Here is a 45181-nt window from a genome sequence, read left to right on the forward strand (position 1 = left end):
TGTTGACCAGCGACAACGTCACCGGCAGCCGCAGCGCTCGCTTGCGGGCGAGACCGTTGTCGAGGCGGGTCCGCCGTCGATGCCAGACGAGCACCGGCAGCGAGAGCTTGATACTCAGCGCACCGCCCACGATCATCGCGAGGATGAGGTAGGTGAGGAAGATGCCCTGGTTGAGTGCGGTGATGTCGTCGAACTGAAACGAGTCCTGCGAGGGCATGCCGAATCGAAGGAACGCGAAGGTGAACAGAGCGCCGACCAGATTGGCGCGCAGCAGGTCGAGAGCGAGGATCGGCCACGGAGTGTGCGCCAGCCATTTGGCCAGGTGCAAGCCGTAGGACAGCCTGGATCGACGTTCAACCACGCACTCAAAGGTATCTGGCTGCTTGCAATTGTTAAACGTTCATCCACAAGCTGGGGTGTCCGAACTGCGGATTACGCTTGCGGTGTGACAAATGTCTTCGACCGGCTGACCGGGCAGCATGCGGTGGCCGAGGAGCTCACCGACGCCGCGACGGCAGCCAGAGCGCTCGCGGCACGACTCGACGCCACGGCCTCAGGGCTTCCCGACGAGTTCGGCGACGCCGCACCATCGGGCTCACCCGAGTCGCGTGCGTCGATGACCCACGCGTGGCTGTTCACCGGGCCGCCGGGAAGTGGTCGGTCGGTGGCAGCCACGTGTTTCGCGGCTGCACTGCAGTGTCAGCATCCCGACATCGTGGGGTGCGGTGAGTGTCGCGCATGCGTGACGGTGATGGCTCAGACCCATGCTGACGTCCGGCACATCGTGCCGCAGGGATTGAGCCTCTCGGTCGACTCGATGCGCGAGATAGTGCAAGCCGCCGCCCGTCGACCCGGGACCGGACGCTGGCAGATCGTCGTCGTCGAAGATGCCGACCGACTGACCGAGCAGGCCGCCAACGCCCTGCTGAAGGTGGTCGAGGAACCGCCGTCGCGCACGGTGTTCCTCCTGTGTGCCCCTTCCGTCGACCCGGAGGACATCTCGGTGACCCTGCGCTCGCGGTGTCGACACGTGCCGCTGACGACCCCGACCATCGCCGACATCGAACGCGTCCTCATCGACCGCGACGGACTCGACGCCGACGCCGCTCGCTGGGCGGCATCGGTCTGTGGCGGACACATCGGGCGTGCCCGACGTCTCGCCACCGACCCGGAGGCACGCGAGCAGCGCGACAAGGCGCTGGCGCTCGCCCGGGCCGCGACGCGTGATTCGACGGCCTACGCGGCGGCAGAGGAACTGGTGAAGACGGCGGATGCCGCGGCGAAGGCGATCAGCGCCGAACGCGACGAAGCCGAGACCGAGGAGATGAAGACCGCTCTGGGCGCGGGAGGTACCGGCAAGGGCACCGCCCGCCCGCCCCGCGGGACCGCAGGAGCGTTGAAGGAACTCGAGAAGCGGCAGAAGTCGCGCGCGACCCGCGTCGGTCGCGACACTCTCGACCGTGCGCTCGTCGACCTCGCGGCGCTCTACCGTGACGCACTCGTGGTCTCGATGGGTGCGCAGGTGACGCCGATGCACCCCGACAAGGCCGCCGACATCGCCGTGCCGATGGCGACCTATGCATCGCCCGAGCAGTTGCTCCGCTGCGTTGAAGCAGTATTGGAATGTCGCGAAGTCCTTGATCAGAATGTGAAGCCGAAGTTCGCTGTCGACGCGATGGTTGCCACCATCGGAGAGGTCATGCGCTCGCAATGATCCGGCCGGCCGCGACCCGCGGTCGGTGGCGTTCAGGGTAACCGTGAGGTAATCACGGTGAAACACAACGCTTCTAGCGTGGCAACCCATGACATCTGCACAGGGGGAGACGTCTCGCGCGTCGCAACGTCCGCCGGGTACCGGCATCGACATCTCCGGGCTCACCAAGACCTTCACCACGAGGTCGGTGCGCGGGACCAGCACGGTCACCGCGCTCTCCGACGTGTCGTTGAAGACCTCCGAAGGCTCCTTCCTGTCGTTGCTCGGCCCGTCGGGATGCGGGAAGTCGACGGTGCTGCGCATCCTCGCCGGTCTCGAGGAGCCCACCTCGGGTACCGCGCTCATGAACGGTCAATCGCCGAGTGAACTGCAGCGCCACCACTCGCTGGGAATCGCGTTCCAGGACTCCGCGTTGCTGCCGTGGCGGACCGTCGAGTCCAACATCAAGCTGCCGCTACAGGTCGGGCGCATGCCCGCAGACGACGGGCTGGTGTCCGACCTCATCGAACTCGTGGGCCTGACGGGTTTCGAGAAGGCGAAGCCGGCGATGTTGTCCGGCGGTATGCGACAGCGTGTGTCGATCGCGCGCGCTCTGGTGGTGCGGCCCACCGCACTGCTGCTCGACGAACCCTTCGGTGCCCTCGACGACATGACACGTCAACGGCTCAACGTCGAACTGCTCCGTATCTGGACCGAGAAGCCGGCGACAACCCTGATGGTCACGCACGGGATCGCCGAGGCGGTCTTCCTGTCCGACGTCGTCGCGGTGATGAGTCCGCGCCCGGGACGCGTCATCGAAGAGGTACCCATCGACCTTCCCCGACCGCGCGTTCCGGAGATGATGCGCACACCGGAGTTCCACGCGCTGCACGATCACCTCTCCGGTCTGCTGTTCGGCGGCACCAAGACCGACGCCGACGCCGCGCAGCCGGACATGGACGTCCCCGACACCGAGGATGCCGACGCCGTCTCGGAGGCGACGAGTGGCTAGCGTCGCCGTGGAGCGTACGTCCGCCCCGCGGATCCCTCTCGGTGCCGATCGGTGGCTCGCCGGTGTCATCGGCATCGTCGCGGTACTCGCGCTCTGGACGATTGCCGGTGTGCTGCAATGGTTTCACGGAACCATCCCCACTCCGTTGGCTGTACTCTCCACCATTGCCGACACCGGATGGAGCTACTACTCCGAGAACTTCTCCGCGACGATCGGACTGGCGTTCCGTGGCTTTCTGTGGGGAAATCTCCTGGCAATCCTGTTGGCGCTGTTGGTGATTCTCATACCGCCGATCGAAGGTCTCGCGACGCAACTCGCCATCATCTCCTACTGCACGCCGATCATCGCCGTGGCACCGATCATCCAGGTCGCTTTCGCCCAGGTGCAGACGATGATCGTGTTCCTCGCGGCCATCTCGGTCTTCTTCACGACGATGATCGGTACCCTCAGCGGTCTTCGTTCCCCGAACAAGACGAGTCTGGATCTGATCAGGGTGTACGGCGGGGGCCGTATGTCGCAGTTGCGACGGGTGCGGCTGGAGTCTGCATTACCGAACACGCTGGCCGCCATCAAGATCGCGGCCCCTGCCGCGGTCCTCGGTGCCGTGCTCGGCGAGTTCCTGGCGATGCCCGACAAGGGTGCCGGACCGGCGATGATCGTGGCGCAGCAGCGCGGCGACATCCCACAGGTCTGGGCCATCGCGCTGATCTGTGGTGCGGTCGCCGGAATCGGCTACGCGATCGTCGCCGTGATCGCACGCTTCGCCACCAGGTGGGCGGCGGGCAAGGAGGTGCTGGGATGAGCGCGCCCACAACGGTGTCGACGACCGACGTCGTCGTGACCGAGTCGGAGGGCCCCGGGCAACCCGCCACCACGTCACGAGGTCCCGAGATCACCGGATTGCTCTGGCAGATCACCAAATTCCTCGGTTCGCTGCTCATGTCGTTCGTCTTGATCCTGGTGATCTGGTGGCTGTTCCTACTGGCCTACCCCGACATCGGGCCGATTATCGGACGCACACCTGTGCAGGTTTTCCAGTACCTGTTCACCGAACCGGGTGCTGCGGACGCGCGGTCGGAGATCTTCTCGAATCTCTGGATCACGCTGACCGACGCGGCCATCGGGTTCGTCGTCGGCATGGCCGCGGCACTGATCACCGCAGCGCTGTTCGTCGTCTCGCGGCCGGCTGCCCAGACGTTCATGCCGATCGCGATGCTGCTGCGCTCGGTGCCGCTCGTCGCCATGACGCCACTGATCACTCTCGTGGTCGGGCGGGGTGTCGGCGTGGTCGCCGTCATGGGCGGCATCGTGGTCTTCTTCCCCGCACTCGTCATGATCATGACCGGACTGTCCAACGCGCCCAAGCAGATCAACGACGTCATCGCGGTCTACGGCGGAAATCGGTGGACCGCCTTGCGGCGCGCGGCGATTCCCTCGGCGGTGCCGTCGCTGTTCAGCGCCGCCAAGATCTCGGTGCCCGGAGCACTGGTCGGTGCGACCGTCGCCGAATGGCTCGGTACCAACAAGGGACTCGGCGCCACACTGCAGCAGGCGTTACCCGCGGCCGCCTACAACGAACTCTGGGCGTCCGTGCTGGTCATCACCGTCGCATCGATCATCCTCTACGCGATCGTCGGCGTAATCGAATCAATCGTCCTCGCCCAGATGGGTATGCAGCAGCACTGAGTTGCTGGTCGGGGTCAGCCCGATCGGGTGGTTTCCCGCCCGATCCACGTGAAAGGAACAACATTCATGAGCAATTCCCTGCGTAGCGGCGGGTTGGATCGCCGCTCGTTCCTGCGGTACACGCTTCTTGCCGGCGGCGCCGCGGGCGCGTTGGGTGTGTCCGGGGCGCTCGCGGCCTGCAGCAGCGGCAGTGACTCGTCGTCCGGGGCGTCGTCGACCGATCCCAAGGTGCAGCTGTCATGGCAGAAGAACATCGAATTCGCCGGTGAGTACTGGGCGTTGGAGAAGGGCTACTACAAGGACGGGGGCCTCGGCACACCGCAGCTGATCACCGGCGGCGGCGCGGGTACCGGCGTGGAGACCGGGCTGACGTCGAACAAGGTCTGGATCGGCACCACCGCACCGCAGCTCACAGCGCCGGTCATCCTGCAGGGCGCCAAGCTGATGACCGTGGCCGCCACCTACCAGAAGAACCCGTTCTGCATCGTCTCGTCCGCGGAGAAGCCGATCAAGACTCCACAGGACATGGCGGGCAAGAAGATCGGCGTGCAGGCATCCAACGAGAACGTCTTCAAGGCGCTGCTGACCGCCAACGGCATGAAGGAATCCGACGTCCAGAAGATCTCGGTCCAGTACGACCCCACCCCACTCACCAAGGGTGAGGTCGACGGGTGGGTCGCCTATGTCACCAACGAGCCGATCACCCTGGCCGAGAGCGGTTTTGCGAACAGCAATTTCCTCTTCGCCGACTTCGGTCTTCCGCTTGTCGCCGAGACGCTCGTGGTCCGACAGGAGACCATCGACAACGAGCGCGACAAGCTCAAGGCCTTCCTCAAGGCCGAGATCCAGGGATGGAACGACGCTGTGGCCGACCCGGCCGGTTCGGCGAAGCTGGCCGTCGATAAATACGGAAAGGACCTGAACCTCAACCTCGACGAGCAGGTGAAGGAGGCGACGGCGCAGAACAGCCTCGTCGTGTCCGAGGACACCAAGCGCAACGGGCTGTTGACGATGACCGACGCGTTGATCGCGCAGAACATCGAGGCCCTCGGCAAGGCCGGTTACTCCATCAAGCCCGAGCAGATCTTCGACATGTCGCTGATCAACGAGGTCTACAAGGAGAATCCGGGACTCATCAAGGCGTGAGACCGGTATACACCGGTCGGGGGTGGTGACGCGCGACGCGTTGACCGCCCCCGACCTGTGTCATCCGGCTCCGACAGGGCCGTCGGGTCAGACGCCCGTGGCAACGAGCTCTGCCGACAGCGTGCGACGGATTCTGGCGATCCGCCCCGGGGCGTCGATTCCCACCGCTCCGACCACACGCCCGCCATCGCTGTAGAGCACCACGCCATCGTCGACGGTCTCGCTGATCGTTCCCCGTGCGTCGGTGGTCGTCGTACCGACCAGTTGGATACGGTGGCCGTGCCACGACGACCACGCGAACGGCACTCCTGAGTACTTCTGTTGTCCTCCAACAGCGTTCGACCCGGCTATGAACCCCTGGGCGGCAGCCGACGTCCAATGGGCACCGGCCGCGCCCGAGACGACGGCGACGTCGCCGGCCGCCCACACCGCAGGTGCGCTGGTGGCCATCGTGGGGTCACAGACCACACCTCGGGACGACGCGTCGAGAGTGATCCGGCTGGTCGACAACCACTCGGTGGCCGGCGACGAGCCGATACCGACCACGACGGCGTCGACGAGGAACTCGCGTCCGCAGGACGTGCGCACCGACCCGATCCTGTTGTCGCGTGACGTCACATCGGACAGACCGGACCCCGAGAGCAGGGTGACGCCCGCGTCGTCGTGCAGAGCGGCGAGCATCGCTCCTGCCACTGGGCCGATGCCGCGGCCCAGAGGATGGGTAGTGGTTCCGATGAGCGTGACGTCGATTCCACGTGCGGCTGCTGCCGAGGCGATCTCGGAGCCGATGAACCCTGTCCCGATCACCAGGAGACGGGTTGCAGTGCACAATGTTTCGCGTATGACGAGTGCATCGTCGAAGTGTCGGAGCGTGTGCACGTTGTCGAATCCGGCGAGTTCGTCGAGGCTGCGCGCACGATGGCCCGTGGCGATCACGAGTGCCCGGTAACCGATCGGCTCGGACGTGGTCAGAAGGATTTTTCGGTCGACGTCGACCGCGGTGGCGGCCGTCGACGTCATCAGCTCGACGTCGAGTGCCTCCCACCCCTCAGCCTGCCGCAGCAGCGGAAGGGCCGGCTCCGTCTCGGCGTCGAGCAGCGCCTTCGACAGTGGCGGACGGTCGTACGGAAGGTGGGGCTCCTCGCCGACCATCACGATGCGACCGGTCCAGCCCTGCGCGCGGGCACCCTCGGCGGCGCGCACCCCCGACAGGGACGCGCCGACGATGACGAGGGGGTCGTCCGCACGTGCCGAGTGCTCGGGCATGATCGCTCCGTTCGGTGATGGATCGGTGTGGTGAGGGTGTCGGCGAGTCAGTCGACGATGCGCAGCGCCGACACCGGGCAGGAGTCGACTGCGGCACGGACGTAGGCCTTGTCGCTATCGGGAACGTCCGGTGTCGCCACCTCGACGAGGCCGTCGTCGCCGATCTGGAAGTACTCGTTGGCCTGTGTTTCGCACATGCCGATCCCCTCGCACGTGCGGCGGTCGGCCTGGATGTGACTCATGATGCTCTCCTCTGATCGCGGGCTGTCGATGACGATCTCCTGTCATCTTGACCGGGACATGGGTCACATTCACTGGCATCTGGCCCCAAATCGGTGCACTCGACTGTGTGATCACACAGTTTCTGGCATGTTTGGCTGATGACCGAGATCGTCGACTGGCTGCAGGGGTTCGTCGTGGACCAGCAGAGCCCGACAGCGGTGACCGACTGGGTGTCGACAACCGCCGACGCGATCATCGGCGACGTCGAGCTCCCCGATGACATCCGGCCCATCCTCATCGCCGCCATCGAGGAGCACTGGCTCGCGTTCCTCGGGGGTGTCGCGGTCGACGACGCCGGGGCCACCGAACTCGTGCCCGCCGCCGGGGATCTGTCGGTGCAGATCGCCCGCCACCACCTCGGGCTTCCGGTGCTGTTGAAGATCTATCAGAGCGCACAGGAGGCGTCGTGGGATTTCGCCGTGGACGTGGTCGGGCACGCTCCGCCCGACCTCGACCACGAATCGTTGCTGGTGTGGTTCTGGACGAAGGCCAACCGCTGGTTCGCCACCTCGGTCGAGCTGTCGGTCGCGCTGTATCAGGAGGAGGTCGACCGGATTCGACGACGCGGCGATGCGCGCCGCTACGAGCTCGTCGCCGACGTGCTCGCCGGTCGTAGCGTCGGCTCGACGGAGCTGTCGGCCGAACTCGGTGGTCATCCGATTGCGGGTGTCGCACAGGTCGCAGTGATCGCGCATGCGATGGATGCCGACTCCATCGAGGGCCTCGAACCGGCGCTCGTGCGCCTCGCGTCGTCGATTGCCGGTGCACGGCTCGCCGTGGTTCGGCCGGGTGGCCGTGAGCTGTGGGGTTGGCTGGCCGTGCGTACCACGATCGACTCGGTCGACTCATTCGAATGGAATTCGCGTGGAACCGATCCCGCTCAGATCCGGTTCGCGATCGGTGAGCCTGCCAACGGTATCGACGGATTCGTCAGGTCGCACCGCGACGCCAGGGCGGCACAACGCGTCGCGCTCGCACCGCGTCGAAGTAGTGCGGTCACGACCTACGAGGACGTGGCCGCGTTGACGCTGTTGACCCACGACCCCGACGCCGCCGAGCGGTTCGCGCGCACGGTCCTGCGCGGACTGGCCGCAACAGAACTCGCCGAGCTCCGCGACACCGTGCGCCATGTCCTCACCACGGCCGACAGTGCCGACCAGGTCGCGAAATCGCTTGGTATACATAAGAACACCGTGCGATACCGCACCCAGCAAGCAGAACGCCTGCTCGGACACCCCATCAGGGAGCGAGCAGGCGATCTGGTGTTGGCGTTGGATTACTTCACCGCGTTCCTCACGTGAAAGCCGCGCGGGATGAATCGGGGAGATTCAGGCGCTGGTCTCGGTGAGGGGGATGAAGTCGACCTTCTCCCGCACGCCGCAGTCGGGGCAGGTCCAGTCGTCGGGAATGTCCTTCCACGCCGTTCCCGCGGCAAAGCCTTCGAGTTCGTTGCCGACGGCGACCTCGTAGGTGTAGCCGCACCCCGGGCAGCGTGCAGCGGGCACGTCGTCGTCGCATGCACCGGGGGTGGTGTCCTCGAGGGGCGACTCATCGAGGACGGCATCGGCGGGCAGTCCGAACCGCCGCGTCAGGCGATCGAGTTTGCCGGGTGCCACGTTCGCGAGTCGGACGTCACCGTCGAAGTGTTCGACGACCCGGTGGTCCATCACGCGACGCCACAGCGGCGGGAACAGTGCGAGCAGGATCATTCCTGCGTAACCGGTTGGCAACGAGGGCGATTCGCGGTAGTCGCGCAACGTCTGGTAGCGGCGCGTGGGATTCGCGTGGTGGTCACTGTGCCGCTGGAGGTGATAGAGCAGGACATTGGTTGCGATGTTGTTCGAGTTCCACGAGTGCATGGGCAGCACACGCTCGTAGCGCCCAGAGGTGGTCTGCTGGCGCAGCATTCCGTAGTGCTCGAGATAGTTGACCACCTCGAGCAGCGAGAACCCGACGACCGCCTGTAGCACCAGATAGGGCAGGATGCCGACACCGAGCCAGATGGTCAGCGCGGCCCACAGTGCGATCGTCATCAGCCAGGCGTTGAGCACGTCGTTGCCGATGTGGAACGGGTGGGTGTTCCTGCGGCGGTAGCGCTTTGCCTCGACCTGCCATGCGCTGCGCAACGATCCGAAGACCGTACGGAACCAGAAACGATAGAAGTTCTCACCGAGTCGCGACGAGGCAGGGTCTTCCGGGGTCGCGACGCGCACGTGATGTCCGCGATTGTGCTCGATGTAGAAGTGGCCGTAGAAGCTCTGTGCCAGTGCGATTTTCGACAACCAGCGCTCGTGGCTCTCCTTCTTGTGTCCCAACTCGTGTGCGGTGTTGATTCCGATACCGCCGATGAAGCCGAGGGTCACTGCGAGACCGACCTTGTCGATGACGGGCCAGTCACCGGTCGCGATGAGATACATCGCCCAGATGAAGCCTGCGTACTGGACCGGCAGGAACGCGAACGTGACGTACCGATAGTACTTGTCGTTCTCGAGTTCCTCGATCACATCGTCAGGGGGATTGGTCGGGTCGAATCCGATGCAGAAGTCGATTGCCGGGACGACGCCGAGCACGACGATCGGCCCGGTCCACAGGAAGACGCTCCAACCGGTGAGTTCGTATCCGCCGATCGCGATGAACGCAAACGACGGGACGATGAGACCGATGAGCCAAAGGTAGCGCTTGCGGTCGCGCCACCTCTCGGTGCTTCCATCGGCGACGGTGCCACTGGCCTCCAGTGCCATGATGTACCTCCTGAACGCGGGCTGGATTACTGAGCTGTTTGTCAGAATCCACGCGTTCTGCATCACAATCACGGTGCGATCCACCCAATGTGTGGCCATCTGCTGTGCGATCGCACAGTCATGTGGTGGACGCGAGTGCCACCTCGAGAAGTTCACGCGCAGGCCCGCGCACCGTGATGTGCGAGGACCAGACGGCTCGGAGCGGCCGGATCATCGACACGCCGTCGACCTCGATGCGCTTGAGTCGTCCGGCCGCGATGTCGTCGGAGATCGACAGGCGTGACAGCACCGTCGCACCGTTCGACGTCAACACAGACGAACGGATCGCGGTGACCGACCGCAGCTCGATGAGGGGATCGACGGGCCGCAGGCCGAGCTCGGCGAGTGCATTCTCGAAGGTGACGCGCGTACCCGAACCCGGCTCGCGCTGGATGAGTGGTGTCGATGCCACTTCGCGGGCAGACACCGTGCCCGTCTGCGCCCACGGGTGGCCGGGAGCCGCCACGACATACAGTTCGTCCGTGGCGACGAGCGCGGCGTCGAGGTCTGCTGTCTCACCGGGACTCTCGATGAACCCGAGGTCGGCGTCGCCGGAACGGACGGTCTCGATGACCTCTGCGGAGTTCATGGGGCGGACCGAGATCCGTGTCCCGATACGTGTGGTGAGGGTGGTCAGCCAGCCGGGAACGAGATACTCCGCGACGGTCATCGACGCGGCGACGACCAGCGTCGCGTGCCTGTTGCCGACCAGGGTGTCGACGCCTGCGACGAACTCCCCGGCGCGATCGACCAGCGCACTGGCCCATTCGAGTAGAAGCCGTCCGTTCTCCGTCGGTTCGACGCCGGCGGGCGAGCGCACGAAGATCTCGACGCCGAGTCCGTGCTCGACGCCCCGCACGCGCGAGCTGACGGCCTGTTGGCTGAGTCCGAGATCGCGGGCCGCGGCGCCCATACTGCCGAGCCTGCCCACGGCGACGACCACCTCCAGCGCGGCGATGTCCGGGAGGCGACGGGCTGGCATGTCGACGACGCTAGGCGCTACGACGTCGGGTCACAAGCGGCGTCTGTGGCCGGGCCGGACCCTTGTAAGGTGGTCAACAGCGCGTGGCCGTGGACGAGCCGCGCACAACGTCGGGACGAGGAGCGAGATGTCGGACTTCATCAAGAAGATCAAAGACGACGCGAAGGCCGTCGGTGCTGCGATCGACAACGAGCTGACCGTGCTCGAGGGCGTCCCCGGCTACGATCCGCTGGCCGACGAGGACGACGACAAGCAGCAGCCCGCTGCCGAGGAGTCCGGGGCAGGCGACAAGCCCGAGTCCGCTGCCGAGGAGTCCGAGGCAGGCGACAAGTCATAGGCTGCAGCGCCTGTCGCACGTGCCCCGATCGCTCACACCTGCGCGACTGCCCTGCGGCGCCGCGGATCGGGATAGGGGACCGCGTCGAGCAGAGCGCGCGTGTAGTCCTCTTTCGGTCTCGTGAGTACGTCACGGGCGAGCCCGCTTTCGACGACCCTCCCGTTACGCAACACGTAGACCCGGTCGGAGACCTGTTCGACGACGGCGAGGTCGTGGCTGATGAAGAGCGCGGCAAAGCCGAGCTCGCGCTGGAGTTCGGCGAACAAGTCGAGAACGCGGGCCTGCACCGACACGTCGAGTGCGCTCGTCGGCTCGTCGGCGATGAGGAGCTTGGGCCGCACCGACAGCGCACGTGCGAGCGCGACGCGTTGACGCTGTCCGCCGGACAGTTCGTGTGGAAGCCGGTCGGCGAAGGATTGCGGCAGGTGCACGGCGTCGAGCAGCTCGGTTACTCGCTCTGATTGCTCTGCGCGCGTGCCGATGTGCTGGATGTCGAGTGGTTCCCGTATCGACTCCGCGACGGTGAAGCGAGGGTCGAGGGAGGCGGTCGGGTCTTGCGGCACGAACGCGATGCTGTGTCGCAGCGCGCGCAACCGTGCGCGGTCGACGGCGTCGAGGTCGTGTCCGTCGATGAGGATTCGGCCACCGGTCAGATGAGTGAGACCGCCGATCGACCGCCCGAGAGTTGTTTTACCCGAACCTGATTCACCCACGACGCCGACCACCTCGCCTGCGCCGACTTGGAGTGAGACGTCGTCGAGTGCGACAACGGGCTTCCGTCCGAAACCGCCACGATGGACCGCGGTGACGTGCTCGACCGCCACCACTGGAACAGCTTCCTCGTCGTCGTCGGCGGTGGCGGCACCGGTCGTCGCGCCCGCCTCGCCGTGTGCGCTGTCGCCGGACGGCAGCTTCGGAACGGCGGCGAGCAACTGCCGCGTGTACGGCTGTGTGGGGCGGGCGAAGATGTCGAAAACCGTACCGCGTTCGACGACCTCACCGAGCTGCACGACGACGACACGGTCGGCGATGTCTGCGACGGCGCCGAGATTGTGTGTGATGAGCAGGATTCCGGCGTCGATCCTGCCCCGCAGGCGCAGCAGCAGGTCGAGGATCTCGCGCTGCACAGAGACGTCGAGCGCTGTCGTCGGCTCGTCGGCGAGCAGCAGGGCCGGATCGTTCGCCAACGCGAGCGCGATCACCACACGCTGCTTCTGGCCGCCGGAGAGTTGATGAGGATAGTAGTCGACGCGCTGCTGCGCGTCGGGGATCTCGACGAGAGACAACAAGTCGACGGCGCGGCGTCGAGCATCGCTTCGTGAGATCGACTGATGCGTCCGTAAAGCCTGCCGCAGTTGCCATCCCACGGTCTGCGCAGGATTGAGCGCGGTCTGTGGCTCCTGGAAGATCATCGCGACACCGGTGCCACGGATCGCATTGAGTTCGCGTTCGGAGGCGTTCAACACCTCGACGCCGTCGACCTTGACCGAGCCGGTCGCGACTGCGTGCTCGGGGAGCAAGCCTATCGCCGCACGTGCGGTCATCGTCTTGCCCGAGCCGGATTCGCCTACCAGAGCGACGATCTCGCGACGGTTCACCCGCAGGCCGATGTCGGAGACCGCTGGTCGGGGGTAGTCGAAGGTGACCCGGAGGGAGTCGACTTCCAGAGCCGGGACCGGCGTCGACGCCGTGGTGTCGTCGGTGCTGTGGTCATGTGCAGCGTTGGTCATCTCACTGCCTCCTGCTACGCGAAATGGACTGGGAAATGAGGTAGAAACCGAGGACTAGTGCCGAGATCACGATCAGTGGCGCCACGGAGAACCAGGGGTTGGTCTCCAGATAGCTGTTGCCGGAGGACAGGATGCTGCCCAGTGACGGCGTCGGTGGTGTGACGCCGATGCCCAGGAAGCTCAGTGCGCCTTCGACGAACACCGCAAGCGACAGTGACAGCGCGAACTGGACGCCGAGCGACTCCACCGAGTTGGGCAGAACGTGCCGACGCAGCACGTAGATGTTTCGCGCACCGCTGACCCGCGCCGCCTCGACGTAGGGCAGTTCCCTGACCCGGAGCACCGACGTGCGGGCGAGACGGCCGAAGATGGGGATCTCGGCGAGCACGATGACGATCCCGATCGTGCTCGCCCCGGGCGACAGTACGGCGGTCAGTGCGATGCCGAGGACGAGGGCGGGGAACGCGAGGATGACGTCGAATGTGCGCTGGGCGATCACATCTGAGACCGGGTGAGACACCGTGAGCACGCCGATCAGGGTGCCGAGGACAGCGCCGATGGGTACCGAGATGAAGATGATCAACAGATCCACCCGGATGCCGTACAGCACCCGTGTCGCGACGTCGCGGTTGAGATCGTCGGTGCCGAACCAGTGGTCGGCACTTGGCGGCAGCAGGTATGCGCCGTCGATCTGCTGGTCCGGTCCGTACGAGGTGAGTACCGGCGCGACCAGTGCGAGGGCCACGATGCCCAGCACCAGGATGCTTCCGACGAGTCCGACTCCGGTGAAGAGGCTCCGCGAGAGCGGGGGTCTGACCCGACGCCGCTCACGATCGGTGGGCGACTCGGGGATGAGGCCGGGCTCGATGTCGGCGGCGGTGGGCGACGCTGCGCCGGTCGAGGTGGTCAGCGAGGTTGTCATCAATGTCCTGCCAATCAATTCGATGAGTTCAGGCGGATTCGGGGATCGAGCCAGGCGTGGAGAACGTCGGCGACTAATTGGAGTACGACGAACACCGCGACCGACAGCAGGACAAGGACCTGGACGAGGGGGTAGTCGCGGGCGAAAATGCCTTGTTCGGTCAGCAGTCCCAGGCCGGGCCAGCCGAAGATGGCTTCGACGAGGATTGCACCGCCGAGCAGTCCGCCGGTGACCAGCCCGAGCGCGGTGAGACTTGGCGGCAGAGCATTGCGCAGTGCGCTGTGGATCACGATGTCGCGCTTGGGTACTCCCAGTGCCCGTGCGGTGGTCGCATACGGCTGACGCAACTCGGTCCGCAGCGCCTCGGTGAGGAATCGAGCGAGAGTCGCGCCCGCGGGTAGGGCCAGGGCGACGGCAGGCAGCAACAGATACTGGGCGGTGATCCCCGGATCGGTGAACAGGCCCTCCGGTGGTGTCCCGCCGGCGGGAAGCAGTCGCCAGTGGACCCCGAACAGCAGGATCAGCACCGTGCTCACGACGAACGTCGGCACGGCGATCGCGACCGCATTGACGCCGGTGACAGCAGCATTGACGAACCGGTTGTCGACGATCGTCGCTGCCAGACTCAGTGCAAGTGCCAGGAGGACGGCGAGCACCAACGCGGTGACGGTGAGCAACACGGTGTGCACGAGTCCGAAGGACACGAGCGATCCGATGTCGCCGCCGACCTGATAGCTCTTGCCGAGATCGAGGGTCGCGATGCCCGCGATCCACGTGGCGTACTGGGCGAAGAAGCCACGATCGAGTCCGAGGTCGTGTCGGATCGCCGCCAGCTGCTCGGGTGTGGCGTCCGGACCGGCCAGCGCCGATTCGGGTCCGCCCGGGATCAGCCGGACAATGGCGAAGATCAATACCGACGCCACGAACAGCACCAGGATCGCCGTGGGTATGCGGCGCAACAGATATCCGGTCATCAGGAGTTCCGTCCTTGTGTGTTGAGGTAGGTCTCGCCGAGATGCAATTGAGCACGCCTGTCCCAGTCGATGTTGCCGACTGCGGGTGACGCCGCGGATTGCTGGAACACCACGCCGATCTCGACGAGGAACAGATCGTTCAACCAGATGTCGTCGAGTTGCCGATAGGCGGCGAGGGCTGCGGGCGACGTCGGGTCGGGAGCGTTCCAGGCAGCGTTGGCCGCCTTGGCGTAGTCGGGGTTGACGTAGTTCGACGAGTTCTTCGCTGCGTTGAACGGGTAGGCGGAGACTGCGAGGGTCGACGGTGTGAACTGAGCAAACCCATGCTGCAGCAACCAGATTCCATCGAACTTGCCACCGATCAGCTTCGACGACTGCACCGTGTTGTCGTTGGGACGCAATTGAACAGGAATGCCGACGTCTTTGAGGTTGGACTGCACGATCTGCGCCACCACGCGATCGACGCCCTGGGTGGAGTAGTCGAGAGTGATAGGCGCAACCGGTCCGTGCTCGGCGACGAGTCGTCGTGCCTTGGTCACATCGCGTGTGTAGGTCGTGTTCTTCGACGCGTCGTAGGCCGGGGACCACTTGGGCCAGGGCAGGTTCACGACGTAGCCGCTCTTGCGGAAGACGTCGTTGATGATGCGTTCGCGGTCGATCGAGAATGCGATCGCCTTGCGAAGGCGAACGTCGGACAGCGCGGGGTTCGACACGTTGATGCCCACGTACTCCTGACTTTCGGCGCCGGTGTACGTGATGGCGCTGAAGCCGTATCGACGCGTCGCCAGCTCCTGGTCGTGGTTGTTGAGGCCGTATGCCAGATCGATCTGGCCGGTGCGCAGTCGTGTGTAGAGGGCCTGTTGGTCGGTGATGATGTCCAGGTCGACGCCATCGAGGTTGGCGCGCGGACCCCAGTAGGAGTCGTTGCGAACCAGGTGAACGTCGGAGTTGGGTTGCCACGAGGCGAATCTGAAGGGACCGGTTCCGTTGAACACCTTGCCTGCGCGCAATCCGTCGAGTGTGTTGCCGTCGATGATCGGTGCCGAGTCGAGCAGGTCGAAGATGTTGCTCAGCGGGTGGTCGAAGGTCAAGACCACGCGATGCGGGTTGCTGGTGTCGTAGCCGGTGATGGCCGCGGCGGTCCGTTTGAACTGCGGAGTCCACGGTCCAGCGGTGTAGGCCTTCAGCGAGCTCTCGACGTCGGCGGAGGTGAAGGCGCGACCGTCGTGGTAGCGCACGTCGTCGCGCAGATCGAGCGTCAGCGAGCGACCGTCCGGAGCGAGCTGCCAGCGTGTCGCCAGCGACGGCCGGACGGTCAGATCATCGCGCGAGTACCGGATGAGGGTGTCGAAGACGTTCGACACCACATGACCGTTCATGCTGCCCGTACCGATCTGCAGGAAGGTCTTCGGGCTCAGATCGTTGAGGACGCCTACCCGAAGGGTCCCGCCCTGCGGGGGCTTGTGTCCCGGTGGCAGCGCGGTCGCCGTCGAGTTGTCCTGTTGGGCCACGGCAGAGGTGCAGGCTGTCGCCGTACCCATCGTCAACAGTGCGACGACAGCGAGAAGCGCGGCTCGTGTGCGTATGGGCATGGTGTTCGGAGTCTCTTCCGTCCGAGGGACTGTGGGGGTCGCTCGTGCCGCAGCGGGGGCCGAGGCGTCGACCGGACGACGTGTGGCCTGGTCGGCGTACGGCGTCGGATAGCAGCAACTGTGCGGGGTTGCGGGCGACGAATTCAAGCCGAACGCGACTTTCCCGGCAGCGTCGGAGAAAGGGTTGACAGACCCGACCGTCGTGCCAATGGTGTGTGGGGCACAACCGCGGACAGCGATGACCGTGCGACATCCAAGGAGTAGGTGATGACCGGAAGCAGCGGCGAAATACCCGACTATGCACGGGGATACGAGGGATTCGGGGGTCGAGTTGGTCGCACCTCGTCGCAATCGACACCCTGGTGGAAGCCCGAACCGAGTGCACCGGCAGGAGCGCCGAACATCGTCGTCGTACTCATCGACGACATGGGCTATTCCGATATCTCGCCGTTCGGTGCGGAGATCGACACACCCAACATCGCGGCGCTCGCCGACCGTGGATTCCGGTTGTCGAACTACCACACGACGCCGGTCTGTTCGCCGGCCCGCGCCGCGCTGCTGACCGGACTCAACCCGCACCGCGCGGGCTACGGCAGTGTGGCGAACTCCGATCCGGGTTATCCCGGCTTGCGTCTCGAACTCGCCGACGACGTGCTCTCGCTGCCGGAGATCCTGCGCGCCAACGGCTACGCGACCTACGCCGTCGGTAAGTGGCATCTCGCGCGTGACGCGAACATGAGTCCGGGTCGCACCCGCGACTCGTGGCCGCTGCAGCGCGGGTTCGACTCGTACTACGGCTCGCTCGAAGGGCTGAACTCGTTCTTCTACCCCAACCAGCTCATCGCCGACAATTCAGTCGTGGACGTCGACGAGTACCCCGATGACTACTACGTCACCGACGATCTCACCGAACATGCTGTCGCGCAGATCAAGTCGCTGCGCGCGCACGATGCGGAGAAGCCCTTCTTCCTCTACTTCGCGCATATCGCCATGCACGGCCCGCACCAGGTCAAGAACTCCGATCTGGAGAAGTATCGCGGACGATATGCCGAGGGATGGGATGTGTTGCGTCAGCGACGATTCGACCGCCAGGTCGCAGAAGGACTGTTCGACCCGGATACGCCGATCGCCGAGCGCAACACCGAGCCCGGTTACGACGCGCCGCCCTGGGATGAACTCGATGTGTCGGAGCAGCAGCGGTTCGCGAAGTACCAGGAGGTCTATGCGGCCATGGTCGATTCGGTCGACCAGAGTGTCGGGCGAATCGTCGACACGCTGACCGAACTCGGAGAGCTCGACAACACGATCATCGTCTTCACCTCTGACAACGGAGGTACCGCCGAGGGCGGACCGGTCGGAACCCGTTCGTACTTCAGCCAATTCGTGCACGGACCGGTGCCGTCGGACTGGGAGCGCGACGTTCCGCACGATGAGGAACTCATCGGCAGCGCGGCTCTCGGGGTGCACTATCCGCGCGGCTGGGGCCAGGCGTCGAACACGCCATTCCGTTTCTACAAGGGGCAGACATTCGCTGGTGGTGTGCGGGTGCCGTTCGTGCTGTCGTGGCCGCAGGGCCTGCCGCGGGACGCTGCCGACAACGGTGTCCGCCGCCAGTATGCGTACGTGACGGATCTGGTGCCGACGCTGCTCGAGTTGGCAGGGGTCGAGGCGCCGAACGAGCGGCACGGCAAGCCGGCACAGTCGCGCGACGGCCTCAGTGCTGCAGCGTTTCTGCGCGATCCCGCGGCGAGCTCGGACCACACCGAGCAGTACGCGGAGTTCGGTGGCCACCGCGGGTACTACCGGGACGGGTGGAAACTGCTGTCCCTTCACCGGGCACCGGATCGCGTCGACGATCCCGAGTGGGAACTCTACGACGTGACCACCGACCCGGCGGAGACGCGCGACGTGGCTGCCGAGAATCCCGAACTCGTCGCCGAACTGGCGCGCGCGTGGGACGAGGCCGCCTGGCGCAACACCGTTTTCCCGCTCTACGATTCGCCCGCCGATCAGGTACGTCGACGACCAGACGAAGACCGTTACAGCGACCCCGTGCGCATCCTCGCGGGTACACCGACACTCGAGCGGTATCGCTCGAGCAAACTGATCGCCTACCGAGACTTCGACATCGAGGTCGAACTGCGCGACTGGACTGTCGGCGACGAAGGCGTGCTGGTCGCGCACGGTGATCCGCAGGGCGGGTACGTGTTGTACGTCGAGGATGGGACGGCGCATTTCGTGTTCAACAGTTATGGCCGCATCGCACGCGCGTCCGGCGAGTTGCCCGCGGGCGTCGACACGATAGTGCTCCGTGCCGTTGCCACACCTCAGGTGCGCTGGGATTTCGTACTAGAGACGTCGGCCGGTGGTCAGGTCGAGGTGATCGCCAAGTTGGACAACCAGTTCCAACTCGTGGGAATGGCCCCATGGACGGGCATCTCGGTTGGTCTCGATGCGCGCGGGCCAGTCGACGTCGAGCTGCGGGCGCGGCGGGGAGTGTTCCGCTTCGGTCCTGCGCTGCGGGCGGTGAACTATCGGCCGGGTGCGGTGCGTGTGCCCGCGGGCATTCGTCGTGAGATCGACGAAAGCGCGGAGTACCACGCCGATTGATCGGCGCAAGGTTGTGATCGTCGTGAGCGTGAAGCTTCTCGCACGCGCCGATCGATGAGGAAATCGAAAGACGACATCAGCTCAAGGAGTGCAATAGTGACACTGACACAGATCGACGAACGTAACGACAGCGAGACTGCGGCACAACAGATCTACGACGCCGGATCGATCACCGTGACCAAGCTCGGCGAGAACATCGGTGCGAAGATCGACGGCGTTCGGCTCGGCGGCGACCTCGCCGACGAGCAGATCGAGGCCATCCGCACTGCTCTCGCGGTCAACAAGGTGGTCGCGTTCACCGGACAGGACCACCTCGACGACGAGACGCAGTACGCATTCGCCTCACTGCTCGGTGAGCCCACTGCGCCGCACCCCACCGTGACATCGCGTGGCGACCAACTGTTGACCATCGAAGGTGCGGCAAATAGTTGGCATTCGGACGTGACGTTCGTCGATCGCATCCCCAAGGCGTCGTTGCTGCGGCCGATCGTGCTCCCGACGTACGGCGGAGCCACCACCTGGGCGTCGACCGTCGCCGCCTACCAGCAGTTGCCCAAGCCGCTGCGTTCGCTGGTCGACGATCTGTGGGCGACACACTCCAACCTGTACGACTATGTGGGACAGAAGGAACCGTCGGGCGGCGTCGACGTCGCGCAGAAGGCCGAGCACTACGCGGAGTTCACCAGCTCCGAGTACGAGACCCTGCATCCCGTGGTCCGTGTGCACCCGGAGACCGGTGAGCGCAGCCTGCTGCTCGGACACTTCGCCAAGGAGTTCCGCGGCCTGAAAGCGTCGGAGTTCGCGAATCTGTACCAGCTGCTGCAGGCTCGGATCACCAAGCTGGAGAACACCTTCCGCTGGAACTGGAGTTACGGCGACCTGGTGATCTGGGACAATCGTGCCACCCAGCACTACGGTATCGCCGATTTCGGCAACCAGAAGCGTCAGCTGCATCGGATCACGCTTGCGGGCGACATCCCCGTCGACATCAACGGTCACCAGAGTCAGGTACTCAAAGGCGATGCGTCGCACTACTCCTCGGTGGAGGATTCGAAGCGACTGCGCGCCTTCGCTGCTTGATCCGCCTGCCGGACACCGTCCGGAGAGCGCGAGATGCGGTCGGACCATGGACTGGGTCCGGCCGCATCGTGCGTCCACGGATCGCGTCGCCGGGTCTGTGGATGACGTGGGTGGCGTGACGGACTTGTCGCACTAAACTCCTCCGCATGTCGATGAGCGCGAAGTTCGGAGTCTGTTGTGGTGCCCTCGCGGTGCTGGCCCTTGCGGGCTGCTCGTCGTCGGGCCAGCCTGTGGCCGAGGGGGATTCCGGCGGCGCGTCGAATTCTGTTCCAGCGGCACCCGAGAGTACGGCGGCCGTGCAGCCTACCGGCCCCGCGGTCGGGACCGCGACGATGAAGGTCCTGGGGGGCTCGGCCCCTGTCACCATCCGTTACCGGATCAACGGCGGACCGGAAACCACCGAGACCTCGGTGACCCTGCCGTGGAGCAAGGACTACCCCGTCTACAACGAGGTGTCGTCGAGCGTCAGTGTCACCGGCGGCGAGGTCACCTGCACGATCATGATGGGCAGCAACCTCGTGTCCTACAAGACCGAGACGAATCCGACCTGCGAGTTCGCGTACTACGGGTGAGATGGCGGGGGAACAAACCCCCGCCCTGCGGAGCCGCCTAGGAGAATCGAACTCCTGACCTATTCATTACGAGTGAATCGCTCTACCGACTGAGCTAAGGCGGCGTGCTGCGCGAGGCAGCGCTCACGAGTGTAGCGAGCGAGCTCGGAGGAACCAAAACCGGGCGTCGTCGATGTCTCGGAGTCTGTACCTCAGAACGGGAAGTCCCGGCCACACGGAACTGCGACGGGTGAGCTCGGATCGAGCGCGTTCTGCACCAGCGCGGCCACCGTCGGCGAGTAGATCATGCCGAGGTGTCCGACCTCCGACGCGGGGCACACATCCTGTACGACGGTGTTGGTCACGTTGGATGCGGGCTCCATCAGCGCGTTGTGCAGGGGGAACACGACTTCGTCGTGGGTCGTGGCCAGGTTGACGTAGCGGATGTTCGGGTGGTTGGGCCCGTTGTCGCCTTCGCCCGGAGGTGGTGGTGTTCCACCGAACGAGTAGCCGCGGTTGGCTCCTGACACGTTGACCATGGTGCCGATCTGCTCGGCTCTTCCGGGCAACTGGGTGACCGATTGTGCGACTGCCGCACCCTGGGAATGGCCGACCAGGTCGACGGTTGTCGCGCCGGTCGTCTTCCTCACCTGGTCGATGAAGTCGGCCAACTGTTGGGTCGACGTCACCCTCGGGCCGAGTCCGCCGACCGATCCGCTGCCGGGCACCTGACCAAAGGTGAACGTGTAAACACAGAAACCGGCGTTGGCCAGGGTCGGCGCGAGAAACGACCACGCCGACGCCTGATTCGACGCGGTGCCGTGCACCAGGATGACCGGATCACGGGCGTAGCGATCCTCACAGCCGGGCCGATTCGCCCCGGCGGGGGCGGCATCGGCGGGGCCGGTCAGCCCATCACGTTGCGCGGCCACCACATCTGTGGTGACCGGATAGGCGGCGACAGCCGCACCGGCGCCGAACGTCATCCCCAAGAGAGTTGCCGAGAGCACCAGCGCCGCGCGTACGCGTCTGCGCATGCGTCGATCTTCCCAGAACCGGGCACCACGCGAAAGATGACGAGACAATTGCATGAACACCTGACAACCGGTTCGTCTCGATCGGGCACAAAGCATGAGCCAGGAGCGGTGATCGGCCGTACCGTCGGCGTATGGCACCCTCTCCGCGAAAGCCCGTCACCGCAGCAGACGCCACCGCCCGACTCTCCGATCCCTGGCGGGTCATCGGCAACAGCGTCCGAGCCGGGTACGACACCGGATCGATGGCGCGCGGCGTGCGTTTTCTGCATCGGATAGCACAGGAAGCCGAGATTGCCGACCATCATCCCGACATCGATCTCCGTTACGGCACAATCCATCTCACCATCGCGACGCACAGTAGCCATCGCATCACCGAAGCCGACGTCGCGCTGGCGAACCTCATCGCACAGATCGCGCGTGAACTCGAACTCGAACCGCTCTCCCTGCCTGAAGCGCGCTTCGACGTCGCCATCGATGCCCTCGACATCGACAGCATCCGACCCTTCTGGATCGCCGTGCTCGGCTACACGGAGCTCGACGGCGAGGCGCGCGAGTTCGAAGCCGCGGATCTCGTCGACCCGGCGGGCCGCCTGCCGGCGGTCTGGTTCCAGCAGATGGACACCGAGCGGCCACAGCGCAACCGCATTCACATCGATCTATGGGTTCCGCACGACGAGGTCGACGCACGCCTGAAGGCCGCGCAGGACGCGGGCGGCACCCTGGTCAGCGACGAGTTCGCCCCTTCGTGGTGGGTGCTCGCCGACGCGGAGGGCAACGAGGTGTGCTTGTGCACCTGGCAGGAGCGTGCGGAGAAGGAATTCGTCGGCGCCTGACCACCGGAGACCGGAGGCGAAGGTTTGGGCTGAAACGACTGAAAACGGGCGAGGCCTTATTGCCGCGCGGTCGGCTCCCGCTCGGCGACGCCGCCGATCTCGTCACAAAGATTCGACTCGCTAAGCAAACCGGTGTACAACTTGTATCTATGTTGGATCTGAGTGCTGCGTCCGCGGCCGATCGGGTATACGGCGAGGTCAAGGAACTGATCCTGACCAACGCCATTGCCGGGGGCGAGCTCATCAGCGAGGGCGAGGTGGCCCAGCGCTGCGAGGTCAGCCGCACCCCGGTCCGTGAGGCGTTCCTGCGGCTGCAGGCCGAAGGCTGGATGAGGCTCTATCCCAAACGAGGCGCCCTGGTCCTCCCGGTCACCGACACCGAGGCCCGCGACGTCGTCGACGCGCGGATCCTCATCGAAACCCACGCGGTTCGCACAGTGGTGGCCAGCGGAAGGGTGACCGGAGAGTTGATCGCGAACCTCCGCCGGAATGTGGCCCTGCACGCGAAAGTGGACGCCGACGACATCGCGACCTTCGCCCGGCTCGACGCCGAGTTCCATCAGTTCATCGTCTCGGCAGGACACAACGGCGTGCTCGCCGACTTCTACCTCGGTCTCGCCGAACGCCAGCGGCGGATGACGACTGCCAGTGTGCATCGCGAGCCGACGGTCACCCCGCGGATCATCGCCGAGCACACCGCGCTCGCCGACTCGATCGAACGCTGCGACGCCGACGAGTTTGCGACGTTGCTCGTGGATCACGTCGCGGGCGTGCACCGGATCGACGACGTCCACGCCGTACACGTTCAGGCCGGCACAGCTTCGATGACTTCAGCTCTGGAAGGACAACAGTGACGACCACCGCAGCAAACGCACCATCCACAGCAGCCGGCTCGACGGTCCGTCGTACCGCGTGGATCGCCGTGGCACTCGCGGTGTTCGCGTCCGCCTGGGGTGGAAACGAATTCACCCCGCTGCTCGTGATGTACCGCGAGACCGGCAATTTCGGTGCCGTCGCGGTCGACGCGCTGCTGTTCCTCTACGTGGTGGGCATCGTGCCGTCGTTGCTGATCGGAGGTCCGCTCTCGGATCGGATCGGACGTCGCCCACTCATGCTTCCCGCGCCGGTCTTCGCGGCGGTGGGGTCGTTGCTCCTGGCTTTGGGTGCGAATTCCATAGTGCTGCTGTCCATCGGTCGGGTGTTCAGCGGTATCGCGCTCGGTCTGTCGATGGCGGTCGGCGGTAGCTGGATCACCGAGTTGTCCGTCCGTGGCGGTGACACTGCGGCATCCGGTGCGCGCCGCGCCGCGATGAGCTTGACGGCCGGGTTCGGGATCGGCGCAGGTGTGGCCGGTGTGCTTGCGCAGTGGGCTCCGTGGCCGCATGTTCTGGCCTATGTCGTGAACATCTCGCTGGCAGCCTTCGCGATGGTTCTGCTTCTGCTCCGTGCACCCGAAACGCGTTCGGCCAGTGCTACTCCCGGGCGTCTTGTCGACGATCTGAAGATACCGTCGGCGGGCCATCGTCGGTTCCTGTTCGTGGTGTTGCCGGTCGCGCCGTGGGTGTTCGGTGCGTGTGCGTCTGCGTACGCGATCATCCCCGCATTGATGTCTGCACGGACCGCGGGTGCGCCGATCGCGTTTGCGGCATTGTGCTGTGTGCTCGGGCTGGCCGCCGGCTTCGGTATCCAATCACTCGGCCGTCGGATCGACAATCCCGACGGGGTGCGCGGGGTCGTGACAGCTCTGACGGTGCTCGCCGTCGGCATGGCACTAGCCGCGGTCGCCGCGCACATGTTGACGATCTGGATGTCGCTGATAGCGGCCACCGTTCTCGGCTGCGGCTACGGCATGGCGATGATCTCGGGACTGCTCGAGGTCCAGCGCATCGCCGCGCAGACCAGCGCGAATACGGGCCGCAATGACCTCGCCGGTCTGACGGCGGTGTTCTACAGCGTCACCTACCTGGGGTTTGCTATTCCTGCGGTGCTCGCGGTGATCACGGAGTTCTGGCACGCCGTCACCTATACCCACATGTTCATCTTCGGAATCGTCGCGGCGCTGCTCTGTCTCGCCGTTGCGATGTACGGACATCGGAGGCACACCGCAGCTGTGTGAGGGCGCCGGTTCACCAGTCAGGTGCTTTGCAGCGTCACTCGTTCGGTGGGCGTCGGGAGAACATGTCGTGTAGCAGTTGCAGTTCCGACGTCGATGCCCGAGTGAGGACGTCCGGGGCCGGATCGTCCACCGACCAGACCTCTTGTAACACCGATCTTCCGGCGTCGGTGATACACACCTGCTTTCGTCGACGATCCGTTGACGACGCTTCGCGCACAACATATCCCGCGGCTTCGAGGTCGGACACCGCTACCGAGGCGGCAGGGGCGTCGATCGTCGCGGCCTGGGCGATCTCGGTGATCGTCAGCGGACCGTTGCGTAGTCGCTTCAACACGCGAATCCTGCTAAACGGCAGCCCGGTTGCGGCGACGACGGCGCGTCGCCAGGCGTCGCGGGAATCCGTGACGAACGACGTCAGTTCGCGCCAGACCTGAGTGACGAGCTCGTCGTGGCTCGTCGATTCGGCTGCTGTCAGGCGGTCGGCTGGGTCGTCTCGATCAGGCATCGGCCATCTCCGGTTCGATCAGTCGCTGTGACACCCTGCTCGCGGTACGCAGTGCCCAGGGCGTCGTGGACATGATGCCGAGCACCAGAATCGCTGCGCTGAAAGCGATCACGATCCACCACATCGCCGTCATGGCGGTCGAGAAGTCGACGGCGGTGTGCGCCGCGGCCAGCCCTGTGACGCTACCGGCAAGAGCCACGCCGAGACTGACACCGATCTGGCGACTCGTCGACGCCACGGCACTCGCGGCACCCGCTCGGTGTCGGGGCATGCCTGCGACGGCAGAGTTGGTGATGGGTGCGTTGATCATCCCGAAGCCCAGCCCGTAGATCAAGAACATGAAGGCGAGCAACGGAATCGGGGTGGCATCGTCGATGAAGAGCATCATCGACGAACTCACCAGGAGTGCGATCCCGGCGATCACCAGCGACGGTCGGGTGCCCCAGCGGCCAACGGCTCGTCCGGAGAGCGGTGAGCAGATCAGCACGGCCAAGGCCGGAGGCACGAGCATGGCGCCGGTGCCGACCGCGCTGAATCCTCGGTCCTCCTGCAGATAGAGCGACATCAGGAACAGGAAGCCGCCCCAGTTCGCGAACGCGCAGATCGCGATGACGGTTGCAGAGGCAAAGGGCACGCTACCGAAGAAGCGGAGGTCGATGAAGGGATCCTCGTGACGCCGCTCCCAGATCAGGAAACCGACGAAAGCGGCTGCGGCTACTACGAACACGGTGATGGTTCGGGTCGATCCCCAGCCGTGGCCCGGGCCTTCGATGAGACCGTAGACGGTGCCGCCCAGGGCGATCATCGCCAGAGCCTGGCCGACGGGATCGAGAGTGCGCATGATGGGCGAGCGCGATTCCGGGACGAGGATGGCGGTCAGCACGAACGCGAGGAGACAGATCGGCAGGTTGATCCAGAACACGGCACGCCATCCGACGGTGTCGATGAGCACGCCACCGACGATCGGGCCGGCCGCCATGGAGATGCCGACCACCGAACCCCACACTCCGATGGCACGGGCACGCTCGCGCGGATCGACGAAGATCTGCGTGATGATCGACATCGCGACGGGGTTGAGCATCGACCCGCCGATGGCCTGCAGTGCGCGGGCGGCGATGAGGACGCCGACAGTCGGTGCGAGGCTGCAGGCGAGCGACCCGATGGCGAAGGTGAAGAGTCCGATCTGGAACACCCGTCGTCGACCGTAGCGGTCGGCGGTGGCGCCCGACGCCATCAGCAGGCTGGCCAACACCAACGTGTAGATGTCGATGACCCACTGCAGCGACGACACGCTCGCGTTCAGATCACTCCGGATCGCGGGAAGTGCGACGTTGACGATCGTCGCGTCCATCGACACGATGAGCAGGCTCATGCAACAGGTGGCGAGGATCGCCATCTTCCTGCGCGGCGTCAGCTCGACAGAAGTGGTTGTGGACATACAAAGATTGTAGAACTACAAGTATCTGGCGTCCAGGGTTGTGCCCGGGTGAGTACGGTGACGGGCGGCTACGGGGACGAGGGTCACATCGTGTGGGCGCGGTAACCTGCACGAGGTCGACCGGTATGTGGGCGCGGGACGTTTCCGACGCATGCCGTCATCGGATGAGTGAAAGGACGGCTGTCAGTGCTGCTCGGGGCGTGGGTGAGTGTGGTGACCGTCCTCCTACTCCTTGTCCCCGGAGCGGTCGTCGGGCGTCGGATGACGTTGACGTGGCCGGTGGCCATCGCCGCGGGCGCGCCCATCACGTTCGCCATCGTGAGCGTGTTCACCGTGCTCTTCGGTGCGATCGGCTTCGAATGGAACGTCATCAGCGCACTTGTCGCGCTGCTCATCTCCTACGCACTCGCCTGGATCTATTCTGCGTTGCTCGGTACCCGGGCGGGACGTCGAATCGCACCTGCACCTGCTGCGACGTCGACGAATGAGACAGTCGACGCCCCGCTCGGTCGTGCTGCTGCGTTGCGGGGAGGCATCGGCATTGCACTGGGGGCGATCATCATCGCGATCACCTGCATCCGCCCCGTTGCGAAGACCGCATTCGCGGGTCTCGACAACATCCCGCAGGTGTGGGACTCACTCTGGCATGCGAGTTCGTTGCGCTGGATTCACGACACCGGCGTCGGATCGTCGCTGCGCATGGGCGAACTGATGAACTACGACACGCACGGATTCAACTACTACCCGAACACCTGGCACGCGCTCGGGGCCTTGGAGATCCCGTTGACCGGTGCGAATCCGGTGCAGCTCTACAACACCTATTCGCCCGCGACCTTGGCTGTCACCGTGACACTCGGCGTCGCCTCGCTGGCCTACTGGTTCGCGCGGCACCGCTTCGACACCTCCGCGTCGGCGCTGATCGCCGGGGTCGCCGGTGCGGTCGCGGCGCTGTTCCCGTCGCTGCCCTACGTTGAAGTCCAGTTGACGTCGGTGCCCAACGCCGTGGGTGTGTCGATGGCGCCGATCGCTGCGGTGTTGACGATCAGTGCGGTGCGGGATCGCCGGCGGGTGCTGCCCGCGGCGGTCGCGGTGTCCGGAGTGACGGCGACGCACCCGTCAGGGCTGATCCTCGTCGGGGTGATCGTCGGATTCTGGTGGTTGTTCGAGGCGTTGCGTCGACCTGTGCACAGCCGGGTCGGGGACTTCCTCACGCTGGTCGTGGCGGGTCTGGTGACGGTGGTGCTGGTCTTCCCGGTGGTGTTGGGAACGATCAAGGTCGCAGACACGAACGAATTGCCCTTCTTCGACTTCCGTGTCGACACGGTCGGCGTGCTGGAGGGGCTCTCGCAAGCCCTGTTCAACGGCACGGTGCCGTTGCAGACGCAGGACTACCCGGTGTGGGGGCTGGTGATCTTGACCGTGCTCGGTGCCGCCGCGTTGTTGTGGCTGCGGTGCTGGGGTGGCCTGGTGACCTGGGCGGTGTTCGTGTTGGTCACCGCCAATTCGGTTGTCTCGCTTGGGCCGTTGTCGGGGCCACTCGGTGTGATCGGTGGCTACTTCTACAACTCGCCGCACCGTCTGACGTTCGTGGTGTCACTGTTCTCGGCTGCTGCGGTCGGCGTCGCATTGGGTATCCTTGCGCTCGCTGTCGCCTGCCGGATCGCGAACGCCGGCTCTGCTGATTCCGTTGCGACGCAACGTCGTTGGGCAGTACCGGCGGTCTTCGCCGTACTGCTGGTTCTGGTCGCGGGCGCCGGCGTCTGGCGCTATCCGCCAAATGCGCAGATCGCGTCGAAGGAACGGGGCGAAAAGCTCGTCGGTCGAGACGACCTGGCTGCCTACCACTGGTTGGAGCGCCAACCTGATGCACACGGTGCGCTGATCCTGAACAACCTCGATCAGGGCACCGGCTGGCTGTATCCGGTCACCGGACTGACGCCGCTGTTCTCCTTCTACCGTGCCAACGACTTCTCGCCACGTCAGCGCGATCTGTTCTGGGGCACCGCGCAGATCGGCAGCGATCCTCACGTCGATCAGATCGTGCGGGACATGAACGTGCACTACGTGGTCGACAGTCCGCCGAGCTACTGGCCGTTCCAGAACGGCGTACCCGATCCGGAGCACGGCGTGCAGGGCGATCCGTTCCTCGCGTTGCGCGAACACGGCGCACCCGGGCTGACCGAGGTGTTCCGGCAGGGCACCGCCACCGTCTATCGAGTGAACGAGAGCGTGCTGCGGCCCGGCGGGTGAGTCGCGACGGGCCGGGTGCGGTGGTGCGCAGGCTGCGGCCTCCGGCGCGGTGGTCGGGGGGCTGGGGGTGCTGCAGAAAGTGGGGGAAGGAGTTCTTCCCCGGGTTTTGGTCGTTTCCGCGGGTTGTTTCTGGGGGAAGGGGATGGAGCTAGGGGAAGGGTCCGTGGGCGGCGCAGAAAGTAGGGGAAGAGGCCCGGGGGCGGATGTGTGCGGGGTACTTCAGAAGTGTCCTGCGCCGCGGTGGTCGGGGGCCGCAGAAAGTGGGGGAAAGAATTCTTCCCCGGGTTTTGGTCGTTTCCGCGGGTTGTTTCTGGGGGAAGGGGATGGAACAAGGGGAAGAGTCAGCGGGCGGCGCAGAAAGTGGGGGAAGGAACCGGTGGAGGTGCGGAAAAGCCGGGAGAGGCCGTCGCGGGGCGGGTGTGCGGTGCCGGGTGCACACGCTCGGCGCTCGACTGATCCGGCGCTGCGGAAAGTGGGGGAAAGAACTCTTCCCCTACTTTTGGTCTTTTCCGCGGGTTGTTTCTGAGGGAAGGGGATGAAACCAGGGGAAGGTCCCGTGACCAGCGCAGAAACCAGGGGAAGTGGCTGGAGTCGCTGCAGAAACTAGGGGCAGGTCCCGCGTGCCGAGCAGAAACCAGGGGAAGAGCCCGCGACCGCCGCAGAAACCAGCCGCAGAAACCAGGGGAAGAGCCCGCGACCGCCGCAGAAACACCGCAGGAACGAGGCAAAGACCCCGCGGCCGACGCGGGACCCTGCGCCCGGCTCATGCGTCGGGGTAGCCCTCCGGGTTGTTCGACTGCCAGCGCCAGGTGTCGACGCACATGTCGTCGATCGTCTTGCCCGCGGACCAGTTCAGCTCCTTGTTGGCCTTGGTCGGATCGGCGTACGACGCCGCGATGTCGCCTGCGCGACGCGGTGCGATCTCGTAGGGGATCGGGCGGCCGCTGGCGCGTTCAAAGGCCTGCACCACCTGGAGCACCGAAACCCCTTGCCCGGTACCGAGGTTCCACGTCGACATGGGGTCGCTGCCGGCGCTGATGCGCTCGAGGGCTGCGACGTGTCCCGCGGCGAGGTCGTCGACGTGGATGTAGTCGCGGACGCCGGTGCCGTCCGGGGTGTCGTAGTCGTCGCCGAAGATCGAGAGCTTCTCCCGACGCCCGACGGCGACCTGCGCGACGAACGGCATCAGGTTGTTGGGAATGCCGCTGGGGTCTTCGCCGATCTGTCCGCTCGGATGTGCGCCGACCGGATTGAAGTAGCGCAGCGCGGCGATCCGCCACGCGGGATCACTGGCGGCGACGTCGCGCAGCACCTGCTCGATCATCACCTTGGTCCAGCCGTAGGGATTGGTCGCCGACGTCGGGGAGTTCTCGGTCATCGGCAACACCGGTTCCGCCCCGTACACCGTCGCGGACGAGGAGAAGACCAGCCGATGCACATTGTGGCGTTGCATCGCGCGGAGGAGCGAGAACGTGCTGCCGAGATTGTTCTGGTAATACTCGAGCGGCTTGACCACCGATTCGCCGACAGCCTTGAACCCCGCGAAGTGGATCACGGCGTCGACGGCCTCGTCGTCGAAGAACTTCTCGGTCTTGTCGACGTCGGTGAGGTCGAATGAGTGCACGGGGATGTGGGTGCCGGTCAGTCCCTCGAGCCTGCCGACCACCGTCGGCTTGGCATTACTGAAATCGTCGACGACGACGACGTCGTGTCCGGCTTCAACGAGTCGGATCACCGTGTGTGAGCCGATGTAGCCGGCTCCTCCGCTGACGAGTACGCGCATGACGACCACGGTAAAGTGCGCGCCTGGGAGTCCACCAGCGGGGACCTGTGTGGCGTCCGCGAAGCGCGAGCGCTGCTATCGCGCATGACACAGCCGCTGTCGTGCACCGCACATGGCCAGTCGCATCGAGGCGCTCGTCAACGACGACACGAGCGCCTGATGGACCTACGTCGATGATGCCTTCGACGACGTGGTCTCAGGCCCTGTGAGACAGGCTTCCGCACTCGGAGTTGTGCTGCTGCCGCGCGACGTGGGGCGGAAACTGCACGCAAGCCGCGCGTGACCGACGGTGTGGCGACCGAGCAGCGTGGCGTCGTATCGATCACGTCGGACAGGCTCGGGTCACCACGGCGCCGCCGACGAGGGTGCCCACCGTCCCGACCGTCGGAGGCGACAGACACTGCATCACGCCGCCGAGCGTGGGCGTGAGGGTGCGCGGGTCGAACTGGAACGTCCAGCGCAGGTGGAGATCAGACGACGGGCGACGACCGGGATACATGCCGAATGCCTCGGGCAGCGTGGACCCTGGCCCCCGCCCCACGAAGGCATATCGCCTGTTTCCAGGTGTGCCCTGGTTGGCGTTGTGGAGCTTGCGCAGGACGGTGAAGAAGTACGGTGCGCTGAACGGGCTGTCCTGGCGGTAGATACCCGCGAACTCGTAGACCTGCACGTTCGCGGCGAAAAGCGCCTGGTAGGGGAGGTTGGCGAGGTCGTCGACGAGGGACGCCTCGGTCGGTGCCGGCGGTGTTGCGTCGGCCCTGGCGGCAACGGAGGCCGACACCGCGCCGCAGGCGACGATGACGCTGATCAGTGCCGCCACGATGCGACCGCGAACTCCGCGGCACACGCATCGACGGGAGCGCGGGACGCGAACCGAGCCCATGCAGACCTCCGTTGGTCGGTGGCCCCCGGCGGTCCTCCCTCACTGTCCAGAGTGTCGCGGGACTGCAGAACTGTCATCCTCGCCGACCCAATGAAACGAACCTGCAATCCGCGACGGTCACCTGTCGGGTGTTCGTGACCGAAGGGCAATGTGCCTCTGGCGGGGCGACGTCGAAGTCTCAGCCGACGACCTTCTCGGTGACCGCGTACTTCTGCTCGACGCCGTCCTTGGCCGGCTGCCACCAGCCTGCGTTGTCGCGGTACCAGTCGATCGTCGCCGACAGGCCGGACCGGAAGTCGGTATAACGCGGTGACCAGCCCAGTTCGGTCCTCAGGCGCGTCGAATCGATGGCGTATCGGCGGTCGTGTCCTGGCCGGTCGGTGACGAAGTCGAAGGCGTCCCGGGGCTGCCCGAGCAGTTCGAGGATGGTTTCGACGACGGTCCGGTTGTCGACCTCGCCGTCGGCGCCGATCAGGTAGGTCTCGCCGATCTGCCCCTTCTCGACGATCGTCCAGACGGCATCGTTGTGGTCGTCGACGTGAATCCAGTCGCGCACGTTGCGTCCGTCGCCGTACAGCTTCGGGCGCACCCCGGAGAGCACATTGGTGATCTGGCGGGGGATGAACTTCTCGACGTGCTGATACGGCCCGTAGTTGTTGGAGCAATTCGAGATGGTCGCGGGCACGCCGAACGAGCGCACCCACGCCCGCACCAGCAGGTCACTGCCCGCTTTGGTCGAGCTGTACGGGCTCGACGGGTTGTACGGGGTGGATTCGGTGAAGCGCGCCGGGTCGTCGAGGTCGAGGTCGCCGTAGACCTCGTCGGTACTGATGTGGTGATACCGCACGTCGTGGCGCCGCACCGCCTCGAGCAGGGTGTACGTGCCCACCAGGTTGGTCTGGACGAACGCCGACGGGTCGGCAAGCGAGTTGTCGTTGTGCGACTCCGCGGCGAAATGCACGACGAGGTCGGCGTCGGCGACGAGACGGTCGGTGAGCGCCGCGTCGGCGATGTCGCCCTCCACGAGGTCGATGCTGTCGGCGACGGGTGCAAGGGTCGACGGACTAGCCGCGTATGTGAGCTTGTCCAGAACGCGTAACTGCACGTCAGGCCGCTGCTCGAGTGTGCGGAGCACGAAGTTTGCGCCGATGAACCCGGCTCCACCGGTGACCAGAACCCGCATGCGCTCGTGACCTCTCATCTGTGGCGTGCGATCCGAATTGCCGCCTCGCCGTCGGCGTCTACCCTATTCGACATGCGCGGAATCATTCTCGCCGGCGGAACGGGGTCGAGGTTGCACCCGATCACGCAGGGTGTGAGTAAACAGCTGGTGCCTGTCTATGACAAGCCGATGATCTATTACCCGTTGTCGACGTTGATGTTGGCAGGTGTTCGCGACATCTTGGTGATCACGACACCGCAGGATTCCGCGGCGTTCTCGGGGTTGCTGGGCGACGGCAGTCAGTTCGGGGTGAACATCTCGTATGTGACGCAGGCGTCGCCGGATGGTCTGGCGCAGGCGTTCGTGCTGGGTGCCGATCACATCGGGAACGACTCGGTGGCGTTGGTGCTGGGCGACAACATCTTCTACGGCCCCGGTCTGGGTTCACAGCTGCAGGGGTTCGATGCGATCGACGGTGGTGCGATCTTCGCGTACTGGGTGGCCAACCCGTCGGCATACGGGGTGGTCGACTTCGACGCCCGGGGTAGGGCGGTGTCGTTGGAGGAGAAGCCGACCGCGCCGAAGTCGAACTATGCGGTGCCGGGCCTGTACTTCTACGACAATGACGTGATCGAGGTCGCCAAGGGTCTGCAGCCCAGTGCGCGTGGCGAGTACGAGATCACCGATGTCAATGCGCATTATCTGGAGCAGGGAAAGCTCGCGGTGAAGGTGTTGCCGCGTGGGACGGCGTGGTTGGACACCGGGACGTTCGATTCGTTGCTGGACGCGGGTAATTTCGTGCGCACCGTCGAACAGCGGCAGGGGCTCAAGATCGCTGTGCCAGAGGAGATCGCGTGGCGGCAGGGGTATCTGTCCGACGACGAGTTGGCGTCGTGCGCGGAGAAGTTGCGCAAGTCAGGATACGGCGATTACCTACTCGACGTGCTGGCGCGCGGCAAAGGTTTCGAGTAAAAAACAGGGGTTTCGAGTAAAAAAACAGGGGTTCGAGTAAAAAACAGGGGTTTCGAGTAAAAAACAGGGGTTTCGAGTGAACAACAGGGGTCTCGAGTGAACAGCATGGTGGGGGAGTTGGCGTGACGATTCGTCCGTTGTCGATCGACGGGGCATGGGAATTCACCCCCGTTCAGCACGGTGACCCGCGCGGGTTGTTCGCCGAGGTGTTCAAGGGTGACGTGCTCGCGGAGGTGATCGGTCACCGCCTCGACCTCGCCCAGGTGAACCTGTCGGTGTCGGCTGCCGGGGTGCTGCGCGGGGTGCATTTCGCCGACGTTCCGCCCGGGCAGGCAAAGTATGTGACGTGTCCGAAGGGGGCGATACTCGACGTCATCGTCGACATCCGCGTCGGGTCACCGACTTTCGGCACGTACGACACCGTGCTGCTCGACGACTCGGATCGGCGCGCGGTGTACCTGTCCGAAGGGCTCGGGCACGCGTTCTGTGCACTCGAGGACGGGTCGACGGTCACGTACCTGTGCTCGACCGGCTACAACCCCGGCGCCGAACACGGCATCAACCCGCTCGACCCGGAACTGGGCATCGACTGGCCGACGCTCGCGCGCGACGGCTCGCCGCTGACCTACGAACTGTCGGATAAGGACACCGCAGCACCGGGATTGACCGCGGCGCGGGAGTCCGGCCTGCTGCCCGATCACGCCGAGGTGACGGCATATCTGCGGTCCCTCGCCGAAGCGGCGTCGTAAACGCGGCTCGAGTTGGTGAACGCGGCCGGTACACCACCGGCGTTCACCGGTTCGGGCCGCGTCTGCGCGGGGTTCAGTCTCGACTGTTCTCGATCTCGGCGTTCTGCAGCGCGACGGCGCGGGCGAGACGTGCGTAGCGTATCTCCAGCTCGCGGAACCTGAGATACGTTGCGACAGTGGTGAATGCGAAAGCGATGACCAAGCAGTAGAGGACGAGGTCGGTGCCGCGCCCGACGCCGACCCAACCCGCGACGGTCGTCAGGTCATTGGGCCGGAACATCGCGTAGACGCCGAACACCACGAACGCGACGAACAGAAGTTTCACGCCTGCAGACGATCTCGCGTTACCGCGGTTGGTCACGAAGAACCACACCAGTCCGAGGGCCGCGAGTAGAAGAAGGATCTGGATGACGATCATGGGCTATCTCCTCATGCGTCCGTGCAGCAGACCGTCGGCGACGATGTTGACGCCGTTGATCAGCGACTGCCCCTTGGCGCGCGAGTAGTCGGTGTAGAGGATGGTGACCGGTTGTTCGGCCACCCGCCAGTGATGGTGGTCGATGAGTGCCACGAACTCCGACGCGTGACTCATGCCCGCCATCAGCAGGTCGAGTTGGTCGGCGACGGTCCTGTTGAACGCCCGCAGCCCGTTGTGCGCGTCGGAGAGCCCGAGTCTGCGGGTGCGTGGACTCAGGAAGACGACGGTCCGCAGCACGATGCGACGCAGGAGCGGAACCGACTCGCTGCGACCGTCGGCGAAGCGGGTTCCGACGATGATGTCGACGGGCTCGGAGCGGAGTCGGTCGATCATGGTCACCACGTCGTCGACGCGGTGCTGGCCGTCGGCGTCGAAGGTGACGAAGTAGCTGGCGCCGGGCCGTGACCGCGCATATTCGACGCCGGTCTGGATCGCTGCACCCTGCCCGAGGTTGACCGGATGGCGGACGACGTGAATACCGGTGGATGTCGTGTGTTCGTAACCGTCACGTGCCCGATCGACTTCGGCTGCGGCTTCTCTGATCCGGGCGACGGAGTCATCGGAGCTGCCGTCGTCGACACACACGATGTTGGGGAAGGTCTTCGCGGCCTCGACGAGGACGTCGCGGATCACCGCCCCCTCGTTGTAGACGGGGATCACCAACCACACGTCGTCGTTGGTCGAGCGGTCCGTCATGGGGGTTACCCTATCGGAGCAGGTGCGCAGCACCGGCGAGTGGACGCTCGGGGGTGGCGACCGTTTCGACGTCACGGGCTCGCTCTGGTGTGAGGTCGCCGAACGCAGCCGGATCGCCGGCGTCTAGCCTGTTGGGGTGCCGATCGACGTCATGATGCCCTTTTACGGCGACGTCGATCAGTTCAAGCAGGCGGTCACGAGTGTTCTCGAGCAGTCCGATCGCGGCTTTCGGCTGGTGGTCGTCGACGACGGCTATCCCAGTGACGAGCCGCGTGAATGGTTGGCCGCCCTCGCCGACGACCGCGTGCAGTACCTGCGTAACGTGCAGAACCTCGGGGTGAACGGCAATTTTCGACGCTGCGCCGAACTCGTCATCGCCGACCGCTTCGTGGTCATGGGGTGCGACGACGTGATGCTGCCGGGGTACCTCGCCGCCGTGCGTGCGCTGTCGGCCGCGCATCCCGACGCCGCCGTGATCGCGCCGGGTGTCGAGGTGATCGACACGGACGACCGCGTGGTCCGTCCGCTCGGGGACCGGATCAAGGCTGTCCTCGCGCCGTCGTCGTCGACGGTCTTGCAGGGTGAGGCTATGGCGACCAGCCTCTACCGCGGTAACTGGACCTATTTTCCCTCGCTGCTGTGGCGCACCGAGGCGGTGCGGAAGGTCGGATTCAGGGAGGGACTCGACGTCGTCCTCGACCTCGCACTCCTCGTCGACCTCGCGTTCGCGGGGGAAGCGCTTGCCTACGACCCGCGAGTCGTCTTCCGCTATCGACGTCATGAGGCATCGGTCAGCTCGGTGCAGGCGGTGGATGGCAGGCGTTTTGCGGAGGAGAACGCCTTCTTCGCCGCGGAAGCCGCTCGGTGCAGCGCCCGCGGCTGGCCTCGTGCCGCACGCGCGGCACGACTGCACCTCACATCGCGGCTGCACCACGCGATGGCGCGGATCGGCGGCGCGGCGACTGTGGTGTCGGCCCGGGTTCAGACCCGCACGAGACGGGCCAGGTGAACTCCGACGCCAGCGAGCGGCCCGAGGACGAGCGACAGCGCGACCCGGTCGGTCACCTCGATCGGAACGACGAGCAACGCCGCACACGCGACCGCTGCCGCCCACCAGCCGGCGGCATACCAGCGATGCGCCCCGACGGACAGCGTCGCAGCGCCGGTGACGGTCAGCAGCCCCAGCGCCGTGGCACCGAGCATGAACAGTGCGATCGCCGCGCCACCGAGGGCAAAATCTGCACCGAAGATGTGTGTCAGCAGCCAGGATCCGATCGCCCACGCCGCAATCGCGCCCACGGCCCCGACCACCACCACCGCTGCGAGCGGCACAGCCAGCGACCGCATCAGCGTTGCGCGGGCGGCGACGAATCGGGTGATCAACACTCCCTGAAAGCTGTTCAGTGGCACCAGGAGTGGTGCCCGCGTGAGCGTGACAGCGAGTATGACGGCACCCACCACGCGGGAGTCGTCGCCGGGTCGTGCTGTGATGTTGATGAGGACCGGAAAGCCCATCACCACGACGGCCGACGCCAACGCGGCGGCCATGGCCGTGAGTGTGTTCGAGGCTAGTCGTCGATCGTCGACGTCGCCGGGCAGACCGACCACGCGTCGAGCGGTCGCCGACAGCGAAAGCACCACGATCCACGAGACCGAGCCGAGCACCGTGATCATCAGGAAGGCCGGCACACCCCAGTCGAACGCCACGGCGATCGCCGCGCCGAACAGTCGGATGAGTGCGTCGATACTCAGCAGCATGGCGAAGGGCGACCACGACAACGAACCCGACAGTGCGCCACAGAGATGCGCGTACACAGCGAAACTCGCAACCCCGACGGCGAGCAGTACCACCGAGAGTGTGCGGTACTCGTCGAAGACGTGACCCGCCCACAGCGGGGACGACGCCGCTACGACAGCGGCCAGCCCGACCCCGATGGCCAGATTGACGACCACCGGTCTTCCCCGGGCGACTACGGATTCCGATGCGGCGCGGACCGTCCTGGTCGTCTCCTGCAGCTGCCCGTTCTGCGCGCCGGTCACCAGTCCGTACGCCGCCCAGAACACGGCGAACACGGCGTAGCCCGTCGCACCGAGCTGGCGTGCCGCGAGGAGTAGGACCAGATATCCCGACGCCGCCGCGATCACCGTCGCGATGGTGACGCGGCCGACGGCCCCGCGGCTGCCGACCGTGGACTCGGGTTCAGACCCGGACGTCATCGACACATCGATTGCCGCGTGTCAGGACGGTTCCGGGAAGGCCGGCAGCTCGGGGGTGAACAGCCAGGCCTGCCACAGGTCGTGCAGCGGGGTGTCGGAATAGTTCGCCGCGAGTGCGATGAAGTCCTCGGTGCTGACGGTGCCGTACCGATACTTGTCGGTCCAGCGGTGCAGCAGAGCGAAGAAATTGCCGTCACCGATCCGAAGTCGTAAGGCGTGCAGCGTGATTGCGCCACGCTTGTAGACCCAGTCGTCGAACATCTTGCGCGGCCCCGGCTCGGTGAGCGGAACCCGGACAGGGTTCGCGGCGAGCTTGGCGTAGTAGTGCTTGGCCCACTCACCGGCGCTTCGACCGCCCGACCGTTGGCTCCACAACCATTCGGCGTAGCACGCGAATCCCTCGTGAAGCCAGATGTCGTGCCACTGGTCCAGCGTCACCGAATTGCCGAACCACTGATGTGCGAGTTCGTGTGCGATCAGTCTCTCGGCATTGCGACTGCCGTCGCAGTGGTTGGCTCCGAAAGTGGAGAAACTCTGTGCCTCGATGGGGATTTCGAGCGGATCGTCGGTTACCACCACGGTGTATTTGGCAAACGGGTAGGGGCCGAACATCTCGGTGAACGCCTCGACCATCTCCAGTTGCCTGCCGAAGTCGATGCGGAAGTTCTCCTTCAACCGCGGTGGCAGAACGGCTTCCACCGGAACGGGTTTGGATGCGAGACGGAGCTGCTCGTACGGGCCGACCTGGATCGACGCGAGGTAGGTCGACATGGGTTCGATCTGCTCGTACACCCACGTCGTCTGTGCTGCACGCACGCGCTTGGACTCGAGAACGCCGTTCGCGAGGGCGTAGTACGGGCTGTCGGTGGTGATCGAGATGCGGTAGGGCGCTTTGGCGCTGGGGTGGTCGTCGCAGGGGAACCACGACGCTGCGCCATTGGGTTGGTTGGCACACAGTGCACCGTCGGTGAGTTCCTCCCACCCGACGGTGCCCCACGGACCACGGATCGGACGAGGGGTTCCGCTGTAGCGGATCACGATCGTCATCGCGCCGCCGGGCGGGATGGGCGACGACGGCGTGACGACGAGTTTGCGCTGTCGGTGGCTGTACCTGACGCGCATGTCGTTGACGGTCACCTTGCTCACCTTGAGGGTCGACGCCATGTCGAGACTCAGGCGCGGCAGTTCGATGTACGACGTTGCCGTCAATGTCGCGGTGCCCTCGAGTCGGTTGCTGGACACCTTGTATTCGAGGTCGAGATCGTAGCGGGAGATGCGGTAGCCGAGGTTGCCGTTGTCGGGCAGGTAAGGGTCGACGCTGTCGGCGGGAGTCCCGAGTACCGGTTGCCGTGAACTCTTCCCCGACTTTCCCGGCACTCAACGGCTCCTGTCTCTTGCTCTACGTGTCTGTCGAATTCTCTCGGACGGATGTTCTCGGCGCCGCATTCTCGGCGCCGTTTCCTCGATCCGGACGCGAGAACTCACCCTACCCGTAGCGTTGGCTTCGTGAGGCGCGCCATGTTGTAACCGGACCATGGTCCGGTTAGATTGATCTCGACACATACACAGCAGGGGCGGGTGACCGCCCCGTGAAAGGTTGAAGCATGTACCCGATCCGTAGTCTCGGACTCTTCGCCGCGCGAGTGATCCTCGGCATCATCTTCATCGCCCATGGTTGGCAGAAGCTGCACACCTGGGGTCTCGACGGAACGAAGGCGAGCTTCAGCAAGATGGGCGCGCCCTTCCCCGAGTTCTCGGCCTACTACGCGACCTGGGTGGAACTGATCGGCGGCATTCTGCTGATCGTCGGTGTGCTGCTCCCGCTGGTGTCGGTGCTGTTGATCATCGACATGATCGGAGCGATCTTCGTCGCACACATCGACCAGGGTTTCTGGGCCTCCGACGGCGGCTACGAGTTCCCGCTTGCACTCATCGCGGGCCTTCTCGCTGTCGGCTTCGCCTCGGCGGGTGGTCTGGCGTTCGATACCCATGTGTTCCGACGCCGGAACCGCGTGGCCGACTGACCCGCGGTCAGTGCGGCGTCAGCTCAGCTGATCAGGCCGTCGATCGTGACCTGCGGCCAGCGATGTGCGTCCGCCGATCTGGTCGTCGAGACCAGATCGGCGAGCGCGGTCCCCAACGCTCTGGCGTGGCGAATCGCGACGCCGTCGACGCGTTCGTCCGACAGCAGAGTCGTCGGGTCGCTCCCGTTGCGGTGCGCGGCTGCCGCGCCGAGCAATCGGCGGGCCGCAACCGGATCGGTCTCCCACAACGCGTCGGCGGTCAGCAGGTAGAGGCGCAGGGCGTGGGCGTAGTCGGCGAGGTGCACCAGCGCCCACGCCCAGTGCTTGGCGACGTCGACTGTTGCTGCTTCTCCACGCCCGTGCGTGTGCACGTATTTGCCGTACAACTCACGGCACAGCGGATCGGAGTCGGCCCAGAGTTCGAGTGCTGACATGCAGCGCACGCAGTCGTGGACGTTCGCGAGGTACGACACCGAATACGGTCCCTCGCGTCGAGATCGCATCTCGCGCAGGACCGAGAACTCGGCGAGGGCGTGGTCGTACTCGCCGGCCGCGTAGTGCGCTTCGGCGTCCTGTTGCATTTCTGCCAACATCTCCACAGTTTCCCCGATCGAGCGTCGCCACGTGCGGTCTTTGCCGTTTCGACGTCCGACGCTGCGCCTATCGTGGAGGTGTGAGCGACGAAAACGAATCCATCATCGAAGGTGACAGCGAGTACGCACTCGACCCCGACGATCAGTTGCAACCGCAGGACACGCTCGACGATCGGGGCGTCGAAGACGTTCTCGACGAGGGATACTCACCGCCCGATTACGAGCCCAAGGCCGCGATGCGCGGGCTCACCGCCGAAGAGATGCGTGAGGGCGAGTCGCTCGACGAGAAGCTCTCCGAAGAAGAGCCCGACGTGTGGCAGAAGGACGATCCGCTCGACGAGATCGAGCGCGACGAGAATGAGGACTGGCAAGCGCACGAGAGCGATTCGAGCCCGGAGTTCGTCGAGGACGATCAAGTGGGTGACCGACGCGCAGGCCGACTCCTCGCCCCAGACGAGGGTGGCGTCGTCGACTCGGAATCGGAGGCCGTGGCCAGCGACTGCGGTATCGACGGTGCCGGTGCGAGCGCAGAAGAGGCTGCGGTGCATGTGGTCGACGAGGGTGAGGACGCCGCCGACGCGCAGTGGGAGGACGAAGAAGAGGGTCGCTGAGCACAGGGCGCCGCCGGCCTGGGACTGCAGGGCGTCGGGTTCCCCGCTTCGCGGCCGGCGATGTCAGACCCCTGTGCTGGACTGGGCCAAGGGTTGTGAACCGCCTGCTCGGCGCGTGCGGCGTTGACAGGATCCGAGACCCTGGCAACGATGGTGTTGTCGGCGCGCGACCACTCGGTCGCCCGTCCCCCGACGATCAGCCACCGGAGGTATTCCAGTGAGCATCACCAATCGCATGTCCGCCGAGCAGGTTTCGGCACCCACAGACGAAGCGTCGAGAACCCGACGATTCCTCGACATCAGGGCGTTGACCGATCGACTGACCTCCACACTGTCGGCCGAGGACCAGACCCCGCAGTCGATGACCGCTGCCAGCCCGACCAAGTGGCATCGCGCGCACGTGACCTGGTTCTTCGAGGAATTCATCTTGCGCGGCGACCCGTCGTACGTGGTCTATGACGAGGCCTTCCGCTACCTCTTCAACAGCTACTACGAGACGGTCGGCGAGCGGCACCCCCGACCCGACCGCGGTCTGGTGACCCGTCCGGGCATCACCGACATCACCCGCTACCGCGAGTACGTCGACTCGGCGATGTGCGATCTGCTCGAGCGTGGCGACCACGACGAATCGACGCTCGCGCTACTGGAACTCGGGTGCAACCACGAGCAACAGCATCAGGAACTGATCCTGATGGACCTCAAGCATCTGTTCTCCACACACCACTTCGACCCGGTCTACGTCGACCGGCCGGTGGACGTGCCGGGTTCGCCCGAGTCCCTGACCTGGCGAGCCGTTGCGGGCGGTGTCGTCGAAGTCGGAACACCGTTCGCGGGCTCAGGCACCACGCCCGACACATTCGCCTACGACAACGAGGGACCGCGTCATCGCGTGTTCCTGGAGGATTTCGAGATCGCCGAGCGGGCGGTCACGAACGCCGAGTGGCTGGAGTTCATGGCGGACGGCGGCTATGGGCGACACGAGCTGTGGTTGTCCAACGGTTGGGCCCATATCAACGAAACAGGCTGGCGTGCACCCGGCTACTGGTCTTTCGACGACGGAGAGTGGACGACGTTCACACTGTCGGGGCGTCGGGCCGTGGTGCCCGACGAACCGGTCATGCATGTGTCGTTCTACGAGGCGGACGCCTTCGCACGATGGGCAGACGCTCGTCTGCCGACCGAATTCGAGTGGGAGTACGCGGCAACCGGCGCGCCGAGCGTGCCGGGCGGCCCGAACCCGGCGGGAGTCGGCGGCGCGCGTGGACAGCTGCTCGATCCGGCACGATGTCACCCGCGTCGAGCTGGTTCGGCGATGATCGGCGACGTCTGGGAGTGGACGTCGAGTGCCTATCTGCCCTATCCGGGCTTCGCGCCCGCGAACGGGGCCGTCGGCGAGTACAACGGCAAGTTCATGTGCGATCAGCACGTCCTTCGCGGTGCCAGCGCGATCACCCCGCCCGGCCACGAACGGGTCAGCTACCGCAACTTCTTCCCGGCCGATTCACGCTGGGTCTTCTCGGGATTGCGTCTGGCCCGATGACCTCGACCACCGCCGACTCGGCGCTCGCAGCCGATGCAGCAGAAGGCCTCTGGCAGGACCCTCCCGTGCTGCCGACGAAGTGGCTCTACGACGAACGCGGCAGCAAACTGTTCGACGAGATCACCTTCCTGCCCGAGTATTATCCGACGCGTCGTGAGACGGCGATCCTCACACGCCACGCCGCCGACATCGCGTCGACGACGGACGCGACGATGATGGTCGAGCTAGGCTCGGGAACCTCTACCAAGACTCGACTTCTGCTCGACGCTTTTGCCGCCAACGCCGCCGAGCACGGGCGCACTTTCACCTACGTACCCGTCGATGTCAGTTCCGAGATGCTGCGCAGCACAGCCGACGTCCTGGCCACCGACTATCCGTCACTCGTCATCGAACCGGTGCTCGCCGACTTCACCGAACCGGGACTTCGCCTACCCGAGACAGACGGGTCGCGACTCGCCGCGTTCCTCGGGGGAACCATCGGGAACTTCGACGACGCCGCGCGCCACGCGTTCTTCGCCCGACTGTCCGAAGCGCTGAGCCCGGGCGACTACCTCCTCCTCGGAGCCGACCGCGTCAAGGACACCGGTCGACTTGTCGCCGCATACGACGACAAGGCCGGTGTCACAGCAGATTTCAACCGCAACATGATCGAAGTGTTGCGTCGGGGTCTTGATGCGACAGGTCTGTTCGTCGACGATTTCGACCACATCGCCCGCTGGAACCCCAAAAAGCACAGGATCGAGATGTGGCTACGCGCACGGCGCGATGTCGACGCTCACTTCGGGGCACTGGATCGCGACTGGTCGCTGCCCGCAGGCGCGGAGATCCTCACCGAGATCAGCACCAAGTTCGCACCCGACCAACTCGCCGACGAACTGTCCGCGGCAGAGTTACCTGTCGTGACCACGTGGACCGACGACGCCGACGACTTCCAGGTGACCTTGAGTCGTCGATAAGCGGACCGTCGACACACGGAGTCAGGTGGCGGCACCTCCCATGAGATGGCCCCTCAGGACTCCAACAGCTCGCGCACCCGCGGGATCACCTGTGTGCCATAGAGTTCGACGCTACGCATGAGCGCGGAGTGCGGGAGTGTGCCGTGTGAGTACTTGAGATCGAACCGGCTCAGTCCCAACGCCTTCGCAGTGTTCGCGATCTTTTGCGCCACCGTCTCCGTGGACCCGACGTAGAGCGAACCGTTGGGTCCGGTCGACTGATCGAACTCGATGCGTGTGGGTGGCGGCCAGCCGCGTTCGGCGCCGATGCGACCGACGCTGACGCGGTAATGCGGCCACAGTTCGTCGCGTGCCTGTTCGTCGGTGTCTGCGACGTGCCCGGGGGAGTGAACTCCGACGGGGAGATCGGTTGGCTTGTCGAGTTGTTCGAGGGCACGACGATAAAGGTCGACGTACGGTGCGAACCGCAGCGGATCGCCACCGATGATCGCGAGCATCAGCGGGAGGCCGTAGCTCGCGGCCCGAACCACCGATTCCGGGCTCCCACCCACTGCGATCCACGTGGGCAGCGGGGGATTCTCCAGCAGTGGGTAGACCGATTGGTCATCGAGCGCAGGCCGCAGAGTGCCGCTCCAGGTGACGGGCTGACCGGTCCGCAGCTCGGCGAAAAGCGAGAGCTTCTCGTTGAAGAGCTCTTCGTATTGGTCGAGCTCGAACCCGAACAGCGGAAACGACTCGGTGAACGAACCGCGCCCGAGAATCACCTCGGCGCGTCCCGACGAGATCGCGTCGACGGTCGAGAAGCGCTCGAACACCCGGATCGGGTCGTCGGAACTGAGCACGGTGACGGCCGATCCGAGTCGTATGCGTCGGGTACGCGCCGCTATCGCGCCGAGCACGACATCCGGTGCCGAGACCGCGTAGTCGTCGCGGTGATGCTCACCGAGTCCCAAGAAGTCGACGCCGACGGAATCGGCGAGGACGGCTTGCTCGAGTACGTTGCGGATCGTCTGCGCGTAGGAGACGGTGTCGCCGGAGTCGTCGACGGTGACGTCGCCGAAGGTGTCGAGTCCGAGTTGGAGGGTCATAAGTCCCATCCTGCCCGACTACGCGGACGAATCCACTGCGCCGGCCCTCAGCCATCCACGAATGCCTGTACCTTTAGGCACGGCCGAAATAGTCGGTTCCCGCCAAGCTAGGAGAAACCAAATGTGGGAAGGCTTCTGGAACTTCCTGTGGACGATGGTCGTGATCTTCGCGTTCGTCGCCTACCTGATCGTGTTGTGGTACATCATCGCCGACCTCTTCCGCGACCATAAGTCCTCGGGGTGGGCCAAGGCAGCCTGGGTCATCTTCCTGATCATCTTCCCCTACATCACGGCCATCGTGTATCTGCTGGTGAAGGGCAGGGGAATGCAGGAGCGCGCGCAGGCCGCCGCCGCGGAATACAAGAAGGAATCCGACACGTACATCCGCGACGTCGCGGGTACCTCTCCCGCTCAGCAGATCGCGGACGCGAAGTCGCTTCTCGACTCCGGCGCGATCACCCCCGAAGAATACGAACAACTGAAGTCGAAGGCTCTCGCCTCGAACTGAGTGCACTGAATTCTCGACAGCACAAGCACATACAGCGAACTGCCCGTCCCCCAGGGGGCGGGCAGTTCGCGTGCGCGAATGCCGGTTGTCCGAGCCGAC

Annotated in this window: 43 protein-coding genes, 1 tRNA gene and 1 pseudogene; 23 read left to right on the forward strand and 22 right to left on the reverse strand. The window is 65.3% G+C overall.

The genetic code is table 11. The features are described 5' to 3' along the window. Positions 1-361 (reverse strand): annotated as a pseudogene (locus GOOTI_RS01215) (adenylate/guanylate cyclase domain-containing protein); the annotation flags it as partial. An 84-nt stretch (positions 362-445) separates the two neighbouring features. Between GOOTI_RS01215 and GOOTI_RS01220 the strand changes: the two are divergent. The 5 genes from GOOTI_RS01220 (at position 446) to GOOTI_RS01240 (ending at position 5537) form a co-directional block, all read left to right on the forward strand. Further along, positions 446-1714, forward strand: coding sequence for a DNA polymerase III subunit delta' (locus GOOTI_RS01220; RefSeq protein WP_007236727.1), 1269 nt, complete (start codon positions 446-448; stop codon positions 1712-1714). An 88-nt stretch (positions 1715-1802) separates the two neighbouring features. Then, a complete protein-coding gene (locus tag GOOTI_RS01225) occupies positions 1803-2705 on the forward strand; it encodes an ABC transporter ATP-binding protein (protein ID WP_007236728.1) in 903 nt (300 codons plus the stop codon). Further along, positions 2698-3507 carry an ABC transporter permease gene (locus GOOTI_RS01230; protein WP_007236729.1) on the forward strand — a complete coding sequence of 270 codons (810 nt, stop codon included), beginning with the start codon at positions 2698-2700 and terminating at the stop codon, positions 3505-3507. The genes GOOTI_RS01225 and GOOTI_RS01230 overlap by 8 nt, the downstream gene beginning before the upstream one ends. Then, complete coding sequence (locus tag GOOTI_RS01235; protein ID WP_007236730.1) at positions 3504-4391, forward strand: ABC transporter permease; 888 nt, start codon at positions 3504-3506, stop codon at positions 4389-4391. The genes GOOTI_RS01230 and GOOTI_RS01235 overlap by 4 nt, the downstream gene beginning before the upstream one ends. 66 nt (positions 4392-4457) lie before the next feature. Beyond that, positions 4458-5537, forward strand: coding sequence for an ABC transporter substrate-binding protein (locus GOOTI_RS01240; protein WP_007236731.1), 1080 nt, complete (start codon positions 4458-4460; stop codon positions 5535-5537). 87 nt (positions 5538-5624) lie between these two features. Here GOOTI_RS01240 and GOOTI_RS01245 read toward each other — a convergent pair whose 3' ends face one another. Then, positions 5625-6803, reverse strand: a complete 1179-nt coding sequence (locus tag GOOTI_RS01245; protein ID WP_007236732.1) for an NAD(P)/FAD-dependent oxidoreductase — start codon at positions 6801-6803, stop codon at positions 5625-5627. Between the two features lie 47 nt (positions 6804-6850). Next, positions 6851-7045: a ferredoxin gene (locus GOOTI_RS01250; protein ID WP_007236733.1), complete on the reverse strand. Its 195-nt coding sequence runs from the start codon at positions 7043-7045 to the stop codon at positions 6851-6853. 138 nt (positions 7046-7183) lie between these two features. Between GOOTI_RS01250 and GOOTI_RS01255 the strand changes: the two genes are divergently transcribed. Then, the gene (locus GOOTI_RS01255; RefSeq protein ID WP_007236734.1) at positions 7184-8386 is read left to right on the forward strand and encodes a PucR family transcriptional regulator; all 1203 of its coding nucleotides are present in this window, start codon (positions 7184-7186) and stop codon (positions 8384-8386) included. Positions 8387-8413: 27 nt separating this feature from the next. On the opposite strand, the gene GOOTI_RS27100 is transcribed toward GOOTI_RS01255, so the two are convergent. Continuing rightward, positions 8414-9826, reverse strand: coding sequence for a fatty acid desaturase (locus GOOTI_RS27100; protein ID WP_007236735.1), 1413 nt, complete (start codon positions 9824-9826; stop codon positions 8414-8416). A gap of 118 nt (positions 9827-9944) precedes the next feature. Then, a complete protein-coding gene (locus GOOTI_RS01265; protein ID WP_007236736.1) occupies positions 9945-10847 on the reverse strand; it encodes a LysR family transcriptional regulator in 903 nt (300 codons plus the stop codon). Between the two features lie 127 nt (positions 10848-10974). On the opposite strand from GOOTI_RS01265, the gene GOOTI_RS01270 reads away from it, so the two are divergent. After that, positions 10975-11184, forward strand: a complete 210-nt coding sequence (locus GOOTI_RS01270) for a hypothetical protein (RefSeq protein WP_007236737.1) — start codon at positions 10975-10977, stop codon at positions 11182-11184. Positions 11185-11216: 32 nt separating this feature from the next. Here the strand turns inward: GOOTI_RS01270 and GOOTI_RS01275 are convergent, their stop codons facing one another. The 4 genes from GOOTI_RS01275 to GOOTI_RS01290 are packed head-to-tail and all read right to left on the reverse strand — an operon-like array spanning position 11217 to position 16402. Continuing rightward, complete coding sequence (locus GOOTI_RS01275; protein WP_007236738.1) at positions 11217-12914, reverse strand: dipeptide ABC transporter ATP-binding protein; 1698 nt, start codon at positions 12912-12914, stop codon at positions 11217-11219. A 1-nt stretch (position 12915) separates the two neighbouring features. Then, on the reverse strand, positions 12916-13836 hold the full coding sequence (locus tag GOOTI_RS01280) for an ABC transporter permease (RefSeq protein ID WP_007236739.1): 921 nt from the start codon (positions 13834-13836) through the stop codon (positions 12916-12918). Positions 13837-13850: 14 nt separating this feature from the next. After that, positions 13851-14810, reverse strand: a complete 960-nt coding sequence (locus GOOTI_RS01285; protein ID WP_007236740.1) for an ABC transporter permease — start codon at positions 14808-14810, stop codon at positions 13851-13853. Beyond that, entirely contained in the window at positions 14810-16402 is a 1593-nt protein-coding gene (locus GOOTI_RS01290; RefSeq protein ID WP_007236741.1) for an ABC transporter substrate-binding protein, read from the reverse strand. Before GOOTI_RS01290 ends, GOOTI_RS01285 begins: the two co-directional genes overlap by 1 nt. A gap of 267 nt (positions 16403-16669) precedes the next feature. On the opposite strand from GOOTI_RS01290, the gene GOOTI_RS01295 reads away from it, so the two are divergent. The 3 genes from GOOTI_RS01295 to GOOTI_RS25950 all read left to right on the forward strand — a co-directional run bounded on the left by GOOTI_RS01295 (position 16670) and on the right by GOOTI_RS25950 (position 20664). Beyond that, positions 16670-19012, forward strand: a complete 2343-nt coding sequence (locus GOOTI_RS01295) for a sulfatase family protein (RefSeq protein ID WP_007236742.1) — start codon at positions 16670-16672, stop codon at positions 19010-19012. Between the two features lie 96 nt (positions 19013-19108). After that, entirely contained in the window at positions 19109-20092 is a 984-nt protein-coding gene (locus GOOTI_RS01300) for a TauD/TfdA dioxygenase family protein (protein WP_007236743.1), read from the forward strand. Positions 20093-20238: 146 nt separating this feature from the next. Beyond that, positions 20239-20664 carry a hypothetical protein gene (locus tag GOOTI_RS25950; protein WP_007236744.1) on the forward strand — a complete coding sequence of 142 codons (426 nt, stop codon included), beginning with the start codon at positions 20239-20241 and terminating at the stop codon, positions 20662-20664. A 31-nt stretch (positions 20665-20695) separates the two neighbouring features. Here the strand turns inward: GOOTI_RS25950 and GOOTI_RS01310 are convergent. Together GOOTI_RS01310 and GOOTI_RS01315 are read right to left on the reverse strand one after the other, a co-directional pair. Beyond that, positions 20696-20768 (reverse strand) — tRNA-Thr (locus GOOTI_RS01310). An 87-nt stretch (positions 20769-20855) separates the two neighbouring features. Further along, positions 20856-21680, reverse strand: coding sequence for an esterase/lipase family protein (locus GOOTI_RS01315; RefSeq protein ID WP_007236745.1), 825 nt, complete (start codon positions 21678-21680; stop codon positions 20856-20858). Between the two features lie 131 nt (positions 21681-21811). Between GOOTI_RS01315 and GOOTI_RS01320 the strand changes: the two genes are divergently transcribed. The 3 genes from GOOTI_RS01320 (at position 21812) to GOOTI_RS01330 (ending at position 24629) form a co-directional block, all read left to right on the forward strand. Next, complete coding sequence (locus GOOTI_RS01320; protein ID WP_007236746.1) at positions 21812-22513, forward strand: 4a-hydroxytetrahydrobiopterin dehydratase; 702 nt, start codon at positions 21812-21814, stop codon at positions 22511-22513. Positions 22514-22662: 149 nt separating this feature from the next. Then, positions 22663-23367, forward strand: coding sequence for a GntR family transcriptional regulator (locus GOOTI_RS01325; protein ID WP_007236747.1), 705 nt, complete (start codon positions 22663-22665; stop codon positions 23365-23367). Next, on the forward strand, positions 23364-24629 hold the full coding sequence (locus GOOTI_RS01330) for an MFS transporter (RefSeq protein WP_007236748.1): 1266 nt from the start codon (positions 23364-23366) through the stop codon (positions 24627-24629). Before GOOTI_RS01325 ends, GOOTI_RS01330 begins: the two co-directional genes overlap by 4 nt. Before the next feature lie 34 nt (positions 24630-24663). On the opposite strand, the gene GOOTI_RS01335 is transcribed toward GOOTI_RS01330, so the two are convergent. Together GOOTI_RS01335 and GOOTI_RS01340 are read right to left on the reverse strand one after the other, a co-directional pair. Next, a complete protein-coding gene (locus tag GOOTI_RS01335) occupies positions 24664-25134 on the reverse strand; it encodes a MarR family winged helix-turn-helix transcriptional regulator (RefSeq protein WP_007236749.1) in 471 nt (156 codons plus the stop codon). Continuing rightward, positions 25127-26530, reverse strand: coding sequence for an MFS transporter (locus GOOTI_RS01340; RefSeq protein WP_007236750.1), 1404 nt, complete (start codon positions 26528-26530; stop codon positions 25127-25129). Before GOOTI_RS01340 ends, GOOTI_RS01335 begins: the two co-directional genes overlap by 8 nt. A 228-nt stretch (positions 26531-26758) precedes the next feature. Here GOOTI_RS01340 and GOOTI_RS01345 point away from each other — a divergent pair, with 228 nt between their 5' ends. Next, a complete protein-coding gene (locus GOOTI_RS01345; RefSeq protein WP_007236751.1) occupies positions 26759-28822 on the forward strand; it encodes a DUF6541 family protein in 2064 nt (687 codons plus the stop codon). A 763-nt stretch (positions 28823-29585) separates the two neighbouring features. Here GOOTI_RS01345 and galE read toward each other — a convergent pair. The 3 genes from galE to rfbB form a co-directional block, all read right to left on the reverse strand. Beyond that, positions 29586-30605: a UDP-glucose 4-epimerase GalE gene (gene galE / locus GOOTI_RS01355; protein WP_039993073.1), complete on the reverse strand. Its 1020-nt coding sequence runs from the start codon at positions 30603-30605 to the stop codon at positions 29586-29588. 322 nt (positions 30606-30927) lie between these two features. Continuing rightward, on the reverse strand, positions 30928-31425 hold the full coding sequence (locus GOOTI_RS01360) for a hypothetical protein (protein ID WP_227922324.1): 498 nt from the start codon (positions 31423-31425) through the stop codon (positions 30928-30930). 241 nt (positions 31426-31666) lie between these two features. Beyond that, positions 31667-32671: a dTDP-glucose 4,6-dehydratase gene (rfbB, locus tag GOOTI_RS01365; protein WP_007236754.1), complete on the reverse strand. Its 1005-nt coding sequence runs from the start codon at positions 32669-32671 to the stop codon at positions 31667-31669. 72 nt (positions 32672-32743) lie between these two features. On the opposite strand from rfbB, the gene rfbA reads away from it, so the two are divergent. Then, positions 32744-33622, forward strand: a complete 879-nt coding sequence (rfbA, locus tag GOOTI_RS01370; RefSeq protein WP_007236755.1) for a glucose-1-phosphate thymidylyltransferase RfbA — start codon at positions 32744-32746, stop codon at positions 33620-33622. Between the two features lie 122 nt (positions 33623-33744). Continuing rightward, entirely contained in the window at positions 33745-34371 is a 627-nt protein-coding gene (locus tag GOOTI_RS01375) for a dTDP-4-dehydrorhamnose 3,5-epimerase family protein (RefSeq protein WP_007236756.1), read from the forward strand. Between the two features lie 73 nt (positions 34372-34444). Here the strand turns inward: GOOTI_RS01375 and GOOTI_RS01380 are convergent, their stop codons facing one another. After that, a complete protein-coding gene (locus tag GOOTI_RS01380; RefSeq protein WP_007236757.1) occupies positions 34445-34789 on the reverse strand; it encodes a DUF2304 domain-containing protein in 345 nt (114 codons plus the stop codon). A gap of 3 nt (positions 34790-34792) precedes the next feature. Beyond that, complete coding sequence (locus tag GOOTI_RS01385; RefSeq protein WP_007236758.1) at positions 34793-35545, reverse strand: glycosyltransferase family 2 protein; 753 nt, start codon at positions 35543-35545, stop codon at positions 34793-34795. On the opposite strand from GOOTI_RS01385, the gene GOOTI_RS27005 reads away from it, so the two are divergent. Beyond that, on the forward strand, positions 35544-35672 hold the full coding sequence (locus GOOTI_RS27005) for a hypothetical protein (RefSeq protein WP_267879801.1): 129 nt from the start codon (positions 35544-35546) through the stop codon (positions 35670-35672). The genes GOOTI_RS01385 and GOOTI_RS27005 overlap by 2 nt on opposite strands. A gap of 9 nt (positions 35673-35681) precedes the next feature. Continuing rightward, positions 35682-36554 carry a glycosyltransferase family 2 protein gene (locus GOOTI_RS01390; protein ID WP_007236759.1) on the forward strand — a complete coding sequence of 291 codons (873 nt, stop codon included), beginning with the start codon at positions 35682-35684 and terminating at the stop codon, positions 36552-36554. On the opposite strand, the gene GOOTI_RS01395 is transcribed toward GOOTI_RS01390, so the two are convergent. Next, positions 36527-37762: a polysaccharide biosynthesis protein gene (locus tag GOOTI_RS01395; protein WP_007236760.1), complete on the reverse strand. Its 1236-nt coding sequence runs from the start codon at positions 37760-37762 to the stop codon at positions 36527-36529. The two genes, GOOTI_RS01390 and GOOTI_RS01395, sit on opposite strands and share 28 nt — an antisense overlap. Before the next feature lie 21 nt (positions 37763-37783). Continuing rightward, positions 37784-39139 carry a M1 family metallopeptidase gene (locus GOOTI_RS01400; RefSeq protein ID WP_007236761.1) on the reverse strand — a complete coding sequence of 452 codons (1356 nt, stop codon included), beginning with the start codon at positions 39137-39139 and terminating at the stop codon, positions 37784-37786. A gap of 227 nt (positions 39140-39366) precedes the next feature. Between GOOTI_RS01400 and GOOTI_RS01405 the strand changes: the two genes are divergently transcribed. Then, positions 39367-39786: a DoxX family protein gene (locus GOOTI_RS01405; protein WP_007236762.1), complete on the forward strand. Its 420-nt coding sequence runs from the start codon at positions 39367-39369 to the stop codon at positions 39784-39786. A gap of 23 nt (positions 39787-39809) precedes the next feature. Here the strand turns inward: GOOTI_RS01405 and GOOTI_RS01410 are convergent, their stop codons facing one another. Beyond that, entirely contained in the window at positions 39810-40367 is a 558-nt protein-coding gene (locus GOOTI_RS01410; RefSeq protein WP_007236763.1) for a hypothetical protein, read from the reverse strand. A gap of 92 nt (positions 40368-40459) precedes the next feature. Here GOOTI_RS01410 and GOOTI_RS01415 point away from each other — a divergent pair, with 92 nt between their 5' ends. The 3 genes from GOOTI_RS01415 (at position 40460) to egtD (ending at position 43486) form a co-directional block, all read left to right on the forward strand. Beyond that, on the forward strand, positions 40460-40990 hold the full coding sequence (locus GOOTI_RS01415) for a DUF5709 domain-containing protein (RefSeq protein WP_007236764.1): 531 nt from the start codon (positions 40460-40462) through the stop codon (positions 40988-40990). A 217-nt stretch (positions 40991-41207) separates the two neighbouring features. Further along, positions 41208-42530, forward strand: a complete 1323-nt coding sequence (gene egtB / locus GOOTI_RS01420; RefSeq protein ID WP_007236765.1) for an ergothioneine biosynthesis protein EgtB — start codon at positions 41208-41210, stop codon at positions 42528-42530. Next, positions 42527-43486: an L-histidine N(alpha)-methyltransferase gene (egtD, locus tag GOOTI_RS01425; protein ID WP_007236766.1), complete on the forward strand. Its 960-nt coding sequence runs from the start codon at positions 42527-42529 to the stop codon at positions 43484-43486. Before egtB ends, egtD begins: the two co-directional genes overlap by 4 nt. Positions 43487-43539: 53 nt before the next feature. Here egtD and GOOTI_RS01430 read toward each other — a convergent pair whose 3' ends face one another. Beyond that, a complete protein-coding gene (locus tag GOOTI_RS01430; RefSeq protein ID WP_007236767.1) occupies positions 43540-44574 on the reverse strand; it encodes an LLM class flavin-dependent oxidoreductase in 1035 nt (344 codons plus the stop codon). Between the two features lie 121 nt (positions 44575-44695). Here GOOTI_RS01430 and GOOTI_RS01435 point away from each other — a divergent pair, with 121 nt between their 5' ends. After that, positions 44696-45082 carry an SHOCT domain-containing protein gene (locus GOOTI_RS01435; protein WP_007236768.1) on the forward strand — a complete coding sequence of 129 codons (387 nt, stop codon included), beginning with the start codon at positions 44696-44698 and terminating at the stop codon, positions 45080-45082. Positions 45083-45181 lie beyond the last annotated feature (99 nt).

The organism is Gordonia otitidis NBRC 100426 (assembly GCF_000248075.1).
Taxonomy (GTDB): domain Bacteria; phylum Actinomycetota; class Actinomycetes; order Mycobacteriales; family Mycobacteriaceae; genus Gordonia; species Gordonia otitidis.

Coding starts and splice junctions, on each gene's coding strand:
- GOOTI_RS01225 (WP_007236728.1), top strand. CDS start 1,803: ATGACATCTGCACAGGGGGAGACGTCTCGCGCGTCGCAACGTCCGCCG.
- GOOTI_RS01235 (WP_007236730.1), top strand. CDS start 3,504: ATGAGCGCGCCCACAACGGTGTCGACGACCGACGTCGTCGTGACCGAG.
- GOOTI_RS01240 (WP_007236731.1), top strand. CDS start 4,458: ATGAGCAATTCCCTGCGTAGCGGCGGGTTGGATCGCCGCTCGTTCCTG.
- GOOTI_RS01245 (WP_007236732.1), bottom strand. CDS start 6,803: ATGCCCGAGCACTCGGCACGTGCGGACGACCCCCTCGTCATCGTCGGC.
- GOOTI_RS01250 (WP_007236733.1), bottom strand. CDS start 7,045: ATGAGTCACATCCAGGCCGACCGCCGCACGTGCGAGGGGATCGGCATG.
- GOOTI_RS01255 (WP_007236734.1), top strand. CDS start 7,184: ATGACCGAGATCGTCGACTGGCTGCAGGGGTTCGTCGTGGACCAGCAG.
- GOOTI_RS27100 (WP_007236735.1), bottom strand. CDS start 9,826: ATGGCACTGGAGGCCAGTGGCACCGTCGCCGATGGAAGCACCGAGAGG.
- GOOTI_RS01265 (WP_007236736.1), bottom strand. CDS start 10,847: ATGCCAGCCCGTCGCCTCCCGGACATCGCCGCGCTGGAGGTGGTCGTC.
- GOOTI_RS01270 (WP_007236737.1), top strand. CDS start 10,975: ATGTCGGACTTCATCAAGAAGATCAAAGACGACGCGAAGGCCGTCGGT.
- GOOTI_RS01275 (WP_007236738.1), bottom strand. CDS start 12,914: ATGACCAACGCTGCACATGACCACAGCACCGACGACACCACGGCGTCG.
- GOOTI_RS01280 (WP_007236739.1), bottom strand. CDS start 13,836: ATGACAACCTCGCTGACCACCTCGACCGGCGCAGCGTCGCCCACCGCC.
- GOOTI_RS01285 (WP_007236740.1), bottom strand. CDS start 14,810: ATGACCGGATATCTGTTGCGCCGCATACCCACGGCGATCCTGGTGCTG.
- GOOTI_RS01290 (WP_007236741.1), bottom strand. CDS start 16,402: ATGCCCATACGCACACGAGCCGCGCTTCTCGCTGTCGTCGCACTGTTG.
- GOOTI_RS01295 (WP_007236742.1), top strand. CDS start 16,670: ATGACCGGAAGCAGCGGCGAAATACCCGACTATGCACGGGGATACGAG.
- GOOTI_RS25950 (WP_007236744.1), top strand. CDS start 20,239: ATGTCGATGAGCGCGAAGTTCGGAGTCTGTTGTGGTGCCCTCGCGGTG.
- GOOTI_RS01315 (WP_007236745.1), bottom strand. CDS start 21,680: ATGCGCAGACGCGTACGCGCGGCGCTGGTGCTCTCGGCAACTCTCTTG.
- GOOTI_RS01320 (WP_007236746.1), top strand. CDS start 21,812: ATGGCACCCTCTCCGCGAAAGCCCGTCACCGCAGCAGACGCCACCGCC.
- GOOTI_RS01325 (WP_007236747.1), top strand. CDS start 22,663: ATGTTGGATCTGAGTGCTGCGTCCGCGGCCGATCGGGTATACGGCGAG.
- GOOTI_RS01335 (WP_007236749.1), bottom strand. CDS start 25,134: ATGCCTGATCGAGACGACCCAGCCGACCGCCTGACAGCAGCCGAATCG.
- GOOTI_RS01340 (WP_007236750.1), bottom strand. CDS start 26,530: ATGGCGATCCTCGCCACCTGTTGCATGAGCCTGCTCATCGTGTCGATG.
- galE (WP_039993073.1), bottom strand. CDS start 30,605: ATGCGCGTACTCGTCAGCGGAGGAGCCGGCTACATCGGCTCACACACG.
- rfbB (WP_007236754.1), bottom strand. CDS start 32,671: ATGCGGGTTCTGGTCACCGGTGGAGCCGGGTTCATCGGCGCAAACTTC.
- rfbA (WP_007236755.1), top strand. CDS start 32,744: ATGCGCGGAATCATTCTCGCCGGCGGAACGGGGTCGAGGTTGCACCCG.
- GOOTI_RS01380 (WP_007236757.1), bottom strand. CDS start 34,789: ATGATCGTCATCCAGATCCTTCTTCTACTCGCGGCCCTCGGACTGGTG.
- GOOTI_RS27005 (WP_267879801.1), top strand. CDS start 35,544: ATGGGGGTTACCCTATCGGAGCAGGTGCGCAGCACCGGCGAGTGGACG.
- GOOTI_RS01385 (WP_007236758.1), bottom strand. CDS start 35,545: ATGACGGACCGCTCGACCAACGACGACGTGTGGTTGGTGATCCCCGTC.
- GOOTI_RS01395 (WP_007236760.1), bottom strand. CDS start 37,762: ATGACGTCCGGGTCTGAACCCGAGTCCACGGTCGGCAGCCGCGGGGCC.
- GOOTI_RS01405 (WP_007236762.1), top strand. CDS start 39,367: ATGTACCCGATCCGTAGTCTCGGACTCTTCGCCGCGCGAGTGATCCTC.
- GOOTI_RS01410 (WP_007236763.1), bottom strand. CDS start 40,367: ATGCAACAGGACGCCGAAGCGCACTACGCGGCCGGCGAGTACGACCAC.
- egtD (WP_007236766.1), top strand. CDS start 42,527: ATGACCTCGACCACCGCCGACTCGGCGCTCGCAGCCGATGCAGCAGAA.
- GOOTI_RS01430 (WP_007236767.1), bottom strand. CDS start 44,574: ATGACCCTCCAACTCGGACTCGACACCTTCGGCGACGTCACCGTCGAC.
- GOOTI_RS01435 (WP_007236768.1), top strand. CDS start 44,696: ATGTGGGAAGGCTTCTGGAACTTCCTGTGGACGATGGTCGTGATCTTC.